The sequence below is a fragment of the Paraburkholderia ultramafica genome (assembly GCF_902859915.1).
GTDB lineage: Bacteria > Pseudomonadota > Gammaproteobacteria > Burkholderiales > Burkholderiaceae > Paraburkholderia > Paraburkholderia ultramafica.
This window is the reverse complement of sequence record NZ_CADIKK010000008.1, coordinates 57,672-115,342: the sequence shown is the minus strand read 5'-3', so window position 1 is coordinate 115,342 and position 57,671 is coordinate 57,672. Positions and strand designations below refer to the sequence as shown.

Below are 57,671 nucleotides of genomic sequence, written 5' to 3'. Positions count from 1 at the left end.
TCAGAAGCACCGCATCTGTACGCTGCTCGATCCGACTTCCGATCCGCTCGGCAAGGGCTTCCACACCATTCAGGCGGTGATTGCGATCGGCTCCGGCGGGCCGCTTGGCAAGGGCTGGTTGAAGGGCACGCAGGCGCATCTGGAGTTCATCCCCGAGAAGCACACCGACTTCATCTTCGCGGTGTTCTCCGAGGAGTTCGGTCTCGCCGGCGGGGTTGTGCTGCTCACGCTCTATATGCTGCTGATTGCGCGCGGGCTATATATCGCGGCCAACGGCGCGACGCTGTTCGGGCGGCTGCTGGCCGGATCGCTGACGATGGCGTTCTTCACCTACGCGTTCGTCAATATCGGCATGGTGAGCGGGATCTTGCCGGTGGTCGGCGTGCCGTTGCCGTTCATGAGCTACGGCGGCACCGCGCTGACCACGCTCGGGGTTGCGATCGGCCTCATCATGAGCGTCGCGCGGCAGAAGCGGCTGATGCAGAGTTAGCGCGGCGAAGGGTCAACGCGGCGGTTGTCGAAGATCGAAAGTCGAAGCCGGTTTGAGCAGGCCCAAACGAACAATCAGAATGCAGAAGGGGCGCACCGTCGTCGGGAGCGCCCCTGTTTCATTTACTGCGGTTTCACTTCCTTCTGATCCCGCAGTTGCGCGCTGAGTTGCTGATACTTCAGACGCGCCGCCGGATCGCCCTGCGCCGCCGCCGCCGCGTAATAGGCGCGCGCCACGTTCAGATTCTTGTCCACGCCGTCGCCGCCCCGCTCGTAGAAAGAGCCGGTCACGTATTGCGCGGTCATGTCGCCGCCCTGTGCTGCCTTCTTGTACCAGACGAAAGCCTGCTTGTTGTCGCGCTCGGTGCCGCGCCCGTCGAGGAACTGGTTGGCCAGCGCCAGCTGCGCCTGCACATGGCCCTGTTGCGCGGCCTTCAGGAACCAGCGGTGCGCCTCGACCGGATCGCGCCCGACGAACTCGCCATCGTCGTACATCTTGCCGTACACGTATTGAGCGTGCGACATGTTGGCATCGGCGGCCTTGCGCAGCCACTTCTTGCCTTCGTCGACATTGACCGGGGTGCCTTCACCGTTGAGCAGCATCATCGCGTAATTGAACTCGGCGAGCCGGTTGCCGCGCTCGGCGGCCGTGCGGAATTCGGCCAGCGCCGCGCCCAGGTTGCCGGCGTTGTAGTCGGCGACCGCGGTTTGCGTCTCCGGATCGGTCGACTTCGCCGGCCGGTCCTGCGCATACGCCGCCCCACTCATCGCGCCGCTCGCCAGCAACGCCGCCGTGACCACCACCCGCACGACGACACCCTGCACCTTCCCCTTCATGACCTGACCTCCTGCAACGCCTGGCGGGTCGCGCGCAACATCCATATGACGTCGGCGGCCAGAGCGATAAAACGAAAACCGGCATCGCGATGCTGCTTCGCACTCGCGACGTCCATGGCGAAAATGCCGGCCGCGATGCCGGCCTTGTCGGCGGCGCTGACAATCCGCGCCATCGCCGCCTGCACGTCGGCGTGCTTCGAATCGCCAAGATGACCGAGGCTCGCGGCCAGATCGGCCGGTCCGACAAACAGGCAAGCGACACCCGGCGTCGCCGCGATCTTCTCGACCTCCTGCAAGCCGCGCGCCGATTCGATCTGCACGATGGTCGCGATCTGCGCATTGGCCGTCTGCACGTAGTCGCGCCGCATGCCGTAGGCCGCCGCGCGCACCACGCCGGCAACGCCGCGCTGACCGTCAAGCGCATCGGCGGTTGGATATTGCGTGAGACGCACGGCGTGGGCCGCGTCGTCGGCGGATTCGATATTCGGGAACATCAGCGTGCGCGCGCCGGCGTCCAGCACTCGCTTGACGAGCCAGGCCTCGCTGGCGGGCACACGCACCACCGGCTCGCTCGGCAGATGCGCGGCGGCGATTGCGCGCAATTGCGACGCGACGTCGCCGCTATCGTTCGGCGCGTGCTCCATGTCGATCAGCAGCCAGTCGAAACCGGCATGCGCGAGCGCTTCGGCCGCGACATCGCTGCCGAGCGACAGCCATAGGCCGAACAGCGGATCGGCTTCCGTCAGACGTTGCTTGAGGGGATTGGTGAAGGTGCTCATCGGCGCGCTCCGTGGCGGTGCGCGAACGCATCACCTGAAGCGCGGGAAAGCGGGCCGGCCTCGTGGGCCAGGCAAAGACAACGGCGCAGGCCGTGTCGGCCTGGATGCCTGCTGCGACGCAATGCGGTGACCGGCATGTCTCGCTCCGTGTGGTTATCGGAGCGATCATACCGTGCCAAAAACGCCAAGGTTGGGCCGTCCCCAAGGGGATTTCCTACTGGGCGCGCAGCCTGCCCTGTGAGTTTTAATCGCGGACCACGTCGGCCCAGCAATTCGGCGTCTCATACAGACGCACCTTGTGCAGACGCAGATTCACGCCGTAGTGCGCGTCGTACACGTTCGCGAGAATATCGAACGCGACGGCCGCGAGATTTTCGACAGTCGGGATGCGGTCGAGCACGACCGTCTTGTGGCCCGCCATGGTCTCCAGAAAGCCGCGCACTTGCGTGTCGCCTTCGTAGACGAGGAACGCGTGATCCCACTTGTCGACCAGATGCTCGACGGCAAGCGACTTCACGTCGGCGAAGTCCATCACCATGCCGCGATCGGGCGCGCCTTCGGTGTCGACCAGATCGCCTTGCAGCGTGATTTCGAGCACATAGCGATGGCCATGCAGATTACGGCACTGGCTGCGGTGATCGGGGATGCGGTGACCCGCGTCGAATTCGAGTTTTCGTGTAATCGTCAGCACGGCAAATCAGGGAATGTTCAGATACTTGTGGGTCTGCATCGACAGGCGCCATTGCGGATGGCGTTTGCACCATTCGATCGCAAGCTTGGTGTTAATGTCGCGCGACGGGCCGTCCATCGGCTGGACGAGGAAATACTCGAAGTCGAGCTTCGCATACTCGGACAGGCGCTGGTTGTCCTGCGGAATCACGACCTTCAGTTCGTTGCCCTTGGTCACGACGAGCGGCGCGTCGGCCTTCGGGCTCACGCAAATCCAGTCGATCGTTTCGAGCACCGGCAACGAGCCGTTGGTTTCGATCGCGATTTCGAAGCCCGCGGCATGCAGCGCGTCGACCAGCTGCTGATCGATCTGCAGCATCGGCTCGCCGCCCGTGCAGACCACGAAGCGCTCGCCCTCGCCTTGCGGCCATTGCGACGCGATCATCTGCACCAGCTCTTCAGCGCTGCGGTACTTGCCGCCGTTCTCGCCATCGGTGCCGACGAAATCGGTATCGCAGAAGCGGCACACGGCCTCGGCACGATCTTCTTCGCGGCCCGACCACAGATTGCAGCCGGCGAACCGGCAGAACACGGCCGGGCGCCCGGCATTCGCGCCCTCGCCCTGCAACGTGTAGAAGATTTCCTTGACCGCGTAAGTCATGCTGCTTTCTGCCTTCTGTTCCTGAAAATGATTGCCTGATTTGCGCCGGTGCGCCGACCGTCAGAGCGGCGGTTCGGTGACCTTTTCGCCGCTCAGGTACGCTTCGTAACCGCGTTTGCGCAAGCGGCACGCCGGGCATTCGCCACAGCCGAAGCCCCACGCATGCAGTTCGGCGCGTTCGCCGACGTAGCAGGTATGCGTCTCGACGCGCACCAGCTCGACCAGTTCATCGCCACCCAGCTCGTGCGCGAGACGCCATGTGTCGGCCTTGTCGAGCCACATCAGCGGCGTTTCGAGCAGGATGCGCGTGTCCATGCCCAGGTTCAGCGTGACCTGCAACGCCTTCATCGTGTCGTCGCGGCAATCGGGGTAGCCCGAAAAATCTGTCTCGCACATTCCGCCGACCAGCACCTGCAAACCGCGCCGATACGCAATCGCTGCCGCAATGGTCATGAACATCAGATTGCGGCCCGGCACGAACGTGTTCGGCAAACCGTTGGCCGTGGCTTCGATCTCGATCTCGCGCGTCATCGCGGTATCGCTGATCGCGCCGAGTATCGACAGATCGATCATATGGTCGTCGCCGAGACGATCGGCCCACGCCGGAAATGCGCGCGTGACAGCCTGACGAAACCCTTCGCGGCATTCGAGTTCGACACGGTGCCGCTGACCGTAATCGAAACCGAGCGTTTCGACCGTTTCATAACGATCGAGCGCCCAGGCGAGGCACGTGGCGGAATCCTGGCCGCCGGAAAACAGCACGAGAGCGCTACGCTTAGCGTCTTTGCGGATCACCGTGATACTCCGTGAATGATGAGTGCCACGTCGCGCTGCGCGAGGTGCGCCATGCGGACAACGCGGCGCGACGCGTGCCGGCATTGCTGCCGGCCAAAGCAGTATAGGCCGCGCCTTCCGCATGCAGAGTCGCTGGGCTCTTATACCGTTAATGGTCGGGCGAAGGGTTCGGTGCGAATGGCGGCCTGGGCCGCGCAGCACCCGGACGCGAATCAGGTGACACGCTCGCGCGCAAGTCCTTGAACTGGCGCAATTTTATCACGCGACGCCGAACGCCGCCGAGCGCGCCCTCACGCATCGCGCGCGCAAGCCGAAGCAACGAATGCCCGTCGGAAAATGAAAAGCCCCAGGAATCTTGCGATTTCCTGGGGCTGAATCCTGGTGGCCTGGGACGGAATCGAACCATCGACACGCGGATTTTCAATCCGCTGCTCTACCAACTGAGCTACCGGGCCAACGAAGAACGAAATCATATCAAAGGGTCAGCAGTGTCGCAAGTCCCCTCTCGAAAAAAGTTATCGAGGCGGGAGCTGCGCGTGAAGCATTGCTGCTCCGCGCGCGCCTTCACTGTTTCACTCCCCTTTGTTCTTGCCGAGATCGACGCCGAGCTGCTTGAGCTTGCGGTACAGGTGCGTGCGCTCCAGCCCGGTCTTCTCCGCCACGCGCGTCATGCTGCCGTTCTCACGCGCAAGGTGATACTCAAAGTAAGCACGCTCGAACGCATCGCGCGCATCACGCAGCGGGATGTCGAACGAGATCGATGCCGTTTGCGCAGCCAGCGCGCCGCTGCCCATGCCATCGGTCGACAGCATCGGCAACGCGGCCGCCGAAGCCACCGCCGACGCGCTCACCGGCAACACCGGCTTGGCCGCCGCGCCGCCGGGCGCACCCGCCGAATTGCCGCGCGCCAGACCCTGCTCGACGGCCTTCAGCAGCTTCTGCAACGCAATCGGCTTCTCGAGGAAATTGAGCGCGCCGATCTTGGTCGCTTCAACCGCGGTATCGATGGTCGCATGGCCGGACATCATGATCACCGGCATGGTCAATTGCCCTTGCGCAGCCCATTCCTTGAGCAACGTCACGCCGTCGGTGTCGGGCATCCAGATGTCGAGCAGCACGAGGTCCGGTGCCTGACGCAAACGGAACTCGCGCGCTTCCTGCGCATTTTCAGCGGCCTCCACGACATGCCCCTCGTCGCTCAGGATCTCCGAGAGCAATTCCCGGATGCCCATTTCATCATCTACCACCAGGATGGTTGCCATTTACGCTGCCCTTGTCTGCACTGTTGCTTTTGTCTTTCCCTGCGACGCACCGCCGCCGTGCGCCGGTCGCGGCCCTGTACCAGGTGCCGCGGCATCGTCTGCCAGTTGAAGGAAGAGGATCGAAATCTGCGCGCCCTCGATCACGTCGCCCGCTTTCATGCGATTGCGAATGTCGATGCGCGCGCCATGTTCATCGACGATCTTCTTGACCATTGCAAGACCCAGGCCCGTACCTTTGGCCTTGGTCGTCACGTAAGGTTCGAATGCGCGTGTGAGGATGCGCGCAGGGAACCCCGGTCCGTTATCCGACACTGTCAGACGCACCGCGACGTGTACTTTGCCTTCCGCGTCGGGGTCTCCGTATTCTACTGTCCTCGTCTCGAGCAACACACGCGGATGCTCGACCTCGGCTACCGCATCCTGCGCGTTCTGCAGCAGGTTGTGAATCACCTGGCGCAATTGCGTCGCGTCGCCGCGAATCGCCGGCAACGCGGAAAGCTCCACCTGGATCGCGCCTTTACCTTCTTCGATACCGTACAGCGTGAGCACTTCGCTGACCAGATCGTTCAGTTGCAGATGCGCGAGCACGGCCGGGGGCGTGCGCGCGTAGTCGCGGAAATTGTCGACCATCTGCTTCATCGCGGCGACCTGGTTCACGATCGTGGTCGCGCCGCGCTTCAACACGTCGGCATCGGATGGCGACAGCTTGTCGGCGAGCTTCATCTGCAGACGCTCTGCGGAGAGCTGGATCGGCGTGAGCGGATTCTTGATCTCGTGCGCGAGCCGCCGCGCGACTTCGCCCCATGCAATCGAACGCTGCGCGGAGATCACGTCGGAGATGTCGTCGAACACCACGACGTAGCCGGAGGTCTGCATGTCTTCCGCATCGCGGTCCGTCGCCGAGACGAGACGCGCGCCGCGCACGAGCAACGTGAGCGGTTCGGTTTCGCCCGGCACCTGAATCGACAACTGCTGCTGCCAGTGGCCGCGATCGTCGTGACCGTCGCCGCTCGCCGCTTCGCGATCGGCAAACGCCTTGCGGACCATGCCGCCGAATTCGCTCAACGCGCTGATCTGATCGAGCGCCGAACCGAGCACGGTCTGGAACGGCTGCCGGAAAATCCGCTCGGCGCCGCGATTCGCGGTGGTGAGCCTGAACTGCCGGTCGAACACGAACACGCCCGCGGTCAGATTCGCGAGAATACTTTCCAGATACGACTTCGAATGTTCGAGCGCGATGCGGTTGTTCTCGACCGCGGCGCGCGCTTCGGACAACTGCCGCGTCATCGCGTTGAACGACTGCGTGAGGAAGCCCAGTTCGTCGCGCGACTTGATTTCGCGCTTCGGCGTGTAGTCGCCTTCGGTAATTTCCTTGGTGCCCTGCGCGAGCAGGAACAACGGCCGCGCGAGCTGATTGCCGAGCGCGAGCGCCAGCATCATCGCGATGAAGGTGGCGAGGAACAGCGCGAGCGTCAGCGTGCCGATATACATCTTGCGCAGACCGGTGCGGCCGAGCGCCTTCTCCTGGTACTCGCGATAGGCGCGCTGCACCGCATCGGCATTGCGCGCGAGCGACGGCGACACCGGCTGCGTGAGTTGCAGGAAGCGTTCGGCGGGCTGCAACAGCGAAGCGTTCGAGTCCGGAATGCGCTGCACGACGCGCAAGCGCAGCGCGCCCTTGCCGCCATGCGCGTGCGGATCGCCGTCCACTTCGCCTTCGATCGCCGCATAGCCGCGGCCACGCGCCTGATCGATCATCAACGGCGTGGGCAAGTCGTTCGGCAAGAGCATCGCGTAATTGCCGGATGCCTGTGCGACCACATGCATATCAGGTGTCGCGCCCGACATGCTGCGCGTGGGCTCGACGATGAGCGCGTCCTGCACGCCGAACTGATCGCGCAGACGCAACAGCGTGAGCGTGGTGCCGGCGGCATCCGCGCTGGCGAGCTGCTCGGACATCAGGCGCCCCTTGGTCTGCAGATCGGACAGCGACGCGTCGAGCATGCCGCGCCCGAGATTCAGGCCGGACGTGAGCGCGGTTTCGACATTCACGTCGAACCACGATTCGATACTGCGCGAGACGAACTGATACGAGACCACGTAAATGATCCCGCCCGGCACCACGCCGACCAGCGCCATGAAGAACGCGAGTTTCGCCAGCAACCGCGTGCCGAACTTACCCGTGCGCAGCCGCGCGATGATGATGATGACGAGCGTCGTCACCACCAGCAGAAAGATCATCGCGACCGCGACATTGGACGCGTACAGCCACTGGTAATAGCGGTCGAAGAATTCGGTGTTGGCGCTGGCGGCGGCCAGCAGCACGAGCAGCAACACGGCCGTCACCGCGACCGTCGACACCAGCACGCGCACGACGATGCTGCTGACACTGGTGGTTGAGCGCACTTTATTTAGCACGTTCGGTCACCGTGAAGGTAAAGCGCTTCCATTCGGAGGCGAGGTTCCAGTCGCGGTTGTTCACCGCGTCGATCTGGAACGGCTTGGGCATCAGCGCGATGTCGAGCTGCATGCGCACCGACGCGGTGTAGGTCTCGCCGGCACGCACCTGGTTGCGGTCGATCACATGCCATGACGTCACGTGCTTGATCACCGCGAGCGCATCTTTGAGCGTGCTGAAGCCGAGTTGCAAACCACCCGACGACACGCTCGACACGCGGTATTCGCGCGTCAGCGGCTGAAACGACAGGCGCAGGCTCTGCGACACGCTCACCGGCTGCTCGTCGAACCAGTACCAGCGCGGCCGGCTCAGTTCGAAGTCGGTCGTGAAATATAGCGGAATGCCTTTGTTGACTGCGTCTTCGAGATTGCTGTTGAGGTCGAAGTCGAAACGCGCGTCGAGACTCCAGCCGGTGTTGTCGGCTTGCAGCGACGCCCGCTGCACCGCGATCGAGTCAGCGTGCGCCGCGCCCGGCACCGCTAGCCATACGGCCAGCGCAATCCAGAGTACGGCGGCGAGCCGAAGCGGGAAAAAGCGTTTGATGGTCACCGTTTCTGAAAGCGCGCGTAGAAAAATCCGTCGTGGTCTGTGTTCGCGCCGGCGCTGTCTTCAGCGGGTTGTCCGGCATCGGAACCGGCCGATGTGTCGGCGGGCGCGCGAGCGACTGAGGGTAAAAGTTGCCCCGGCGCGTCCAATCGTACCGCATCCGGATACTTGTTTCCAAACCACTGCGCCTGCAACTCGCCTTCCTCGGGAAAGATCGAACACGTAACGTAGAGCAGCTCGCCGCCCGGTTTTACGAGCGGCCAAAGCGCGTCGAGGATGCGGCGCTGTTCGGCGACCAGCGCGGCAATGTCGGACGCGCGACGCAGCCAGCGAATGTCCGGATGACGACGCACGATGCCCGACGCCGAGCACGGCACGTCGGCGAGGATGCGGTCGAACGGCTGGTCGATGTCGTCGTGCCATTTCGCCGGCGCGCCCGCATCGCCGATGCGCACTTCCGCTTCGAGCTTGAGCCGCTGCAAGTTTTCGCCGATGCGGCGCGCGCGCGACGCATCGCTTTCGAGGGCCACAAGTTGCAGATTGGCGAGTTCGAGTAGATGGCCGGTCTTGCCGCCGGGCGCCGCGCACGCGTCGAGCACGCGCATGCCGTCACGCACGCCGAGCAGTTGCGCGGCGAGTTGCGCGCCGGCGTCCTGCACCGAGACGACGCCGTCGTTGAAACCGGGAATGCGGTCCACCGGCATCGGCGTGTCGAGCCTGACGGCGTAGATGCCGGCCTTGCTCGCGGGAATGTGATGGTTTTGCAGCACTTGCAGGTAGGCGTCGACCGTCGAGCGACGGGCGTTCACGCGCAACGTGAGCGGACCTTGCGTGTTGCCGGACCCGAGCACCGCTTGCCACGCGTCAGGCCACGCGCGTTTGACCGCATCGATCCACCATGCCGGGTAGTTCCAGCGCGCGACTTCGTCGGCTTGCGCGACGCTCAGGAGCGTCTCGCGCTCGCGCAGGAAATTGCGTAGCACCGCGTTCACGAGCCCCTTGGCGAACGCGAATTCGCGACGCGCACCGATTGCGCTCACCGCCTGATCGACCACCGTGAACGGCGCGTAGGCGGCGCTCGCTTCGTCATCGATCAGCAGCGCGAGCGCGCAGGCAAGCACATGACCGACGTGCGGCGGCGGCGCTTTCTTCACCAGCTTCGCAATCAGCCACTCGGCGGTCGCGAGACGCCGCATCGTGCGGTACGCGATGTCCTGCACCGCGCCGCGCGCGGCGGCGGCGCTGCCCTCGGGCGCGGACACGAAAACAGATTGCAGCGCGGCCGGCAGGGCCGCGCCGAGACGCACGGCGCCGACGGCCTGGCCAGCACAGTCAAGCGCAAAACCCAGCGATTCGGGCGCGAGATGCAGTATCGACAAACGGGATTCGCGCGGACGTGCCGACGAGGAAGCAGAACGCGAAGAAGGCTTTGATGTCATGAAAAAGGCAAAGGCGGGCCGCGCGGTGCGCGCGACGCAATCGGCACATTGTAGCGTGGCGCCGGGCCGGAGCCGCCGCGGCTGGATGACAGGCGGTGGCGCAGTCGCGGCAAATCAGGAGCGAGTAAGCGGCCGAGGCCAACAACGGGGACGACAGCGATGCGGCGCAGGTCTGCGGCGACAGGCGCTAAGAGGTGGCGCGGCCTGGCCAGTCGACGCGCCAGAGCGTCTTGGCGAAATCGTCCCGGCGGCACTGCGGCTCGTATGCAGTTCTCGGCGCGCCTGAAATTAAAAAGGCGGGTCCGCAGACCCGCCTTGCATCACTTCACCCAGGGTTATTCGAAGCGCCCCGTGCGCGCCATTTCCATCAACCGCGCGATACGTTCTTCAGTCGCCGGGTGTGTCGAGAACAGATTCGCCATGCCGCCACCCGACAACGGATTCATGATCATCATTTGCGCCGTAGCCGGATGCTGCTCAGCCACAGGAAACGGAATACCGCTAGCGTAACGATGGATCTTGTCGAGCGCCGACGCGAGCGCTTGCGGGTCGCCGGAAATCTGCGCACCGCCACGATCGGCTTCGAATTCACGTGCGCGCGAAATCGCCATCTGAATCAGCGCACCCGCGATCGGCGCCAGCAGCGCGACTGCAATGCTGGCGATCGGGTTCGCGCGACGACCGCTTTCGTCGCGGCCGCCAAAGAACATCGCGAAGTTCGCCAGCGCGGAAATGGCGCCGGCCATGGTTGCCGAAATGGTCGAGATCAGAATGTCGCGGTGCTTCACGTGCGCGAGTTCGTGCGCCATCACCCCGCGCATTTCGCGCTCGGACAGCACGCGCAGGATGCCGGTGGTCGCGGCCACCGCCGCATGCTCCGGATTGCGGCCGGTGGCGAACGCGTTCGGCGCATCTTCGTTGATCAGGTAGACGCGCGGCATCGGCAGGTTCGCGCGCGTGGCGAGCTCACGCACCATGCGGTAAAACTGCGGTGCGCTGTTTTCGTCGACTTCCTGCGCGTTGTACATGCGCAGAACCATCTTGTCCGAAAACCAGTACGAGAAGAAATTCATCCCGAGGGCGATCACGAGCGCGATCATCATGCCTCGCTGCCCGCCGACCATCCCGCCGATCACGATGAAAAGGGCCGTGAACGCGGCCATCAACATCGCGGTTTTGACCCAATTGAACATATCTGCAACTCCTTGCCCTAAGCGCGGGCTTCATATCTGCGCCGCGTGATCGCGGCGCCTGATTGTAAGTGAAATGTTAGATATGGGCAGGTGAGGAAAATTCAATCAGCGCGACGCGGTGGCGAGCTTGATACCCAGGCCGACAAACGCGCTGCCGACGCCGCGATCCAGCCATTTCTTCACCGATGGCTTGCCCGAAAAACGCTGCGTCACGCTGCCCGCGATCCACGCGACAAAACTGTTCCAGACCATGCTCATCAGCACGAACACCGCGCCGAGCGTGAGGAACGCGAACGTTTTGTGATTGCTGCCGGTCGTCACGAACTGCGGGAAAAACGACACGAAAAAGAGCACCACCTTGGGGTTCAGCACATTGGTCCAGAAGCCTTGCAGGAAAAGCTGCTTCAGCGACTTGGGCGCGCCGGCCGCGCGCGCTTCGCCCACCGCCGCGTCAGCTGAGGGTTTGGCGAAAATCAGGCGCACGCCAAGATAGATCAGATAAATAGCGCCGGCGAATTTGATGACGGTGAACGCCGTGGCCGACGCGGCGAGCAGCGCGGTCAAACCAAACGCGCAGGCAAGCGAATGGACGCAGCAACCCGCGGAGATACCGAGAGCGGACATCAGACCCGCGCCACGGCCCTGAGCGACGCTGCGCCCGACGATATAAGCCGTATCCGGGCCGGGCGTCACGTTCAGAAGAAAGACCGCGACGACGAAAAACTCGAAATGGGTAATGCCGAACATTGAAATCCTCGAAACTTGGGCGGTTGCATGGAGGATTCTAACGCGCGGCAGGGTCGCGGCGGGGGTCTTGAACATCGGCCGAACGGCCGATGTTCAAGACATGCGCAGGCTGTTACTTTGCTTCGGGAAGTTGAAAACGCTGTCCCGCAGCCAGCGCCGAGCCGGCCAGGAATTCGCGCACCGGCAGGCGCTTGCCACCGGGTTTCTGCAATTGCGTCAGACGCAACGCGGCTTCGCCACAAGCCACGATCACGCCGTCGGCAGAGACTTCGGTAATCGTGCCGGGCGCGCTGTTGCTTCGAGCCTCGGCAGGAGCCGCGGCCCAGATCTTGACCGAGCTGCCGTCTTCCAGAGTGCCCACGCCGCCGGGGAACGGGTCGAACGCGCGCACCTGGCGCGCGAGGACCGCGGCCGGACGGCGCCAGTCGAGCGCGGCTTCATGCTTGCCGATCTTTTCCGCGTAAGTCACGCCGTCCGCCGGTTGCGGGGTCGATGCCAGCTTGCCGCTGCGCTCGAGTTCGAGCAGCGCATCGACAATCAGCTGCGCGCCGTCTTGCGCGAGACGGTCGTGCAACGTGGCCGTGGTGTCGTCGGCGGAAATCGGCGTGCGCACTTCGGAGATCATGGCGCCGGTGTCGAGGCCGACGTCCATTTGCATCAGCGTGATGCCGGTTTGCGCGTCACCCGCTTCGATCGCGCGATGGATCGGCGCCGCGCCGCGCCAGCGCGGCAACAACGACGCATGGATGTTGATGCAGCCGAGCGGCGGAATGTCGAGCACTTCCTGCGGCAGGATCAGGCCGTAGGCGGCGACCACCATGACGTCGTGCGGCGTGGCGCGCAGTTGATCGATCGCGGCTGCGGCTTCCGCCGGATATTTGCCGGCGCGGCGCAGCGAAGGCGGCTGCGCGACCGCCAGCCCATGCTCTTGCGCGTAGCGCTTGACCGGGCTCGCCTGCAATTTCATACCGCGCCCGGCGGGCCGGTCCGGCTGAGTCAGCACGAGCGGCACCGGAAAGCCGGCACTGTGAATCGCAGCCAGCGCGGCCGCGGCGAACTCCGGCGTACCGGCAAAGATGACGCGCAACGAATGACTCATGAACGGGGGCAGTAGGCGAGGTGGACGCGCATTACATCGCGTGGGCGAGCTTCTTCATCTTGCTCTTGATACGCGTCTGCTTCAGCGACGACAGGTACTCGACAAACACACGGCCCATCAGGTGATCCATTTCGTGCTGGATGCACACCGCGAGGAGCCCTTCACAGTCCATCTCGAAGGTCTCGCCCTTCTCGTTCAACGCCCGCACGCGCACTTTCTCGGCGCGCTCGACGTTGTCGTAAATGCCCGGCACCGAGAGGCAGCCCTCTTCCGACAGCTTGCGCTCGTCGCTCGACCAGATGATTTCCGGATTGATGAACGCGAGCAACTGGTCGTGCGTGTCCGACACGTCGATCACGACCACGCGCTCGTGCACGTCCACCTGGGTTGCGGCGAGGCCCACGCCGGGCGCCGCGTACATGGTCTCGGCCATGTCCGCGACGAGACGGCGGATACGGTCGTTGACCGTTTCGACCGGCTTCGCAATCTTGTGCAGACGCTTGTCCGGGTAATTGAGGATGTTCAGTAAAGCCATGATCTTGAGTGTGATTTTAGGCGCCGCTGACCGTTGGAAGGTTCGCGTTGGCCGTTCGGCCAGGTTGTGAGCAAGTCGCATTGCGCCGAGGATTGATGGTGTCGAACCGGTTCGATTCAACGCGCCATATGCGCTAAACGACGAGCCCGCGCGGGTGGGCGCGGCGCTGTGGTTATTTCGGATGATGAAAATTTTAGCATGGCGCCCGCCTGCCCGCTGGCCCTGCAAGAGGAGCGACTCGCAATGCACACCTTGCCCGCAACCGATATTGAACTCGCCGCGTGGCTGCGGCTGTCGCTCGCACCGGGGCTGAAACCCGCGGCGCTGCGCTTGATGCTGAGCGCTTTTGGACTGCCGGAAGCGATTTTCAGTCAAGCGCCAGAAGTGCTTGCCGGAGTCGCCGGTGAAGCCGCGGCGCGCGCCGCGCTGGCGCCGACAGGTCCCGACTTCGACGCCCAACTGGACGCGGTGATCGCGTGGCGCGAACTGCCCGGCAATCAGGTGGTGACGCTCGACGACCCCGCGTACCCGCCGGCGCTGCTGACCATGCCCGATCCGCCGCCGCTGCTATATATAAAGGGTCGACTCGATCTGCTGCATACGCGAGCGGTCGCGCTGGTCGGTAGCCGCAGCGCGACGCCGCAAGGCGTCGAGGACGCTGAGCGTTTCGCGCGCGAACTGTCGGCGGCGGGTGTCACCATCGTGTCGGGGCTGGCGCACGGCATCGACGGTGCCGCGCATCGGGGTGGCCTGGAAGGCATCGGCGGCACGGTTGCCGTGATCGGCACCGGCGCGGATCTCGTGTACCCGGCCGCGCATCACGCTTTGGCGCGGCAGATTGCCGTGCAGGGCGCCATTCTCTCGGAATGGCCGCTCGGCACGCCCGCGCGCGCCGCCAATTTTCCGCAGCGTAATCGTTTGATCGCAGGGCTGGTCAGCGGCGTGCTGATCGTCGAAGCGGCGATGCGCTCCGGCTCGCTGATCACGGCGCGGCTCGCCAATGAGATGGGACGTGATATTTTCGCGTTGCCTGGTTCGATTCACGCGCCGTTGTCGCGCGGGTGTCATCGGATCATCAAGCAAGGCGCAAAGCTGGTGGAGACGCCCGATGAAGTGCTGGAGGAGCTGGGCTTTGCAAGGCGGCCGGCAGTCCGTGCTGCCCTGGCCTCAAAGCAGACAGTTCCATGGGAGGGCGCCGATTCGGGGAATGCGCCGGGGGTCGGAACTTCGGCAACGGTTCGGTCAGAATTGGCAGCGGCCCGATCCACCGGTGCGGATCCGTCAGAGGTGGTAACTGCGTACTCGTTTGGAGCGGTTTCAGCGGACTCGGCAGCAGCGCAGACATGCTCAGCGGCTTCCCCTGACTCAGTCGCGGTGCAAATAGCAGCAGCCGGGACTTCATTGGTATCGCCCGTGGCAACGACGCAGGCAACAGCAACGGCCACAGCCGGCTTTGCAGCAACAAAACCATCCGCGCCGCCCTCCAATCCTGTCAATTCCGAAGCGCGGCGACTCCTCGCAGCCCTCGGCCACTCGCCCACCACGCTTGAAATCCTGGCCACCCGCACCGAGATGGAGGACGCAGCCTTGCAAACCACCCTGCTGCAGCTGGAACTCGCCGGCCAGGTAACGGTGCTGCCCGGCGGCCGCTTCATGCGGGCCAACCACAGCCGACCCCGCGTTGATCGAGGTTGACCACCCTTCAGGATCGGCCATGCTACATTCGCGCCAAAGCCCCTGACAAAGTACGCAAGGAAACCACCACATGCCCGCGCTGAATCTCGACACCGACCAAGACCGGATCGCCGAGCGCGTCAACGAACCCGACACGCTGTTCGTTGCCTGCCTGTGCGCCGAGTGGTGCGGCACCTGTCGTGACTATCGGGACGCTTTCGACAAGCTGGCCGACCGGCACCCGGAAATCTGTTTCGCATGGATCGACATCGAAACCCATGCGGACCGCTTCGATGATCTGGATGTCGAGAATTTCCCGACCATCCTGATCGAAGACTCGGTCACGACACGCTTTTTCGGTACCGTTTTGCCACAGGCGTCGATTGTGGAGCGGATGTTGTCGGACCTGACTGCCGTGCCCGGCATCACCGGCGCGCCCAAGCTGCGGCCCGCGCTGACGGTCGCCTGAACGCGGCCCCGCCAGCGCTCGAGCCTTGCCGCAAGGGTGTGTTGGAAGCGGTACACAGCGTGTTTGCCGCAGCTTGCCCAATGGCTGAGCGCGCAATTATGATGGCGCGCTTTTATGGCACTTGACACGCCGCTTTCGCGCCGTGTGCTATAAAGCGGTCGTTAATGGGTCGCAAAGGTCGCAAACGAGGGTCGCGCGCTAATTTGGCGCACTCAAGGCCATCAACCCGGATCTACCAACCTCACATCGAGTCATGTCCAAAGCACTGATCATCGCCGAAAAGCCTTCCGTCGCGAACGATATCGCGCGCGCTTTGGGCGGCTTTACCAAGCATGACGAATACTACGAAAGCGACGACTACGTCCTTTCCTCGGCAGTCGGCCATCTGCTGGAAATTGCCGCGCCCGAAGACTATGAAGTCAAACGCGGCAAGTGGAGCTTCGCCAATCTGCCCGTCATTCCACCGCATTTCGATCTGAACCCGATCGCCAAGAGCGAGTCGCGCCTGAAGGTGCTGACCAAGCTGCTCAAGCGTAAGGATGTCGACCGTCTGATCAACGCATGCGACGCGGGGCGCGAGGGCGAGCTGATCTTCCGCCTGATCGCGCAGCACGCAAAGGCCAGGCAGCCGGTGCAGCGCCTGTGGCTGCAATCGATGACGGCCGGCGCGATCCGCGACGGCTTCGCCCGTCTGCGCAGCGACGAAGAGATGCAGCCGCTCGCCGATGCGGCGCGCTGCCGCTCGGAGGCGGACTGGCTGGTCGGCATCAACGGCACGCGGGCGATGACCGCGTTCAACAGCAAAGGCGGCGGCTTCTTCCTGACCACGGTCGGGCGGGTACAGACGCCGACGCTGTCGATCGTCGTCGAGCGTGAAGAGAAAATTCGCCGCTTCGTGCCGCGCGACTACTGGGAAGTGAAAGCGGAGTTCGTCTGCGCGGGCGGTTTCTACGAAGGCCGCTGGTTCGATCCGAAATTCAAGCGCGACGAGTTCGACCCGGAAAAGCGCGATTCGCGTCTGTGGGCGCTGCCCGCGGCCGAAACGATCGTCGCCGCCTGCCGCGGCCAGATCGGCACGGTGAGCGAAGAATCTAAGCCGTCCACGCAACTGTCGCCGGCACTGTTCGACCTGACCAGCTTGCAGCGCGAGGCCAACGGCCGCTTCGGGTTCTCGGCGAAGAACACCTTGGGCCTCGCCCAGGCGCTGTATGAAAAGCACAAGGTGCTGACCTATCCCCGGACCGACGCTCGCGCGCTGCCGGAAGACTATATGGAGACGGTCAAGCAGACGCTCGGCATGCTCAAGGAGAGCAACAACTATCTGCCGTTCGCCAAGCAGGTGCTCGACAAGGGCTGGGTGAAGCCGAACAGGCGCATCTTCGACAACTCGAAGATCAGCGACCACTTTGCAATCATCCCGACACTGCAAGCGCCGAAGAATCTGTCCGAGCCGGAGCAGAAGCTCTACGACCTCGTCGTGAAGCGCTTCTTGTCGGTGTTCTTCCCGGCCGCCGAATACCGGGTGACGACGCGCATCACGGAAGTGGTCGGCCATCACTTCAAGACCGAAGGCAAAGTGCTGGTCGAACCGGGCTGGCTGCAGGTCTACGGCCGCGAAATCAGCGGCGAAGACGCGAACCTCGTGCCGGTACAGAAGGACGAGAAGGTCAAGACCGACAAGATCGCCGCCCAGCAGCTGGTGACGAAGCCGCCCGCCCGCTACAACGAAGCGACCTTGCTGTCGGCAATGGAAGGCGCAGGCAAGCTCGTCGAAGACGACGAGTTGCGCGAAGCGATGGCGGCCAAGGGGCTGGGCACGCCGGCCACGCGCGCCGCCATCATCGAGGGTCTGCTTGGCGAAAAGTATCTGATCCGCGAAGGCCGCGATCTGATTCCGACCGCCAAGGCTTTCCAGCTGATGACGCTGCTACGCGGCCTCGGCGTGAAGGAACTGACCGCACCGGAATTGACCGGCGAGTGGGAATACAAGCTCTCGCAGATGGAACGCGGCAACCTGCCGCGCGACGCGTTCATGCAGGAAATTGCCCGCATGACGCAGACCATCGTCAAGCGCGCGAAGGAATACGATTCCGACACGATCCCCGGCGATTACGCGACGTTGCAGACGTCGTGTCCGAACTGCGGCGGTCAGGTGAAGGAAAACTATCGGCGCTTCGCCTGCTCGAAATGCGAGTTCTCGATTTCGAAGATTCCAGGCGGACGCCAGTTTGAAATTCCAGAAGTCGAAGAGCTGTTGCTGAACAAGACGATCGGACCGCTGTCGGGTTTCCGCAGCAAGATGGGCCGACCGTTCTCGGCAATCCTGAAGCTCTCGTTGGACGACGAGATCAAGAACTACAAGCTCGAATTCGACTTCGGCCAGGATGCGGGCGGTGAGGACGGCGAACCGCCTGACTTCTCCGATCAGCAACCGGTGGGCGCGTGTCCGAAGTGCAAGGCTCGCGTGTTCGAACACGGCATGAGCTACGTCTGCGAGAACTCGGTCGCCAACCCGAAGACTTGCGACTTCCGCTCGGGCAAGGTGATCCTGCAGCAGGAAATTGCCCGCGAACAGATGGCAAAGCTGCTCGAAGAAGGCCGCACGGACCTGCTGACGAACTTCAAGTCGTCGCGCACGGGCCGTAACTTCAAGGCTTTCCTCGTCAAGCAGAACGACGGCAAGATCGGCTTCGAATTCGAAAAGAAGGAGCCGTCGGCGAAGACCGCGGCCGCTAAATCGGCCGCCAAGGCAGCGCCGGAGTCGGAGTCGGATGACGGAGAAACGGCGGTGGCGGTGAAGGCCGCGCCGGCGGCCAAGAAGGCAGCGGCGAAGAAGGCACCCGCGACCAAGACCGTAGCGGCCAAGAAAGCGCCCGCCAAGAAAACGGTGGCGCGTAAAACCGGCTCTTAATTTGGGCTGACGGCAGGCCGGAGGGCTATTCGCTTCCGGCCACAACGCCATTCGCACTTGCCATGAAAAAAGGCACAGTCACTTCAAGTGACTGTGCCTTTTTTGCTTTCAGGCCATACGCCTGCATTGCTGGCTTTATCGCTCCAACACTTACAGCGGCGACAAAGCCGTCGGCCGGGCGCGACTCGTCGTCTTTGCCAGAGTCTTCGGCACCGGCGACAGCTCGCTATCCAGCAGCCGCGACAGCGGCTCAGCCCCGTCGAACGCCTCCGGCGGCATGGAGTCAGCAGAATCGAACGCCGCCGACGTGGCGGGCCGCTCGAGGCCGTCCTTGATCCACTGTTCACCGAGCAGGCTGTTCGGCGTCTGGTTGAAGTGCTCGACCAGATGATCGATGAACGTGCGCACCTTCGCCGGCAAGTGACGGCGGCTCGGATACGCGATGTTGATCTCGACCTGCGGCAAGCGGTAATCGCCGAGCAGACGCACGAGCCTGCCGCGCGTCATGTCGCGGCCAATCAGGTAGCTCGGCAGGATCGCGATACCCATGCCGAGCAACGCAAACTGCCGCAGCATTTCCGTGTTGTTCGCCACGATCACGTTCGACGGACGCACGCGCACTTCGCCTTCCGGCCCCGTGAACACACGCTCGTCGCCCCAGTACTCGGACGGCAGGCTCAGGCACGGATGCTCCAGCAAGTGCTCGGGACGCGTGGGCGTGCCGTGCTTCTCCAGATAGGCCGGCGTCGTGCAGACGGTCATGCAACCGGTTGTCAGACGTCGCGTGACGATGCTTGCGCTGCGCATTTGCCGCGCGATCACCACGCCGACATCGAAACCTTCTTCGACCAGATCGACCTGGCGGTCGACCAGCGTGACATCGGGGATAACTTTCGGATAGCGCTCCGCGTACGTTTGAAGCACGGGGGCGAGGTTATGCAGGCCGAACACGACCGGTGCGACTATCCGCAACGTGCCGACGGGTTCGTGATTGCGCGCGACCACCATCTGTTCGACGTCTTCCAGTTCGTCCAGAATCTGGCGCGCGCGCTCGAGATACACCTGGCCGGATTCGGTCAGAGACAAGCTGCGGGTCGTGCGATTGAGCAGCCGCGTACCAAGACGGCCTTCGAGGTCGGCAACGTGACGGGTGGCAACTGCGTTGGAAATATCCATCGCGCTTGCAGCGCGGGCAAAACTGCCGAGATCCGCCACTCTGACGAAAACTCGCATCGACTGCAAATGATCCATAGGACAACTCCTGCCTTGTTACTGCTTCCTGACAATTAGTGAAAACCAGTGAAGCGAACTTGGAATTCTCCTACGACTCGCGAAATTGTGCAGAAGTTGCCCGCGAAACCCGAAATATTGCCAATTTTCATGCGACTGTATTCCCCAATGTAGGGCATGACCGTCGATTGTTCCTCGAAACGAAACAATATGCGGCGGCGCAGCTTGCACTGTGTTTTTTGTTCGAACAGATGTAAAGGTCACCCCGGCATTGCGGAATTAGAAAAAATCTCTATCGGGGGACTGACCACAAAAGAAAAGCCGCCCGAAGGCGGCCTTCCATTCGAAGTGAACACTCACATGGCTAAACAGCGAGTTTTCCTTCGAGCGTGCGTTTGGCCTGCGACAAAGCGGGCGGCAAACCTTGTTGCAATGTGTCAAACAGCTCGGCATGCAGTGCGAGTTCGTCGCGCCACGCAGCGGCGTCGACGGAAATCACCTGCTCGAACTGCTCGCGACTGAAGTTCAGGCCGCTCCAGTCGATGTCCTCGTAGTGCGGTGACACGCCGAACGCATGCTCCTCGCCTTGCGCCGTGCCTTCAATCCGGCCGACCATCCAGCTCAATACGCGCATGTTCTCGCCGAAACCCGGCCAGACGAATTTGCCGTCCGCACCCTTGCGGAACCAGTTGACGCAGAAGATTTTCGGCAGCTTCGCGTTCAGTTTTTGCAGACGCTCCCCCGTTTTCAGCCAGTGACCGAAGTAGTCGCTCATGTTGTAGCCGCAGAACGGCAGCATCGCGAACGGGTCGCGGCGCACCACGCCCTGCTGGCCGGCTGCGGCGGCGGTGGTTTCGGAGCCCATGGTCGCCGCCATGTAGACGCCCTCGACCCAGTTACGCGCTTCGGTGACGAGCGGCACGGTGGTGGAACGGCGGCCGCCGAAGATGAACGCGTCGATCGCGACGCCCGCCGGGTTTTCCCAGTCAGCGTCGATCGACGGACATTGCGAGGCCGGCGCCGTGAAGCGCGCGTTCGGGTGCGCCGCCTTGCGTCCGCTCTCCTTCGCGCTGGCCGGCGTCCAGTCCTTGCCCTGCCAGTCGATCAGGTGCGCGGGCGGTTCGTCGGTCATGCCTTCCCACCAGACGTCGCCGTCGTCGGTCAGCGCGACGTTCGTGAAGATCACGTTTTCTTTCAGCGTGGCCATCGCGTTGAAATTGGTCTTCTCGCTCGTGCCTGGCGCGACGCCGAAATAGCCGGCTTCGGGATTGATCGCGTACAGGCGGCCGTCCTTGCCCGGTTTGATCCAGGCGATATCGTCGCCGATCGTGGAGATTTTCCAGCCGTTCAGGCCTTCCGGCGGGATCAGCATCGCGAAGTTGGTCTTGCCGCATGCCGACGGGAACGCCGCTGCGACGTGAAGCTTGCGGCCTTCCGGCGAGGTCACGCCGAGAATCAGCATGTGCTCGGCGAGCCAGCCTTCGGCGCGGCCCATGGTCGACGCGATACGCAGCGCGAAGCACTTTTTGCCGAGCAGCGCATTGCCGCCATAGCCCGAGCCGTAGCTCCAGATTTCGCGCGATTCGGGAAAATGGACGATGTACTTGGTTTTGTTGCAAGGCCACGGCACATCTTTCTCACCCGCGACGAGCGGCGCGCCGACCGAATGGACGCACGGGACGAACTCGCCGTCTTCGCCCAGCACGTCGTACACCTGGCGGCCCATGCGCGTCATGATGCGCATGTTGGTCACCACGTAAGGGCTGTCGCTCAACTCGACGCCAATGTGCGCGATCGGCGAACCGAGCGGGCCCATCGAAAACGGCACCACGTACATCGTGCGGCCGCGCATCGCGCCTTCGAACAGGCCGTCGAGCGTGGTGCGCATTTCAGCCGGGGCGATCCAGTTGTTGGTGGGACCGGCATCTTCCGCGCGCTGCGAGCAGATGAAGGTACGATCCTCGACGCGCGCCACATCGGAAGGATCGGACCATGCCAGGTAAGAATTGGGACGTTTCGCCGGATTGAGTTTCTTGAGGGTGCCCGCTTCGACCATCTGCGTGCAAAGGCGGTCGTACTCGTCTTTTGAGCCGTCGCACCAGACGATCCTGTCCGGCTTGGTCATCGCGGCAACCCGCTGGACCCAGGCGATCAGTTTTCGGTGCTTGACCCACACGGGCGCCTCAATGGTGGGCTGTCCTTCGAATGAGGGAAGATTCATCGACCTGTCTCCGTTTTGATAGCAATAGAAAAACGGTACAAGCCCGGCGACGCTGCATGCGAGAGGCATTCAATTCATCACGCCGAGGTTTCGACCACCCCGACGCGCACTTGCGCAGGTCATCCTGGGCCATCCAGCCTGCCGAGCGGAGGCGCCCTGCTGACGGGGCTTCTGCAACCGTCTGTAAAGCGGCTTGCCTCAACACGCAACAAACTGCTAAAAACGATCTCAATTTGCCTCACCGTGGCGCTGCCGTACTTTGCAGCAGTTTCTACGGTAAGACATCCAGCCAGACCGGCATGTGACCTAAGTCACATGGTGGGACAGTCAGCATAACACTCCGTTCCGCACCGCCATGGTGCGCCGCAAGACACATACCATGAAGATTGCCATCCTCGACGATTACCAGGACGCCGTTCGTAAGCTCGACTGCTTTCAATTGCTGGTCGACCACGAAGTCAAAGTTTTCAACAACACGGTCCGCGGTCTCGGCCAACTGGCAAGCCGTCTTTCCGAAGTCGACGCGCTCGTCCTGATTCGCGAACGTACCCGCATCAACTCGCAACTGCTCGACAAGTTGCCGCGTTTGCGCATGATCAGCCAGACCGGCAAAGTGTCGAGCCACATCGATCTCGCGGCGTGTACCGAACGCGGCGTCGCCGTGCTGGAAGGCACCGGCTCGCCGATCGCGCCGGCCGAGTTGACGTGGGCTCTCATCATGGCGGCGCAGCGCCGCATTCCGCAATACGTAGCTAACCTTAAGCAAGGAGCCTGGCAGCAGTCCGGTCTGAAGACGTCGGCGCTGCCGCCGAATTTCGGCTTGGGACAGGTGTTGCGCGGTCAGACGTTGGGGATTTGGGGTTATGGCAAGATCGGCCGCATCGTGGCCGGCTACGGCAAAGCGTTCGGGATGAACGTGCTGATCTGGGGCCGCGAGCATTCACGTGAAGCTGCTCGTGCCGACGGTTATGCCGTGGCCGAGAGCCGCGACGCGCTGTTCGAGCAGAGCGATGTGCTATCTCTGCATTTGCGTCTGCATGACGACACGCGCGGCATCGTCAAGCAGGAAGACTTGATGCGCATGAAGCCGACCGCGTTGCTCGTGAACACGAGCCGGGCCGAACTGCTCGACGAAAACGCGCTGGTGAATGCGCTGTCGCACAACCGTCCGGGGATGGTGGCGATCGACGTCTACGAAAGCGAGCCGATTCTGCAAGGCTACAGCCTGCTGCGGATGGAAAACGTGATCTGCACGCCGCACATCGGCTATGTGGAACGCGAGAGCTACGAGCAGTATTTCACCGCGGCGTTCAAGAACATTCTGGCTTTCGACGCCGGCGATACGGCCAGCGTGGCGAACCCGGAAGCGTTGCAGGGCGGGCGTCGGCGGTAAGTTCGGGCGCTGGGCTGGCTTGCGGCGACGCTTGCCGGCGGCCAGCCAGGGCGCTGTCTTCCGCGTGTTAATCCGCGCAACGAGTCTTGTTGGCGTGCGGCTCGCGGCGGGCCGCGCCCATTGCGGTGTCAGAAGTCCACGCCGCCCCTCACCTCAGCGCGCTTCGTGCGCGCCAGCCTCCAGCAGATCGGGCACGCGCTCGAGAAAGCTCTCGCCATCGGCACGGCCGAGGTTGTACGCGTGCACCATCTGCGAAGGACTCGTGTAATCCCAGCTCGAAATCGGCACCTTGCGCGACGGCTGCACATAGAGCCGTTGCTGCACCCCATGCGGCACGACGAACATCTGCGGCCGCGGATAAAGACGCGTGACCATCACCAGCACGTTGCCGGGCGCGTCGGCGTCGAGCGCGCCGACCGGCACGTTGTCGACCATCCCGCCGTCCAGCACCGGCCGGCCGTTGCGCCGCAGAACCGGTGTGAACGGCGGCGTACTCGATGATTGCAGGATCAGATCCGCAAGATCCTCGACGCTCGCGCAGTCCTGCGCGCGCACGAATTCCGGATGAAAGCCGAGCGTCTGACCCAGCGTCGGATGCAGCGTCTTGCGCACGTATTTTTCGATGTTGTACGCGATCAGACCCGCGGCGACTGCACTACGCGCACCGAGCCAGCGCGGCAGATGCGACACGCCGATGCGGATTTCCGGCGCATCGGCGAGCGTCGAAAACTTCTCGCCGTAGATGTCGAGCAGCGCCTGCCGGTAGATCCGGTAATGCGGAAACACCGACTCGCCGCGCAGCAGGTTGCCCCAGTAGGCGTTGCGGGTGTTGTGACGCAGCGCGTCCTGGTAATAGCGCATTACCCAGTCGGAATCGCGCGTGTAGAGCATGCAAGCGGTGGCGGCGCCGGCCGAAATGCCGGTGATGACGCGCGGCCGGACATGTAGCTCGGGCTGCACCACATCCCAAAACCCCGCCTGCCACCAGCAGCGATTGCCGCCGCCGGCGAATACGACCTGATCGAACATCCTGGCTTTTTCCTCAAATGCGGCTTGCCGCCCGTTCTAGTCGAGCAGCGCGTAGGTGGTGGTCGCGTGGACGGCCATGTTGCCGGTTTCATCGAACAGTTCGACTTCGCCGAACACCAGATTGCGGCCCATGCGCAGCACGCGCGCGGTGATCAGCACGTCGCCCTTGCGAACCGCGCGCATGAAGTTGATGTTCAGCGATACCGTGCTCATCGGCTTGAAGCCGCCGAGCGCCGCCGAAATGGCGACGATCATCGCCGTGTCGGCGGCTGCCATGAACACCTGCCCGCAGATTACGCCGCCGGAATGGCGCAGGCCGCCGGAAAACGGCAGGCGCAGCGTCGCGCTTTCTTCGTCGGCCTTGACCGGGGTCAGCGTGAGTGCACGGACCCAAGGCGCGAGGATGCGGTTGAGTAACTCGATAGTCTCTTTGTCATCCATGGCAGTTCCCGGTCGAAAGCCGCATGACGCTTCACGCGGCGAGGTGTCCGCGACATCATACCGGGACGATGAAGGCCGCGCCTTTTTCACGATCGCGGCGCTATCGAGAGATGGCTCGAACTGGCCGACGTAAATGTTTTTAAGAAATCTGCTAAAGGGGCTTGGCAAGCTCAAAAAGTTACTGCATAATTTCCCTTCTGTTGGGGGCGTTAGCTCAGTTGGTAGAGCAGCGGACTCTTAATCCGTAGGTCGAGTGTTCGAGTCACTCACGCCCCACCACCGAATTTTGCAGTTGAAAATCAAGCACTTGCGAGCGATCGCAGTGCTTTTTTTTCGTCTATAGCCAACGCGTGGCGGCGTCAAAAACTGGCCTTTGCCGGAAATCTGCCGGAATTCGAGAATCCAGACCAAGCATTCAAAAAAAATCTCTGGAGCTTGAAATGGCATACATCAGTCAGCGGGGCATCTATTGGCGCGCCGAAATCCGCCGCCGGGGCTACAAGCCTGTCTACCGTACGTTCGATACAAAACATCAAGCGCAGCAATGGGCTCGTCGATTAGAAGGAGAGATGGACTCTGGTCTGTACTTCGATCGGTCGGAGTCCGAGCGCACCACCTTGCGCGAAGCACTTGGGCGTTACCAACGCGAAATCGTCCCAGAGAAGCGCCATCCATACCAAGAGAACCGTCGCATTCAACGGTGGCTTGATCAGGACTTATCCCATCGCACTCTCGCCGGCTTGCGCGGCGCCGACTTTGCGAAGTATCGCGACCAGCGCCGTGCCGCCGGCAGAGCAGAAAACACTATCCGGCTCGAACTGCAGATCATCAGCCATCTTTTTGAGGTTGCGCGGAAGGAATGGGGAATGGAGGGTTTGATGAATCCGTTAAACAACATTCGCAAGCCCTCCGGTAGCCTGGCGCGCGACCGACGCCTACGCCTCGGCGAGTTCGAAAAACTACACGGGCTATTGTCGGCCAGCGGAAACCCGTGGGCCGCCCCGGCGTTCGAACTCGTCATCGAGACGAGCTTGCGTCAAAGCGCGCTGTTCAGCGTGCGATGGGAGTGGCTCGATCTGGATAGTCGCATGCTCAGGTTTCCACCTGACGCACGTGGTGCTGACAACAAAGGCATACCAGCCGCGCTACCGCTTTCCCGCCGCGCGATCAACATATTTCGTCACCTGGCAGCAATCGCCGAGGGCGCCGACGTAAGAATCATTCGCTCGCAACACGGCCCAGGAAACATCGCCCCCGCGAAACTCCGTGGACGGATATTCGGTACAACCTCGAACGCAGTAATTTGTGTCTGGAAAAGAGTCATTCAAACTGCCAGCATCGAGGATCCCGAGCTAAAAACGCTGCGCTGGCATGACTTGCGGCATGAAGCAGCCTCACGGTTGTTTGAAAAGGGTTTGCACCCGATGGAGGTCGCCTCGATAACAGGCCACCGCAGCATGCAGATGTTAAAACGATATACGCACCTCAACCCCGAAAGCCTGCTTGCTCGTCTAGGCTAAGAAAATCCACACGAAAAAAGCTGCGGCGATGCTGAGCCGCCGCTATACCTGTTTGAGGTTGCAATTTAGTTTCCTTGTTCCGCGCGCCGCAAGCGTCGTCAATGACGTCGTTGGGTGGCATCCTTCTGATTGCATTCAGGCACCCGTGGCATCGTCACCGGAAACAATAAGTACTTCACGCTCTCACCTCAGCGTGTGAAGGAACTCGGCCTGCGCCGCAATGAGCTGCTGCGCCTCTCACCGCCGGGAAGCTCCCATCTGCGTGGTCTCTCGCTCACCAGCGCCATGCTTACCAAGCTGGGCCGAGAAGGTAACGCTATCCAGGGATAATGACCTGCGACCGCGCACGAGGTACGGTCAGAACAGATTTACGAAACGGCGGACATCATGGACCCGGCAGCAAACCATCAGCCCGTCCATCACTATGTGACGATTGCGCAGTTCTGCGAGCGCTTCGGCATCAGCCGCGCGTTCTACTACAAGTTGCGCGACGCAGGCGATGGTCCCGATGAACTACGCATGGGCTCGCGCAAGGTCATCATCGCGAGTGACGATCTTGCAACGTGGGAAAAGAAACGGACGAAACTCAGCACGTCATAGCGCTAGCTGGTCGATTGGCGTCGGCTGGCTTTCCGCGAACTGCTAAACTCACGGACGCGTGAGACTGTCCGGCGAGTGACGCTCTCTGCGGACCTGCTCAATAACCGTTTTTATAAATCAGCAATCGCATGCGACGCGCCCCAATTCCTGTCGAGGACATAACAATATCAAATCCGAAACTCTATAAGGATTTGCGCACAAAACAAGAAGCCCGGATCTTTCCATATTATGCGGGATTCTCGAATTCCTTTGTTCACGATTTGTTAACGTCGTTGGAGCTTCGACCGGAATCGATCATTTTTGATCCGTGGAACGGAAGTGGCACAACAACGCAGTCTGCGCTGGACTTGGGCCATCGTGCGATTGGATTCGATTTGAATCCTGCAATGGTTGTGGTCGCGAAAGCACGCATGCTTTCGCCGCTCGATCATCCGAGCTTACCTTGGCATCGAGGTCGACGATGCGCTTGAGATGGCGGAACAGACGGAAGTTTAAATGGAGCCGCCGGACGGCGATCGGCCATTGGTCGCTGTCCGGCCAGTTACGGTCGCCCGGTCCAGCGCTCAGACGGACATTCAAGTGTCTGTTCCACCCAGACGTCGGCCCCTCGCCCATCGGCCCTGCCGGTCCAAGTGATCTTGAGGATTGTTCGGCGGTTCAACCCTTTCCGCAAACGTGGAAGCGGCCCGCACCGCTAATCCGGATGCTATGCGACGGCATGCAACTCCGTCAGCCCAAGCTCGGGAGGAATGTCGGCCGGGCGTTGCAGTTCCGCTGCTCGGACGGCACCCCGTCCGCCATATTGCAGCAGAACCCCAAGTACGTTCTCACGGACAAGCCGCGCATTCCGCGTAGTACCGATTCGGTGCCGGAAAGACTCCGGTCAACACTTCGATCAGGAATGGACCGTCAAATCGCGACGCCTCGTTCAGCGCATCTCCCAGGTCATCGAGGCGGTCGACCATGCGCGCCGCGACGCCGATCGAAGCGGCAAAAGCTCTCCAGTCATGACACGGGAGCTTGCTGAACTGCTCCGGAATGGAGCCGTTTCTGATCGCATCAATATGGACCGCGCCGTGCGCAGAATTGTTCAGCACGACGTAAAGTATCTTCACCCTGTATCGGGCCGCGGTCTGAATCTCCGTTCCGTGCATCAGCATGCATCCGTCTCCGGTCACCACTACACACGGGCGCTCCGGCGCGGCAAGCTTGATACCGATCCCGGCGGCGATTGCCCAACCCATCGGCGCGAGGGAGCTGGATGAAAAATAGTTGCCAATGCCCGACGAGAGCCAGTAGTGGGCCATGAATATCCGGTGAGCGCCGGAATCCACGACAACGTTGGTGTCCTGCGGCAGGAGTTCGCACAAGCGCTTGACGATGTCTCCTGGATAAAGCGATATATCGCCGCCTGCCCCCCGAACACCGGTTTGCTCGAACTGATGGTCGTACAAAGGGGTCTGGTGAACCTCGGCGATCCATGCATTTCTTCTTGCCAACACCGTGTGAAAGTCGGCGCTGTGGTCCGTGTCCATCTGGGACAGCAGGCGGAATGTGGCACCAATTCCGGAGAAAATTCTGCCGCATGCGACATGCCCCATCGCGGGCGCGTCGAAGCTGTCGTCGAAGATGATCAAGTCCTTCCGGGCAGTCAGCTTCTCGGTCCAATTCATGCTATCGCGCTGATTCAAATCGCTGCCAAACACAACGAGGGCGTCGAGCTCGTCCGAGTTGATCACGCGGACGGCCCGCGAGTGGCCCGAGAATCCGTACACGCCGAGCGAAAGGATATGATCCTCAGGAAACGCGCCCTTTCCAGACAGGGTGGTCGCAACGGGTATGCGAAATTTTTCGGCCACGTCGAGCAGGACCTTTGCAGTTTCCGCGTCATTGCCGCGGCTGCCGATCAGAAAAGCGACTCTCTTCGATTTAAGCAAATACTGGTGGCACAAGGTATCCAACGCCGCGCGATCCGCTGGAACCTCGCATGCATTGAACACATCATGATCGTATGATTTCCGTGATATGTCCTGACCGGACAGAACTTCCTGCTGTTGAACATCAACAGGAATGCTGATGAAAGATTGCGCCCGACGCATCCAGTTCAGACCGTCTGTCGCACGGCGCATTTCGGCTTGAAGATTGTCCTTGTTCTTAAGTTCGATAACATTTACCACTAGGCTTCTAACTACGCCACTTTCGAAAATGCCACTCAGAGTAGCATCCTGGAACGCGCCTTTGCCCTCCACGCGCGACGAGACACCGCCGGCAATATAGAGCATGGGAATCCGGTCTGCGCGAGCGGCTGCCATACCCGGTACGAAATTCATGGTACCTGGTCCGGAAATCCCCACGCATACGCCAAATTTCCGGCTGGCCCGCGCATATCCGTCGGCCATAAAAGCACTGCTGGTCTCATGAGCGCAGACGATTCCGCGAATCGACGGCGATTTGTCGATCGCATCCAGCAGCGGATAGATCATCTTTCCCGGGACCAAAAAAACGTGGTCGATTTTTGCAACTTCCAACGACTTCACGACCGTTTTCGATACGTTCAATGGAGCGTGTGATTCCATATTTTTGAGTGCGATCCGAGCAGAAACCGTTAATCGGATCTCACTATCTCTCATCCGCTCGTCGCGTGTGGCCCTGGAAAGGGCGAAGTGACGAGGCCGGCGACAACCAGCATGTGGAGACAGCGAGAGGCCTTGAACGCGCTGCACGCCAGTTGCAGTCGCGTCTCGTGCTGCTTCATCGAGCCCGCGTGGAACGGGCCCGTGTCTCCATCCGTGAGTAGTCGCGTCCCCGGCTACAACGTCGCTCGCATGCACTGCCCCAATGGCTGAGGCGGGACCTGCGAGGTGTTATCGATCATGCGGCGCGCGTGGATCGCGAACCTCGCTCCGTTCGACTACAGTTTGTCGGTCGGGCTTGAATAATGCTCGGATCCGTTCAGAATGTCTGCCAGTCGAGACTCTCACTGGCGCTGGTCGTAACCGAGGTACTCCCACTAGCTGTATGGACTGGCGTCGTGATGGGCTTTGTCAACGTGGCGGGAGAGGACGCCTCAATTTTCGGAGTCGCCCGACGTGGATCGTTCCGGCGTGTATTCGGTCCTGGCGCAAGTACTCGCCTGTCGTCGACCTTGAAGAAGGCCACCGCTTCACGCAGGCTCTGGGCCTGCTGCGCCATCGACTGGGCCGCTGCCGAGGCTTCTTCCACCAGCGCGGCATTCTGCTGGGTTACCTGATCCATCTGGTTGACCGCCTGATTGACCTGCTCGATGCCGGTGCTCTGTTCCTGCGACGCCGACGAGATTTCGCCCACGATGTCGGTTACGCGCTTCACCGATACGACGATCTCATTGATCGTACCGCCCGCGCGCTCGACAAGGGTCGAACCTGCCTCCACCCGGCCGACCGAGTCCGCGATCAGATCCTTGATTTCTTTTGCGGCGCTGGCGCTGCGCTGGGCGAGCGCGCGGACTTCACCGGCGACGACAGCAAAGCCCCGTCCCTGTTCGCCGGCGCGCGCCGCCTCGACTGCGGCGTTGAGCGCGAGGATGTTGGTCTGGAAGGCAATTCCCTCGATCACACTGATGATCTCGGACATTTTGGTTGAACTTGCGGAGATCTCGCGCATCGTCTCCACCACCTGCCCGACGACTTCGCCGCCTTGCTGCGCGATGCTGGAGGCCGTGCCGGCGAGGGTTGCTGCCTGCTTCGCGTTGTCCGTGTTGTGACGGACTGCGGCGGTCAGTTCTTCTATGCTGGAGGCGGTTTCTTCGAGCGAAGCTGCCTGCTCCTCCGTACGGCTCGATAGATCCAGATTCCCTTGCGCGATCTGCGCACTCGCGGTCGCCACCCCTTCGGCGTTCTCGCGGACTTCCGTCACGACCTGCAACAGGGCATCGCGCATCGCCTTCAGCGATGCCATGAGGCTGTTCGTGTCGCCGGGCCGGAGATCGATGTTTATGCTGAGATCGCCCGCTGCCACGCTTCTGGCCAGGTTGGCGGCTGTCGCCGGCTCGGTCCCCAACTGGCGTGTCAGACTGCGCGCCATCCACATGCCGATTCCCACACTGATCAATACAGACAAGGCCACCAGAACAAGCATCAGATTGCGGCCGTCGTCGTACACCTTGTCGTTAGATCCGGCCGTTCTTTGTGCGTCGCCCTGTTTCACATCAACCAGAGTGCCCATTAGAACCAGGGTCTTGAAACCCTTCTTATGGTATTCGCCCAACAGATAATCTGTCAGGCCACCTTGATCCTGTAGCCCGGCGGCGCTAATCCTGCCTTTCATTTCATCGAAGGCCTGAATGTAGTCGTGCCAACTCTGATCGAGATCGGCAAAGGTAGCCTTCCCTTTCTCGGTATAGACGAGGGGCTCAGCCTGGTTGAGGTGCTCACGCGCCGAGGCCAGGGCTTTTTCAGCCTGGGCCAGAGAGCCGGCCCGCTTCTCGGCAGTGGACGCCAGAATGGCATTGCGTAGATATGTACCGACTCTCAGCACATCGGCGTTCGCCTGCTGGATGAGGTTAAGCCCCACGAGATCCAATCGATAGGTCGTGTCTGCGTTTGCGCTGATTTGTGCCATGTTGCGGACACCGATCACGCTGACGATGGCACTGATGGCCGATACCAGGATAAAGGCGCTGATTAGTTTGGCGCCGAGTTTCATATTGCCGATATTCATAGCTCGCTTCGTCGATGTGAAAAAAACGGAACAGAGAAATAGATCGAGCAACGCCCGCGCGTCGCCAGATAGTCGGCAATGCCGGTCGCGATGTACTTTTGCGCATGTGTCTCGGCTAAGGTGGCCGAGACACATGCGCGGAGGTTTACCCCCATCTGCAGGCTTCTGCACACGCTAGTCAACCCGTAGCCGCGGAACCGGGCGAGCGGGCGTTTTCACCGCGTATCTCGAGGAGTCGGCAGACACCCGCTCCGACGGGAATAACCATGGCTGCTGGAAGGCACGGGACGAGCCGGGTAGCCCCTAGCCCTTCAGACATTGCATGGCTAATCTTCCCTTTGCGTTTGACGTCCGGCCGCACATCCAGACGGCCGGCCCGGGATGCGACAGGTGCTTCATGTATAGGGTTAACGGCAGCAAGAACACTTTCTTCATACTAAATATCGTTACAGGCAGATTCCCTTCATCCTTATGCTTTCATGTTGTTTCTTCGTAAGGTAAAGGGTGGCGGCGAATGCCGCAGGTCAAGCGACTGCAAACGGCCATTGACTTGGCGCCGGACGCAACGGCTCGAGTGGATTGGCTACGGAAATCGACGGTGCGTTCTGACTGGCAATCGCCCTCGGCGACCGGACTTCCGTGTGCGGCCAATAGTTGCTCTTCGCGTAATGCGAAAACCCGTCATTCCAATGACTGCTTCACATCGGTTACGGAAGCTCGAGGCTGATTCGCTTGCGATTGCTGGTCCATCGAGCTCCAGATCGGAATCAGCTCCTTGATTTGCCGCGCTGGCCAGCAACGCTTTTGGAGGATTTCAGTGTCGAAATATGGAATATTGGAAACGGGCGGCCCAACGCGCGACAAGGCATCGATCGTTTTGCGTCATCTCGCGAATAGCTTCGCTTTGCGCCAAGTTGCAAATGCGCCTTTGACGAAAGCATTACCAGCCTTGTCGGCGAGCGCGTATGCCTGCTGTTCGGTCATCCAGTACCGCTGGCTAGCTGCATCGTACTGGAGACAGCCAGAAGCGGCGAGATCGTCCAGCCACTCGCGCACGCAGCACAATTCTGTTTTGGTTGTGTTTGCAAGCTCGTTTGCTGACGACGGATTGTCAGCAAGCGCTGCATAGAGTGCCAGTCTGTTGCTGGCATCTATCGTGGACGCGTATATGACCGGTTCACGACGATGATGAATTGCGCTGTAGAACTTGGCAAGCATCCCGATATAAATAGCCATGGTGCCTCCTGACCTTGCGTAGTTGCAAAGACGGGGTCGACGGAACGGTCCACTGGATCAGTCGAATCGCGGCGGTCGGATCGGGGACATGAAGAGTCGGATGGCGCCAGTGTGCCGCCCCGACTGAAACGAGAAAAGCTAACTTTTCTAATTTCAATTAAGGAACGCTAATGGGTTGCCGCGTGTCGCAGTGTGACCCGACGCGCTTTGCCTAGTGCCGAACAGAAGGGAACAATTGCAGGCAGTGTCCATGTCCGAGTTGCACTGACGGCAAAGACCGACGAGACTCGCCGGACGAGGCCGCGCGGCTCAAATGGCCGTTTCTGTTTGTAGGATAGGGGTAGGAAACGGCGATCGCCGTCCCCTCCCTCCGAACCCGGTGTGCAGTTTTCCCGCGACGGGCTCTCCAGTCAGTTGTTTCCACATCGGGATTGGCGCGCCAATCGAAAGGCCTCGGACATCGTGAACAGCCCAAGATTAGCGAAGAAGCCCGTAGAGCACCGCCTTGTTGTACCAGGCGATCGCACTGATCGCAGCGGGCAGCGTGAAGACGACGTGGTAATACTCCACGGGCAGCAGGTCGGCCTGACGTGCCTCGAGCCACCGGTGTGCGGCGCTCGCCTGGCACCTTGGACAATGTCTATTACGACACGAGTTATAGGCGATCTCCACCTTTGCGCAGCCGGAACAGCGCAACACATGTCCACCCAGCGCCGCGCTGCGGCACTGTTCGATGGCCGACATGACCTTCAGCTGGGCGTAAGGCCGACACCGCGACACATCAGTGCATCATCGCGCGCCGGAGCGGCGGCCGCAGCACAGCGGATACTGCAAAACTTGTCCGATGCTGTCAAAGCCAGGTCACGTGCGTCTGGACGGTGGCTCAACAGACAACACTGCGTAGCGCATTGCCCCGCTATTGCGACACAACATTGGTTGAAATCGCACACCAAGTTACAGCTTTCCTTGAAATTTCCGACGCAGTAGACACAACTTTAGTTTTGTTCATTGGCTTGGGCCCCCAGGTCGTCTTCGTTAGTGCGGATCCTGGCGTGCGTCCACGCTGCCTTCGCCAGCATTCCGGCCCCCTTCCAGAATCCCATCTCACAAGATCCTGACCGAGCGCACCGGCGTGCAAATCTATTTCGCCGATCCGCACAGTCCATGGCGGCGCGGCTCGAACGAGAACACCAACGGCTTGCTGCGCCAATACATGCCCAAGGGTTCGGACCTGTCGATCTACTCGCAGGAAGAGCTCGACGCCATCGTGCTGTCGCTCAATACGCGGCCCCGGCAAACCCTCGGTTGGAAAACGCCGCTTGCCGTTTATACCGAGCACATGGCCCGGTTACAATTGCAGGCCGATTCAACTCATTAAGTCCGTGTTGTAGTTGGTCCTTCAGACCGCCTTCCCATTTTTCCATTTCCAAGCCACTTCTGTCGTCAATATTGGCGACTGCTGATTAACACGGCCGCGCGTCTGGACGGGCCGCCGCCTTTCATGGATCACCCAACACCATGCCAAAAACGCTCGGACTTGCCATTGCCACCCTGCTCGCCGTGGCCGCTATTGCGCTGTGGACCCTGCTCGCCCGGTTCGAACCATCCATCAAATCCGCCATCGAGACGGAAGGCGCCCTTGCGACCCAGACGCAGGTGCTCGTGGGTAGCGTCCAATTCTCGCCCTTCACCGGCGTGGGCGCGCTTGATGGACTTACCGTGGGCAACCCCACTGGTTTCTCTTCGCCGTACGCCGTAGTGGTGGACCGTATCGCCTTGCAGGTGGAAAGCGGCTCACTTCTCGGCGGCGGCCCTGTCATTGTTGATTCCGCCACAGTCATCGCGCCGCAGATTACTTACAACGCGCAAAGTCCCACCGCCACCAGCAACCTGGAGACCATCAAGAACACAGCCCAAGCCTATTCCGCCACCCCGGCCGCCATCCGGGCCGGCAGCAACGCGCGCAAGGTCATCATCCGCAACCTCACCGTCATGGGCGGCGCGCTCTCACTTGACATTCACCTGCCCGGAGGCGCGCTTACGGTACCGCTGCCTCCGCTGCATCTCGCCAATATCGGCGCGACCACAAACGGCGCCACGCCGCCCGAGATCATCCGTGCCGTGTGCGAGGCGCTCGCGGACGAAGCGAAAAAGGCGGTCACCGAGGCCATCGCCCAGAAGCTCAAATCCGTTATCAATATGCTTAAGCCGCCCGTAGGTGGGTTGCCAAAGCTGCCTTCCCCTCCGTCCCCTCCGTCCCCTCCGTCCCCTCCGTCCCTGCCGCCCCTGTCGTCCCTGTCGTCCCCGCCATCCCTGCCATCGCTGCCACCCCCCCCACCCGGCCTACCCTTGCCGCCCCCTCCCGGCTTTTAGGGCCTGACGGGCCACTGCAATCCAGTCCCGATCAGAACCGCAGAGCGCAATAAATCTGTCACCACCCGCAGCATGGCGCGATGCGGGAAAGCGGCGTTACTGTGACAGTTTTGCTTCCACTCCGAACGAAATGAAAGTGTCAATTCGCCTCAATCAGAATTAGATTCGTCACTTCGCATCGCAAATGCCGGGAAATCTTCTGTACTGCATTGACTTATCGAGTAATTCTCATTGCAACCGATGTGTTTTTCGTGACTCGACGTTGGCCGAGCGACGGACCGGCTCGATTGGCGTGAGGCCAGTTACCTCCCGAAATGCAGTTGTTGAGATAAGAAAAGTTATCGCCAACGTTGCGCTTTGGGGCAGGACGCGGGTGCTTCGACTTCGCGCACCCGGCGCGAACAGAGATACCGGGACGCCCGCGACCGGCGCTTGGCGACCCATAGGCGTCCTTCGATCCGGGGCAGCACTATGTCGGCTTCTGTTTAGGTTTGTAGGATGCCTGCCCTTGACCGTGCACATGGGCGCGCGCCACAGGCGCATGCGGGCAGGCGTCGTACAAACCCCGATGGAGGAAACCGCGGAGTGTCCCGGTGCGGCCGGAACCTGTATCGCTATGGGGATTGGAGCGGTCGCACGCGACGTCGGGATGACGGTGAGGTCAGCCGTAGAACGCATTAAAGATGTCAACGTTGCGACTATAAATTCGTCAATTCGCGCTCCGGAGCGTCCCGGTAGCGTGGCGAGCCATACTCAGTATGGGTTTGCCGGCCGCGAAATAAAGTCGGCACTTCACGCTTGAGGTGCGGCCTTTGACGCGCGGCCGCCGACCATGACCCACAACCGCGGCCAACGTATGCCAACCGCATCGGGCAGCACCCGGCCAGCTACGGAGTTTGGTCGGCGCCTAAGCTCGGACGTTCCGAGGTCTGCTCAGCCCCAGTACCTGCCGCTCAGGCAGCGGGCCCCTGTCTTGTTGTCTTGCGATTAGTTTCGCTTCATCCCGTCGATGATATACACGGGCATAAGAGCCCTATTCTCATGGAGGAGTCCGGCAACCGTTCGTAGAATGGTCTTCTCTGGACCATCCGCCTACCATGGCTCCATGGGCGGTACGGTTTTTTTAGAGATGGCCATGTCAAACGTTCTTTATCACTGGATTTTTATCGGTAGCAACGCGTATGACGAGTACACATTTGTCCCCTGGCTGAATAAGACCGTGTATCGCCGGACTGTTGACCTTAACCGCATCTGTATCCAGTGAGGCCACAATGAGCACATGCCCGCGGCCAATTGTGACAAGGATGTGTAGTGTCTGTTGTTTAGGCTTGTAAGACATCAGAAATTTGTCGTTGACAGCGCCATGCTGCAGCCGCTGTGCGGGAAGCGCCGCTGGTCGGCCAATTCGTCTCGCAAGGCGCGTGATTCGCAAGAGTCGCCTGACCGTCGGCCTTTTCCCCAAGAGGACTTCCCCGCGTATCCGAACCCGGCACCCGGTTTCGCGGGCAAGACCCTTTCGAAGCAACTGTGGGTGACTTTCGACTTGAATGCGGCACGATGAAACCGATTCTTTTGAACGGGGGCAAGGTCAACGTGCCAGGAGCGTCGGGCTAAAGTCCGGTTCGCGGATGACGATAAACCGTCCAGTTGCGACCGCAACTCGGGCATGAAGCGTTGCCCCCTGAACGGTCGTAATCGTGCTCCGCTTGTGGCTACTTGAGCCGCCGCCTGGCGGAGCTTCTCTTTCAGTGCGTTAGATTTTTTTCAGGGCAACCCGATGAAAAGCAAACGATGGTCAAATGGTTTAGTGGTGTGTTTGGGTCTCTCCACTTCGTTGCTGATGCAGGGCGCGCACGCTGTGAACGTCACGGTTCAGCCTGGGCAGAGCATTCAGAGCGCACTCCAATCGGTAGCAGCAGCGGGCGGCGGCACCGTTACGCTTGGCGCTGGTGTCTGGACCTTGACCAGTTCGATTCAAATCCCGGGCAGCAACATCACGCTGACGGGCCAAGGTGCAGCGACCGTGATTCGGGGACCATCGACGCCCTATGTGTGGAATCTGATTCTCGTGAATGGCCAGAAGACTCTGCACGACATCACCATCTCGAACCTTGTGCTTGACGGTCAGGTCCCGAAGTCGGCGGCATTTGATCCTAACAACGCTTACTCCGTAGCGGGCGGCGGCCTGAACGAAGCCGCGAAGGGTTTTGAGCTTGTCGACGCCAGCAACCTGAAGATTTCGAATGTCGAGGTGAAGAACACGGCGGAAGGATTGGCAACCGGGTCCATCAATGGACTGACCATCGACCGCTCATACTTCCACGATAACGGCATCATGGTGCACGGCAACGATGGCCTTGCTTGGCACAATGCTTATCTGTGGGGTTCGACGAACGTGACAATCACCAACTCGCGGTTCTTGAACTCGTGGGCGGGTGATGGCTTGCATATCAATGGACCAGGGAGCAACACCATCACTGTCGATAGCTCGACATTCGTCGGTAATTATCGCCTTGGCATCCATGCGCAGCAAACTCCGACCAATCTCACCGTCTCGAACAACGATCTGAGCTTTAACGGCTCGACGGCGCCCGGCACTGCGCACTATAACGGCCTGTCGATGAACGGTCTCGACATGGAGTCCACGACTGGATCGATCGTCGGCAATACCGCCATCGGCAACACGAATGAAGGCATCGTCACCCGAAGCGGAACCGGCACGCTTTCCGGCAATACCGCACTCGCCAATAGTTGGTGGCAGATCGACAACTTCGGCTCCTATACGGTCGGCGCGAATTATTCAGTCCAGGGTCATGGTGATGCACGCGGCGTCGGGCCGATTCCGGACGGGACATATCAAATCGTATCTCGATCGAGCGGATTGGCGCTCGCACCGTCCGGTACGCAAGCAGATGGCACTTTGCTGATACAGACGACTTATACGAGGTCGACAAGCCAACTGTGGAGCTTCGTCAATTTGGGCAATGGACAGTATGAGGTCACCTCCGCGAGCAGTGGCCTTGCGATGGATGTGAGCGGGGCGGGCACGGGGGATGGGACAAACGTTCTGCTGTGGGATTACCACGGCAGTGTCAATCAGACCTGGCGTGTCATCTCGGCCGGCGGACAGTACTACCGACTGTGCCCCGCCCACGCGCCGGGTTCGTGCCTCGACGTTGAGGGTGGCTCGACGGCCTCCGGTACAAAGGTAGAACTTTGGCAATACCAGGGTTTGCCACACGAACAGTGGCAGATTCTCGCCCCATGATCGTAAGCTGCTAGGCAAATCCAAATACGGGCGTCCCACGCGGGGCTTTATGACTCCGCGTTTCAAGCCGAGTGCGTCGAGTGCCTTCATTGCTTCCTCCAAGCGTCAAAACTGGGTAGATTTTCTTCGAGCTAGTCGCTGTCGTGACGGTAAAGCGACATGTATCCGCTACCCTTTATTCGGCGCAGTTCAGATCGAGTGGCATGAGGGTGGTCCACGAGTAGCCGTCGCATGCGAGCCCTATAATCTTCGCGCTGACACAGGGCAAACATTGCCCTCCATGCTGAGGCGATGTCGGCGAGTCCTGATGAAGTGGGCGACACTTTTTGGGGCACGCCAATAGCTTGCGCGAACTCATCTGGACTGCCGCACGCGAGCAGACCGGCGATCAGACGCCATGTGCTGTTGCCCAGCGTGGACCTACGTCGGCGCTCCTAAGTCATTGACGGTAAAGGGTCCGTTTGTCAATCGGTGGATTTGGAGTGCGTGTTGAAATTTCGAGAATGAGAGTTGCGATCGAAGAGCCCCCAGCGTATGAAACGTCTTTCACTGATTCCGTTTAGCTTGCCTTTTCTGCTCTTCGTTTATACGACTCCGAGCTGGGCTGGCAGCGTCGACAAGGACACCCAGGTTGAGATCGTCGTAAGCGCGAATTTCTCCGCACGTAGCGCGACGGATTGAAAGACGTCACGCTTGCGTCCGCAACCACAACTTGCGGACGCAACCATGACTGAAGATGACTTGGCTTTTTTGCCGCTGAAGGTAGCGCATATAGATCGGGGCGGCAGGCGGGTGTTTGACCCTCAGGATAAGCGGCGACTGATCGAGGCGTGCCGGCGGCCTGGAGTATCGGTATCGGGCATGGCGCTCAAGGCCGGCGTAAACGCGAACCAGTTGCGCAAATGGATTTGCGCACGCACACCGGCGAACGAAGCTGCGCTCGCCGGGCCTGACAGTGCGGAAACGTCACCGTCAACGTTCGTGCCGGTCGTTGCGGTTGGCGACACGGCGTCAGTGTTGTCCCGTGCGCCTGCTGCGTCGTTAGCCCCGGATCGTCGCGAGGCATCTCGTGCGTCACTGTGCTCGGCGCCGTCGGCGCGTTTGTCGGCGACACTGCCCAACGGCGTCATGGTTGAACTCGAATGCTCGGGGCAAGACGGTTCGCTCGTGACGGCGATGATTGCTGCGCGGGGGGCGCACTGATGTTCCGCTTCGACGCCGATCTTCGGATCTACCTGCATCGTGAGCCGATCGACTTCCGCGCCGGACTGAACACGCTGGTGACGATGGTCGAGCAGTCGATACAGCTTGACCCGCTCGCGCGATCCGTCTTCGCGTTCCACAACCGGAAACGCGATCGCGTAAAGCTTCTGCTTTATGACCGGGCCGGATTCTGGCTCATGTTGAAACGCCTCGAGGCGGACCGCTTCATCTGGCCGCGCCGCCAACAGGCCGTGATCGAGCTCGCGACCGAACAGCTTCACTTGCTGCTCGACGGTGTCGACGTTGATGCGGTGCGCCGTCATCCTGCGCGGCAGTACTGCCACGCGAGCTGAATTGCGGTATCACGGCCCGGCGAGGTTGTTCATGGTGTCGATCGCGTCCCACGCCGCCTTGTAGCTCATGCCGACCGCCTTCGCAGCGCCCGTGATCGAGCCGGTTTCGCGGATCGCCGCAAGCAGCGCGATGCGCGCGGCGCCGCCCAGCGTTTCACGGCCGGCACGCAGCCAGACTGAACCGCGGAGCTCGAGCGGCTCGCCGCTTGCATCGGACCTGGATGGGAAAGACGGTGTGCCGTTCATCGGTCGCGGGATCGTCGGGTCGATGCGGCCATTATAGGAACGCCGCACCCCTCGTGAAACGCCACGCGCCGGCTGCCGGACGTGGCCGCGCCGGCAGTCATATGACGAGCGTCATGCCTCGCGCTTGATCTTCGGCGTGCCGAGCGTGCGCAGCAGCCGCTCGCCTTCTTGCGCCGTGCAGCGATTGACCGCCTCGCACCAGCCGCGCGCGAACCCTTGCTGATAGGGCGTCAGGTCGAGCCGCTCGAAGAAGCGCAATGCGGTAGCCGCATCGCTGCCGTCGCCCAGCGCGCCCTGGATGCGCACGAGCGTCTTCGCGACCGTACGCCGCGTCTTCTCCGAGGTGATCGGCTCGAAGAATTCGAGCGCGTAGCGCAGGCGCTTCACCTCGATGCGCTGGCGATGACGCGCCGCCGCATCGAGCGACGTCAGCGCGGGCGCGCCGATCAGGCGCTTGAAGTGCTTGCGCACGCGCGTCTCCGCGAAATCGTGCAGCAGCGCTGCGCACTGCGCGAGTTCCGAGCCGGCTGCGAGCGGCGCGTTGCACACGGCGTCGCGGATCGCGACGCCCAGCACATGATCCGTGCGGCGCGATGCGACGATCCGCCGAATCCCCGGCACGACTTCGATGGTCACACGCCAGCCATGCGCGGCGAGCGCGCCGTCGCGGTCGAATATGTGCTGAGTCACCGGCACGCGGCTCGACAGCGCCGTGATCCGCTCTGCGCGGTTCAGCGCATCGGCGAGCGCGCCGCCGATGCCGTCCCGGTGCGCGTCGCCCTGCACTCGCTTGGCCCCTTCGCGCCGTGCGAGCCGGTACGCTGCTCGCGCGTCCATTCGTCGGCGGATTTCGCTTCGACTGCCAGCACGATTTCGACGACACGAGGCATGGACGCTCCACGAGCGGGGACGTGTGTCCGTCGATGTTATACACGGCGCCCCGCGCTCGGCAAACGGTGCGCGGCACGGTACTTGCCGCCGGTGCCGCGCGGCCTGCTACACGTACTGCGCAATGCCGTTGCCGAACGACCCGTTCTCCTTCAGCACCTCGACCAGATTGACGAAGACGTCCTCGGGACGCACGCCCGGATGCTCGGCATCGTCTCCAGAGTAGGCGCCTCCACCAAACCCGGGGCGGTTCAGTACAGCGGCGTGCCCGCGTTGTAAGTGCTGACGAAGGACTGCCAGTCCAGATTGACCTGAGCCGCATAGTTGAAGGCGAAGGTCGAGATTTCCGACTCCAGTCCGTTCTTGCTCGTGACAGCATCGCTGACCTGCTTGTCGATACTGTACGAAACGATGGCGCTGTTGTAGTCCTGGTCGGAAATGGCGTGAGCCGATGCCAGCGCCTGGCCCAGGTAGGTCGCAGCCGTATTGAGTTTGCCGGCGCTGGTCAACTGCGTATAGTCGAAACCTTCCGCATACGGCGACTTCTCGTGGAAGTAGTAGTTCACGCCGTTGATCGTGGCGTATCCCACCAGCACGTCGGCGTTCAGCGTCTGGGCCTTGCTGGTCTTGGCGACGCGGTTCGCGTCGTTGCCGTTGTCGGCGGACGACAAGGTCTGCCCGTTGCTGCTCGCTTCGGCTACGGCGCTGCTGGTTTCCTGCTTCAGTTCGAGGATGACATCGTCCGAGGTCGAAGCGGATGGGCCTTCGATCAGGATGTAATAGCGCAGTTTGCCAAGACTGCCCACGCCGGAGCCCAGCTTCTGGTGGATATCCTTGACCTGGTAGTAACTTGCAGCGTACTGCTTCGATGACGAGATGGAACTGATATAGCTGCTCATCGCTGCGGCGATGTTGCTGTAGGTCGTGCTGTTTACCGGCACCAACGTGTTCGCGATGTTCTGGAAAGTACGCACACCGTTTGTCACCTGCGTGTACTTGGTCAGCAGATCCGAGCGGGTATCGTTGCTGGAGTTGCTGATCGTCGTCTGCACGGCGCCGGACGTGTTGCCATTCTTGAGCTGAAAGCTGAGCTCCGCGCTGGTTCCCTTGAAAGAGTCCATTTCACTGACATAGGCTCCCACCATGGTCTTGATGGCGGTCGTGATGTCGCTGTCGGCGATGCCGTTGGCGCGCCCCGCGAGGACCATGCTGGTGGCCAGCCGGCGCAGATCCCACACATACTGGCCGAGATAGCCCTCGTCAAAATCATTGACGGTGAACACGTTGTCGCCAGCGCTGTCCTTCCATGCGCCGAAGTTGCCGATGTGGGCGTCACCGCCAAGCCACGTGTAGCCGGTTTGCGTGGTCGTGTAGCTCGACGGCGGAAGCGTCAACATGTCCTGGTAAAAAATATGGTCGGTGCCACGGAAGAAAGAGAAAGCGTCGCCCGCCATGGTCGCCATCTTGGTTGCCAGGTCGGTACTGTCCGTGGCTGCAAAGGGATGGTTGTAGTCGTAGATCTGCGTCGCTACCCAGCTGGTGCGCGAAGTCTGTGCCTCGGCGGCAGGCGCGCACAGCAGGCAGGCTGCGGACAATGCTATCAACGCTTTCTTCATTGCTTTCCCCTGAGATAAATAAAAAGGAGCAGGATTGCTCCCCTTTATTGGCGACGGGCATTCAAGCAATATCGGATGACAATGGCGTGAATTGACCCACTTTAGAACGGCCGCTTCGGAGAATGTCTGATGACCGTTTGGGGTCGGCTGCGGAAGTTTGCCGATCAGGGCGATGCGTTGCGCATCCCCTCCTCGATGAATTTCCGCGTTCGGCCATCGAACTATGTGAGCCGATTCTGGGAGCGTCGTCTTCTCAAACACCAGTGCTTACCAAAGGCATTTCTATATTCGCGAAATGGTTGGCATCGCAGTTACGCTCCATGCAAATGTGCGATCCCATACACAATGCCGAGTTTGAGTTCGAAATTATTCGGTAAGTCACCTATTCTGTTGATCGTCAAATCAACTGCCATGTCGCTCCCTGAATACCCTGGCGCAGCCTCAGACGTACGATCGAATACCGCCGGGCGTTAAGGCCGAAATTAGGGCAGCGCATTTTAACGACAGAGTCGAATTGGCAAGCAGCGGAAGTGTAATTGACCAAGTGCTCAAAGCCCGCCCGACAATGAACTGATCGAATATATCTATGGGTTCACATCCGAAGTCCTGATTAAAAAGTTTAGCCAACAAGGAGCGGGCTACTTCCTGGCGCGGATGGATGCAAGTATTGTCGGGTGTGCCGGCCACGCGAAATCAGATGACGGTATTGCGGAACTACAGAAAATGTATGCCCGCCGCTGAGGCGCGGAGCAGAGGCGTTGCGCGGGGCCTGATGACTGCTTGCTTGGACGCCATACGAAATGGCGGGTACGCAACGCGCGTTTGGAGACGGTGACGTTCATGAAGGAGGCCATCGCCCTTTACGATGCCTCAGGCTTTAAGAGAGGCAACACCTTCCGTTCGGCGATGCCGATCTTGCGCCCGATCACCATCTTCATGGAACGAGAAATTTAAAGGAGCTTTCGACGCCATGCATGAAAGGTTGCTCAGTAACCTCGTTTCGTCTGGATGTCGAGGACCGGTGATCGGTCGGGACCATCCAGACTACGACGATGCGCGGCGAGTGTGGAATGGGCTTGCCGACCGCAGGCCCGCCGCCATATTGCAGGCGGAGAGCGTCGATGATGTTCGAAGGGGCATCGAGTCGGCAGCCCAGAGCAATGCCCTCCTGGCAGTGCGAGGAGGCGGGCATAGCATACCGGGCCTATCCACCTGTGACGATGGTCTCGTGCTTGATCTATCACGGCTCAATTCGGTCGTTATGGATGAAAAGGCCGGGACGGTAGACGTTGGCGGCGGAGCCCTGTTGGGCGATCTCGATCAGGCGGTCGTTCCCAGAGGCAATGTGGTGCCGGCGGGCGTAATCTCCCACACCGGTGTTGCCGGGCTGACCCTGGGTGGCGGCATGGGCCGGCTCAGCCGCGCATATGGGCTGACGATTGATTACCTCGCGGGAGTTGAAATCGTAACCGCGGACGGAGCAGTGAACTGGATCGATATCCATTCAGACCCAGAGTTATTTTGGGGGTTACGCGGGGGTGGTGGAAATTTCGGCATCGTCACCCGCTTCCGTTTCAAGCTTTGCCCATTGGGGCCGGTCATGGTCGGCCAATGGAACTATCCGGTCAGACACGCTAAGGAGGCGATCGGCACCCTCGACGAGTTGGCTCGATCTCGGCCGCGCGAATTCTCCGTCGCATTCACCCTGACGTCATCGGGTTTGAGCGTGACGGCGGTCTGGGTGGGCGATATCGCTCACACGGAGCAAATGCTCGGGCCGTTTGGCCGGCTCGCGCAGGCAGGACAGGGAAACATCGCGCACCTGCCGTTCGTCCAGCTACAAAGCTGCAACGATGACCACTTCGCCTGGTCCCGGCGGTACTACGCCAAAGGCGGTTTCTGGCGGAGTATCACGAACAATGCGATCGATACGATGCTCCGGGAGGTTGATGCGGCTCCCACGCCAGATTCGGAGATTTACGTGTTGCAACTCGGAGGCGCGGTCGCAGACGTGCCAGAGGATGCGACCGCCTATTCCGGGAGACAAGCGGCATATTATTGGATTGTCGAGCCAGTGTGGGACGATCCGGCGGACGACGAACGGTGCATAGCATGGGGGCGGGCTGCCGCCACAAGGATATCGGACCAGTCCATACAGGCCAATTACGTCAACGAACAGGGAGATACGGCCATCGCTCCAAGTGCATATGGCGCTCTCAAATATGAAAGGCTTGCGCGTCTGAAAGCACGTTGCGATCCGGCCAACCTCTTCCGCCTCAATCAGAATATCGTGCCCTTCCCGCGACCTACCTCTGCGTGATTTTTGGTGCAGCGAATATCCCCATCTTAAGACTGTTGCTGCCCAACGACCGTGAGCAGCCAGAAAGACAGAAAGAGCGTCCGTCGGTCTATTTGCGAGGCGGCGATAAGTAAAGTAAAAGAAATCGAGTGGCGGTACGGGATGACCGTTCCACACAGATACCTGCCCTTGCAACTCCGACTGATCGACCGGCAGCAACGGGTCGACTTCTGCCCGATGCAGCCGATCGAGGCCGGGCCCCATCGTCGGTTCAGCATCGGACTGGACCCGGCCACTTTCAGCCGCTCGACATCGGCGGGTAGATCGCTGACAACCGGGAGCAGTGGCTAAGTGCTAACGCCCCAGCACTGCGGGAGATGTTTCTTACTGATACCCGTCAGCGCGGGCTTTCGCCACACAGTCATCAAATCTAGACTTCCCGAGCGAAGAGGAAAACACACCCGTAGCAGCGTGTGGGTACCATCCGCCGCCTCACTCCAGACGTTGGTGTACTTCGTGCCATTGCTGAAATACGTTTCGACGTGCAGCGGCAGGGCATTCCGGCCCTCCTGCCCTGGCTCAAATTCAACTCCGTGCAGCTTGTTGTCGTTACCGGTTGCCGGCGGCAGTTGGTGAAAATCGCAGGCTGCCGGAATGGTGAAACAGGCGTGTCCCCACCACTCCGGCCCGTCGGGAGTTGCGGGCGCGGTGTTGCCAAGCTGCGTATGCCCGAACCAGGCATTGAAGTCCCCCTGCGTCATGAAGATTTCAAAGTGCAGGTGCGGTCGGTCCTCATAGCGTCCGAGAAAGCCGAGGATGCTCTTGCGCCTCACCCTCAGATTTTTGCCCCCCGAAACCGCAGGCGTTACCGCACCTTTGGGAGCGTCCCCGGAAGGCATGCGCAGGAAGTCGGCCAACTGCGTCCCGTCGTAACCAAACGTGTGGTACTCCGCCAGCGGCAGCAGATGCATGTAGAGCGAGTAAAACGTCAGCGTCCGCCCCTCGCCGGTCTCGGCTGTGTGCCTGAGCGGCACAAAACCCGCATTGCCGCGACCAGAATCCATGGCATGCTGGCAAACCCGGTACGCCACCACCTCACCGTCCGCAATCGCATAGACCGGACCATGAAAATCAGGCGACAGGTGCAGCCCGCAATGCCAGCGCCGGTCGAAGGCAACCGGATACATACCGTGTGTGAGTTCGAACTGGTCAACGGCATCCATCATCGGATCGGGGCGTGCGGGATCGAGCTTTGCCGGGTCCAATTGTGGGAGAAGCGGAGGGCTGATAATCACGCGGTGACAACTCCTTGCATGATCTCCGCGCCAGGCACGGCTTCATGCGGACTGTGTTGAGGGGCGCGGCCCGGTGCATCAGGACCGCAAAGTTGGAGAAGGCCGCGATGCGGGGCTAATTTAGCCCTTCAAGGCTTTTACTCCGCAGGCTGTCTCGATTCAAACCAGAAAGGTCTGAAAATCCGTCAATTGTTGTCAAGGCGCAATGCCGGGCGCTGGCGGTCCGATTCGTTGAAGGGATGCGCCAGCATCGGCAACAGGTCCGGGCGCACCGTCGCGGTATTGAGTCCGTCCTGAACAATTCGCTTTGCCGACCACCGGCGTTACGGCGATGGGACCGCGGCAACGCTGCGGTTGAACAAGGCAGCGAGAACGAAGACGCAAAGAAGCCGCAGCTTCCGGACCTCTCGCTCCACATCGCGCATCACCCGTCCAACGCGCGAACGCAGTGTACGCAATGCCTTCTTCATGCGCCTGTACTGCTTCGCGTGAGCGTAGCGGCCAATCTGCAGCGCGAGACGCGGCGCCTCGCGGTTGTAGTTCTGCCGCAGCTTCAGGCCGTTGCGGGCCGCAGCCTTCAAGCGAAAGCTGAAGGTGCTGGCTGACCGCGGCTACTTCAGTGGTCTGGACATCCGTGCCTGTGAACTGGCCGGGATCACCACGTATGTCCCGAAACCACTCACCTCGGCGTCAAGGAAGAAAGGGCTCTTTACCAAACGCGACTTCATCTACGTTGCCAGGAACGATGAGTATCGATGCCCCACCGGCGAGCGCGCAATTCTTCGATTCAAGACCGTCGAGAATGGCATGAATCTGAACCTGTAAGCATCCTTTTCGATGTAACGATGGCGCCGGTTCGGTTAGGGCATCTTCAGGCGTCAGTGCCGTTCAGGTTCTAAAGCTGGACACAGAATCGACCGCGATCGCCCCGCCGACATGGAGGTCAAGGGCAGCGCATCGACGATACCGATCGCCGCTACCCGCAGCCGCCTTCACGGTAAAATCGCCAGCAAGTCAGGCTGTCCCTGCGCGAGCACGACCGTTCAACTCCTGAAGTTCACTATGACCGGCGACATCTTCTACGACGCACAGAGCCTCGAATCCGCGAAGAAGCTTTTCCGTGCCGATGTCCATTCCTTGATTCACGCCGACGTTCTCGACGGGCTGGCGCAGATTAAAACAGCGACCGTGGACCTGATTTTCGCCGATCCGCCTTACAACATCGGCAAAGACTTCGACGGCGTGAGCGACCTGCGCGAAGAAGAGGAGTATTTCGAATGGTGCTGGAAATGGCTGGTTGAATGTAAGCGCGTTCTGAAACCAACTGGCTCGTTTTACGTCATGAACTCGACGCAGAACATGCCTCGCTTCGATCTATTTTGCCGCCAGCACTTTTCGATTCTGTCGCGCATCGTTTGGGGGTACGACAGCTCGGGCGTGCAGGCCAAGCGGTTCTTCGGATCACTGTACGAGCCGATCTTGCACATGGTGCTCGACAAGAAGTGTTATACCTTCAACGCAGACGACGTCCTGGTGGAAGCAAAAACGGGAGCGAAGCGCGGGCTCATCGACTACCGCAAAAATCCTCCCCAGCCGTACAACACGAAGAAGGTGCCAGGCAACGTATGGGACTTTGCACGGGTGCGGTTCAAAATGGATGAATACGAGAATCATCCGTCACAAAAGCCGGAGGCGTTGCTAGATCGAGTGATTAGAGCATCTTCCAACGCAGGCGACGTCGTTCTCGACCCGTTCTCAGGTTCGTTTTCTACCTGTGCAGTCGCTAAAAAGCTTGGAAGACAGGCGATCGGCATCGACATTAACGAGACGTACGTAAAGATCGGCTTGCGTCGCCTTGGCATTGATAGCCATTTCGAAGAAGCCGACCTCAAGAAAGAAAAGGTACGCAAAACCAAGAATCGCTCAAAGCGCGATCGCAGAGCTGAATCAGTCGAGCAATCCGCACTCCAGCTTGAATTGCAGAATTAGTTCGCTTTTGACACGGGAAGGGATTCTTCAGAAGCAACGCTTGCCGCGTCTCGAAGATCACGCAAACACCCGCAGCAATTTCCTTCAATACATCCCACCCCATCGCGGCGGCGCTGCTCGCGGCCAGCGCGCTGTATCTGCTGATGGAGTGACGAGTGACTTGATGCGGCACGCGGACGGCTCTGATCAGCGCAGCCGCCAGGTCAACTGCGATACTGCCCCGGCGTCGCCGCGACCAGCCGCTTGAAGGTCCGCTGCAAATGCGCCTGGTCGGCGAAACCGGCGTCGAGCGCGACGTCCGCGATCAGACGGCCGCGTCTGAGTTGCGCGCGACTGTACTGAATGCGTCGGTTGATCAGGTAAGCGTGCGGGGTCATCCCGTAGCGCTGCTTGAAAGCGCGGATCAGATACGACGCCGACAGCTCCGCCGCCTTGCAAACGTCTTCGAGTTTCAGCGAACGCGTGCAGTTTTCAGCGATGAACTCCGCCGCCCGCGTCAGTTGACGGCTCGCGCCGTGATCCGGCAAGGACGCCGGATTCAGCTTCCGTTGTACTTCGGAGAAGAACGTGATCGCCGCGCTTTCCTTGCGCAGCGTTTCTGTGTGGTCGTCGACCAGAATCGCGCACAGCCGGTTCAATCCGTCGAACAACGCCGGGTCCAGCGTCATGGTCTGCGCGAACGCGCGAAACGCGTGGTTCTCGCCGAAGCCCAGTTCGTGTTGCAGCCCCGTGAGCCAGGCAACGTCGACATGCAGCATGCGATACGACCAGCGTTCATCGGCGATCGGATTGCACGCATGCACATCGTCTGGATTCGTCATCACGACCGCGCCTGCGCCGATCCACTCACTCGCGCGGCGATTCACATACACGCTGCGACCACCGGTAACGGCGCCGATCGAGAACGTTTCGTGCGAGTGTTTGGCGTAGCAGACCTCACGGCCGTCGTCGATCGAGCGCGCCTCGATGAACGGCAACGCGTCGCTGCGCCAGAACTTCGGCGCAGAAGCGCACTTCGCATGTATTGCCGCGTCGGTCATCTCGCTCATCTGCGCGCTCTCCGGTTCTTGCGTCGACCTCGCCCGCCACAGCGAAGCCTACGTATCGTAGCCGCCAAACGCACCGTCAACAAGCCGACTTGCGGAGGACTTCAGCAGCGCGGCGCACCCGGATGTGCAACGGGATGACTTACTTCGCAGTCGCATCGATATTGCCGAGATACTTCGCGGCCAGCGTCTTCACCGTCCCGTCGGCCTTCACCTTCGCGATCGCCGCATTCAACTGATCGCGCAGCGCCGTATCGCCCTTGCGAATCCCGTACGCGATGCCGCTGCCGAGAATCTTGTCGTCACGCACCGGCTGGCCGACGAACGCGTAGTCCTTGCCGTTGGGCTTCGACAGAAAGCCCGTTTGTCCCGCGGGCGCCAGCACGAGCGTCGCGTCGAGACGCCCCGCCACCAGATCCGTATAAACCTGGTTCTGATCCTGATACGGCACGACGGTCACACCTGCCGGTTCCCAATGCGTCTTCGCGAAGGTTTCCTGAATCGACGCCTGCAACACGCCCACACGCTTGCCCTTCAACGAAGCGGGCGTCGGCAGCAGACCGCTGTCCCGCCGCGCGATTAATTGCGTCGGCACCCGATACACGACCGTGGTGAAATCGATCGCCTGACGACGTTGTTCGGTCGCGTTCATCGCCGAATTGATCGCATCGAACTTGCGGCCCTGCAGCGCGGGAATCAGTCCGTCAAACGAGGTCTCGACCCATTTGCACGTCATGTGCGCGGCAACGCAAACGGCATTGCCGACGTCGATGTCGAGACCTTGCAGCTCACCATTCGGGCCTTTCGATTCGAACGGCGGATACTGCGCTTCGACGCCGAAACGCAGCGTCGCGGTATCGGCGGCATTCGCCGCAGACGCAGCCGCGAGCGACGCGAATGCACAGGCCAACGCCAATAGAGGCTTGAGCAACTTCATAACAGATCCCTTCCCTTCGATTTTGTCGTAACGCCCGCGCTGCAACACGCTGATGCGAGACCGCGCGACGATCATACTGCGTTCAAAACATAGCCATGGTGGGCCGCGTGCGCATGCCCGATCAGATCTCGCACAAACGCCGCGCGCCTTCGAGCAGCGTCGCGTCGTCCTTCGAGAAGCTCAGGCGGATCAAGCCGGAATCCGTGCCGTCGGTATAAAACGCCGACAACGGAATCGTCGCGACGCGCGCATCGCGAATCAGGCGCAGCACGAAATCGCTGTCGCTTTCGTCGGAGAAGCCGCGAAAACGCGCGAGCATAAAGAAGCTGCCTTCGCTCGGCAACAAGTCGAAGCGCGATTCACGCAGTGCACGGGCGAGCAGATCGCGCTTCTTCTGATAGAAAGCGGACAGGCCGAGATAGCTTTCGCGATTGGCCAATGCGTCGGCGAACGCGTACTGCATCGGGGTATCGGCGGAAAACACCATGAACTGATGGACCTTGCGAACCTCGTCCATCAGCGCAGCAGGCGCGAGGCAATAGCCGACGCGCCAGCCGGTCACGTGATACGACTTGCCGAACGACGACACGATCACGCTGCGCTCCGCGAGTTCAGAGTGGCACGCCATGCTCTGATGTTTCGCGCCGTCGAACACCACATGTTCGTAGACCTCGTCGGAGAGAATCACGATGTCGGTGTTGCGCGTGATGGCCTTTAACCGCGCGATGTCAGCCTCGCTGAACACGGTCGCGGTCGGGTTGTGCGGGGTATTGATGATGATCATGCGGGTCTTCGGCGTGATCGCGGCGGCGACCTCGTCCCAGTCCACGCGGAAATCGCTCAACGACAATTTGATCGCCACCGGCGTTGCGCCTTGCAGCCGGACGATCGGACCGTAGCTGTCGAACGAAGGCTCGAAGTAGATCACTTCATCGCCGGGGTGCACCAAAGCGCTGATCGTCGAATACAGCCCTTCGCTCGCGCTGGCGATCACGGTCACTTCGCTGGCCGGGTCATAGCGCACGCCATACAGCGTTTCGACCTTGTCGGCGAGCGCTTCGCGCAACGCGGCGATGCCGGCCATCGGCGCGTACTGGTTGTGGCCGGCGCGCATCGCTTGAGCGACACCGTCGACCAGTTTCGCGTCCGGCGCGAAATTCGGCGCGCCTTGCGACAGGTTCAGCGCATCGTGTTGCGCAGCCAGTTGACCGATCACGGTAAAAATCGTCGTGCCTACGTCAGGCAGTTTCGAGCGGGCTTGCATGGCGCTCTGCATAAGGCTTTCTCCCTTTCTCCATCCGGCAGCGGATTCACGAACGGCCGACGGCGCGGCGGTCCTTCCGGTCTGGTGATTAGGCATCAGCCAAAGAACCGTCACAATCGAAACTTTGTCATGCGCGGCATGCGTTTACGTCATGGCTCGCGCCAAGACGCGCCGCCGTGGGTGAGGCCAGTCGGAACAGGGCTTTCAGGGAAGAAACCGGGCCGCACGAAGAACCAGGAAAACAGCAGAGGTATGTCGTAATGTGATGCGCGGAAGGACGGCCGCGAGCGCAGCCGTCCTTCTCCAACTATCAGGCTTCGTCCATCAAACGGACTTTGACCTTCTTGCCCTTCACCTTGCCGGCGCTGAGCTTGCGCAGCGCGTCACGCGCGACGCTGCGCTCCACCGCCACATAGGTCGACATTTCGGTCACGTTGATCTTGCCGATCTGCGAGCCGGCGAAACCCGCCTCGCCGGTCAGCGCGCCGACCACGTCGCCGGGACGGATCTTTTCCTTGCGGCCGCCGAGAATCTGCAGCGTCTCCATCGGCGGCAACAGTCGTTCATTGCTCGCCGCCGTGAGTTCGGACAGCTTGTGCCATTCGACTTCGCGCTTCTGCGCCTGTTCGAGACTGCCGACGCGGCCCATCTCGTTCATGCTCGCGAGACTCAGCGCCCAGCCTTCCTGATCGGCGCGGCCCGTGCGGCCGATACGGTGCACGTGTACTTCCGGGTCCGGCGTCACGTCGACGTTGATCACCGCCTCGAGTTGCGCGATGTCGAGGCCGCGCGCGGCGACATCTGTGGCGACCAGCACCGAGCAACTGCGGTTGGCGAACTGGATCAGCACCTGATCGCGCTCACGCTGATCGAGTTCGCCATGCAGCGCGAGCGCATGAAAACCTTGCGCGCGCAGCACGTCGAGCAGATCGCGGCATTGCTGCCTGGTGTTGCAGAACGCCAGCGTGCTGACCGGACGATAGTGGTTCAGCAGCAGACCCACGGCATGCAGCCGGCCATCTTCGGTCACTTCATAGAAACGCTGACGAATCTTGGTGTTGTCGTGCCGCTCGGCGAGTTTCACTTCCTTCGGATTGCGCAGGAACTGCTGGCTCAGCTTGACGATGCCCTCGGGGTACGTCGCCGAGAACAGCAGCGTTTGCCGTTCTTTCGGGCATTGCTGCACGACGGTCGCGATGTCGTCGAAGAAACCCATGTCGAGCATGCGGTCGGCTTCGTCGAGCACCAGCGTGTTGAGCGACTGCAATGGCAAGCTGCCGCGCTCGAGGTGATCCATGATGCGGCCCGGCGTGCCGACCACGATGTGCGCACCGTGTTCGAGGCTCGCCGTTTGCGGACGCATCGGCGTGCCGCCGCACAGCGTCAGCACCTTGATGTTTTCTTCCGCGCGCGCGAGGCGGCGGATTTCCTGCGTGACCTGGTCGGCGAGTTCGCGCGTCGGGCACAGCACCATCGCCTGCACGGCGAAGTTGCGCGCGTCGAGACGCGCCAGCAGCGCCAGCGAAAACGCCGCGGTCTTGCCGCTGCCGGTTTTCGCCTGGGCGATCAGGTCGTGGCCGGCGAGTGCGATCGGCAGGCTCGCGGCCTGAATCGGCGTCATCTCGGCGTAGCCGAGCTGCGTCAGGTTCGCGAGGGTCGCGGGCGCTAGCGGCAACTCGCTAAACGGCGCGCCGGCGGTGGTGGGACTGTTCATGGGGTGATGGCTCGCTGTTGGCTGAAGTCAGGCTGAAGGCTGGGGACTAATCGGCCATGGGGCCAGGGGCGGGGCGGCCTTCGATCTGCTCGTAGAGCACCGAGCCATCGTCCGCGTCGAAACGCTCGACGTAATTGCGCGCGCCGCACATCGGGCAACGGAACAGGAGTCCCTGTCCTTCGTTCTTGATGACGACGTCCGATTGCTCCCACTGCGCTTCGCAGGACTGATTTCTACAGGTAAACACGTTGATTCTCCAACTGGATTCGATGGTTTATTGGCCGGGCTGTACGAATGCCCCGGCCATGAATGGGTCACTGCTGCCGTTCTACGGACGGCGCGCGTCAACCCAGATGCGTATGCCGCGCACGCGGCGCGCTCACATCCATTTCGGTCAGACCGTGCACGATGCCGCAGTCTTCGACGACATGGTCGCCGTGGCATTGCTCGCGCAACGTGGTCAATTGCACTTTCAGTTGCTTCAGTTCGTCGATGCGCGTGTCGACGTGCGCGATGTGCTCGTCGATCAGCGTATTGATACCGCCGCAGTCGTTCGCCGGCGCGTCCGTCAGACGCAGCAATGCGCGGATTTCGTCGTGGGTCATGTCGAGCGCGCGGCAATTACGGATGAAGCGCAGACGTTCAACATGCTTCGCCGTGTAACTGCGGTAATTGGCCTCGGTGCGCTCCGCTTCGGGCAACAGGCCCTCTTTTTCGTAGAAACGGATGGTTTCGGTCGTGCAATGGGCGATTTTCGCCAATTCGCCGATTTTCATGGACCCTCCGGATAGCGGTCTTGACCTTGTAGTCGCTTCAAGGTGTTTACTAGACCACAAATCGAACCAGGAAGCCACCAATGCGTCACGCCAGCGAACTCGAAGCAGACCGCCACGGACCGGGCGAAGCCTGTGTGCATGGGCATGAGGGGCATGCTCAGGGGCATGAGTGCGCGCATAGCCACACAACCGCGAGCTGTTGCGCAGCCACGGCCACCCTCTCCGTGCCGATCCCCCTGCCGCCATCCGAAGCCATCGGCAACGGCATGCGCACCGTCATCCGCATCATGCAGATGGACTGCCCGACCGAAGAAGCGCTGATCCGCAAGAAACTCAGCCGCATGCCGGACGTGCGCAGCATGGACTTCAACCTGATGCAGCGCGTGCTGACCGTCGTACACGCGCCGGACGCCCTCGACTCGATCCTCGCCGCGCTCCGTTCGCTCGACTTCACGCCCGAACTGGCGGACGCCAACGCCGGCTCGGACGCCGCGCCCACGGCCATCCCTCACGCGCCGCCCAAGCCGTGGTGGCCGCTCGCGCTCGCCGGCGTCGCCGCGGCGGGCTCAGAGGCCGCTGGCTGGTTCGGCGCACCGTTCTGGCTGGCTGCAGGTCTGGCGATCCTCGCGATCGCCTCCTGCGGCCTCACAACGTACAGGAAGGGCTGGCTCGCGATCCGCAACGGCAATCTGAACATCAACGCACTGATGAGCATTGCCGTGACTGGCGCGCTGATCCTGCGCCAGTGGCCGGAAGCCGCGATGGTGATGGTGCTCTTCACGATCGCCGAATTGATCGAAGCGAAGTCGCTCGACCGTGCCCGCAATGCGATTCAGGGCTTGATGCAGCTCACGCCGGAACAGGCGAGCGTGCAGCAGCCCGACGGCGGCTGGCGCCTGACCGACCTCAAAGCGATCCCGCTCGGCGCGGTGGTGCGCGTGAAGCCGGGCGAACGGATCGCGCTCGACGGCGTGATCGTCGCCGGTCGCTCGAGCGTGGATCAGGCGCCGATCACCGGCGAGAGCCTGCCAACCGACAAGGCCATGGGTGACGCCGTATTCGCCGGCACGATCAACCAGGCGGGCTCGTTCGACTATCGCGTCACGGCCGCGGCCAGCAACACGACACTCGCGCGGATCATCCACGCTGTCGAAGAAGCGCAAGGCACCAAGGCGCCGACGCAACGCTTCGTCGACCAGTTCGCGCGGGTGTACACGCCGATCGTGTTCGCGATAGCGCTCGCCGTCGCGGTCGTGCCGCCGTTGCTGTTCGGCGGGCCGTGGCACGAGTGGGTCTACAAGGCGCTGGTGATGCTGGTGATCGCGTGTCCCTGCGCGCTCGTGATCTCGACGCCGGTGACGATCGTCAGTGGGCTCGCGGCCGCTGCGCGCAAGGGCATTCTGATCAAAGGCGGCACCTACCTCGAGCAGGGCCGCAAGCTGCGCCGGCTCGCGCTCGACAAGACCGGCACGATCACTCACGGCAAACCGGTGCAGACAGAGTTCGAGATGCTGACCTCCTCCGCTGACGCCGACGCTCACGCCGATGCCATCCGTTGCCGGATACTCGCGGCGAGTCTCGCGGGACGCTCCGATCATCCGGTGTCGATGGCCATTGCGGCGGCGGCGAAAAACGACGGCATCGCGCACGTCACGGTCGATGCGTTCGAGGCGCTCGGCGGACGCGGCGTACGTGGCGATATCGACGGCTGGCCGTTTTGGCTCGGCAATCATCGGCTGGTCGAAGAGCTTGGCCGCTGTTCGGCGTCGCTCGAAGCGCGCCTCGACACGCTCGAAGGGCAAGGCAAAACCGTCGTGATGCTACTGGACGCCGAACGCGTGCTGGCGCTATTCGCCATCGCCGATACGGTGAAGGAAACGAGCCGCGCCGCCATCGCCGAACTGCGCCACCTCGGCGTCGCCACTGCGATGCTCACTGGCGACAACCGGCACACCGCGTCGGCGATCGCGCAGCAGGTCGGTATCGACGAAGCGCGCGGCGACCTGCTGCCGGAAGACAAGCTGAGCGCGGTCGCGCAATGGTCGACGGACGGCGCGACCGTCGGCATGGTCGGCGACGGCATCAACGACGCGCCCGCGTTGGCGCGCGCCGACATCGGCTTCGCGATGGGTGCGATGGGCACCGACACCGCAATCGAAACCGCCGACGTCGCGCTGATGGACGATGACCTGCGCAAGATCCCGTTGTTTATCCGCTTGTCGAAGGCGACGCATGCGGTGCTGGTGCAGAACATCGCGTTGGCGCTTGGCATCAAGAGCGTGTTTCTCGTGCTGACCTTGATGAGCCTCGGCACAATGTGGATGGCGGTATTCGCCGATGTCGGTGCGAGCCTGCTGGTGGTGGGCAATGGCTTGCGCCTGTTGCGCAAGTGAGTCGGCGCGGATGGTCGGTGTGCGTTTTCCGCGCGGACGGAGCGTAGCAACTGCGTGCAGCGGGATGGCTACCGGGTTGCTGCTCGCATGCCGCTTGCCTGCCTAGTGTGAAAGCGAGCGCACACCCCCACCCACCGCCGCCTTCAACGTCTCCGAAGGCCGCATGCCGAACAGCTTCCGGTAATCGGTCGCGAACTGGCTCAAATGCCAGAAGCCCCACGCCGCCGCGACATCCTGCACCGAGCGTGATTCGCGCGACGCATTCGAAAGATCGCGCCGTGCGCCATTCAGGCGAATCGCGCGCAGATACATAGCGGGCGCCATGCCGAGCACATCCTGAAAGCAGTATTGCAGCGTGCGCCGGCTCACATGGAGGCGCTCGCACAACTCCGGCACGCTCACCGCGCGCTCACGGTTGGCCAGCACGTACTCGCGCGCTTCCGCCACGATCGACTGACGACGCGGCCGCGCCGGCATCGCAACCGGCTCCGAAGCTGGCAACGCGCCGACGTCGAACAGCGACGCCAGCACCGACGCCTGCAGATTGCTGCGCGCGAACGAAGACAACGGCGCGCCGCTTGCCGCACCGTCGTCGAGCAACTGACGCAGCGACGCGCACAGGCGCTCCTTGCGCGCCATGCCGACCGGCACGACCTCCGTGTTCGGCACATGATCGGCCAGATCGATGCGCTCCACTTCCGCTGCGTACCGGCGCAGCACGTCGCCCTTCACCACCACGCCGAAAATCTCATAACCCGCCGAGGTCAGCAATTCGAATTCGACGCCGCCCGGACGGAACGCAAGCGCATCGCCCGCAATCACCTGCGTGTCGATGCGTCCCGAGCCGGCGGGGCAAGTCGGAATGCCGAACCAGTACGCGTCCTCTCGCACTTCGCAGGTTTGCCGCAGCGTGTGGCTGGTCGTCTCGACAAACACCTGCATATGATCGACGCACAACTCCGTCAGTCCGCCGACAAAGCAGCCGGCGGTCAACTGGTCGTAGGTCTGGTTCCAGCCATGGAGATTGCGCGCCTGTTCGTCGGCGTCATGAGCGACGTGGGTCTGCACGCAGAAGTTCGG

General features: G+C 61.4%; 46 protein-coding genes, 2 tRNA genes and 6 pseudogenes (2 of these 54 cut by a window edge). 19 read left to right on the top strand and 35 right to left on the bottom strand.

Annotated elements, in window-relative coordinates:
• Nucleotides 1-490: the final stretch of a rod shape-determining protein RodA gene (gene rodA / locus HV744_RS10780; protein ID WP_175149485.1), read on the top strand. 659 nt of this gene lie to the left of the window's left edge; only the last 490 of its 1,149 coding nucleotides appear in the window; its start codon lies beyond the left edge, outside the window; the stop codon is at nucleotides 488-490.
• A 122-nt stretch (nucleotides 491-612) separates the two neighbouring features.
• Here rodA and HV744_RS10775 read toward each other — a convergent pair whose 3' ends face one another.
• The 14 genes from HV744_RS10775 to def form a co-directional block, all read right to left on the bottom strand.
• The gene (locus HV744_RS10775; RefSeq protein ID WP_175149484.1) at nucleotides 613-1,326 is read right to left on the bottom strand and encodes a tetratricopeptide repeat protein; all 714 of its coding nucleotides are present in this window, start codon (nucleotides 1,324-1,326) and stop codon (nucleotides 613-615) included.
• Nucleotides 1,323-2,105: an HpcH/HpaI aldolase family protein gene (locus HV744_RS10770; RefSeq protein ID WP_175149483.1), complete on the bottom strand. Its 783-nt coding sequence runs from the start codon at nucleotides 2,103-2,105 to the stop codon at nucleotides 1,323-1,325. Before HV744_RS10770 ends, HV744_RS10775 begins: the two co-directional genes overlap by 4 nt.
• A gap of 244 nt (nucleotides 2,106-2,349) precedes the next feature.
• The gene (queD, locus tag HV744_RS10765; protein WP_175149576.1) at nucleotides 2,350-2,793 is read right to left on the bottom strand and encodes a 6-carboxytetrahydropterin synthase QueD; all 444 of its coding nucleotides are present in this window, start codon (nucleotides 2,791-2,793) and stop codon (nucleotides 2,350-2,352) included.
• 9 nt (nucleotides 2,794-2,802) lie between these two features.
• Complete coding sequence (gene queE, locus HV744_RS10760; protein ID WP_175149482.1) at nucleotides 2,803-3,435, bottom strand: 7-carboxy-7-deazaguanine synthase; 633 nt, start codon at nucleotides 3,433-3,435, stop codon at nucleotides 2,803-2,805.
• A 60-nt stretch (nucleotides 3,436-3,495) separates the two neighbouring features.
• A complete protein-coding gene (queC, locus tag HV744_RS10755) occupies nucleotides 3,496-4,230 on the bottom strand; it encodes a 7-cyano-7-deazaguanine synthase QueC (protein WP_175149481.1) in 735 nt (244 codons plus the stop codon).
• 379 nt (nucleotides 4,231-4,609) lie between these two features.
• A tRNA-Phe gene (locus HV744_RS10750) sits at nucleotides 4,610-4,685 on the bottom strand.
• 117 nt (nucleotides 4,686-4,802) lie between these two features.
• The gene (gene esaR / locus HV744_RS10745; protein ID WP_175149480.1) at nucleotides 4,803-5,492 is read right to left on the bottom strand and encodes a response regulator transcription factor EsaR; all 690 of its coding nucleotides are present in this window, start codon (nucleotides 5,490-5,492) and stop codon (nucleotides 4,803-4,805) included.
• On the bottom strand, nucleotides 5,493-7,910 hold the full coding sequence (locus HV744_RS10740; protein ID WP_175149479.1) for a sensor histidine kinase: 2,418 nt from the start codon (nucleotides 7,908-7,910) through the stop codon (nucleotides 5,493-5,495). It abuts the gene before it with no gap.
• Entirely contained in the window at nucleotides 7,900-8,499 is a 600-nt protein-coding gene (locus HV744_RS10735) for a DUF4390 domain-containing protein (protein ID WP_175149478.1), read from the bottom strand. The genes HV744_RS10740 and HV744_RS10735 overlap by 11 nt, the downstream gene beginning before the upstream one ends.
• Nucleotides 8,496-9,935 carry a 16S rRNA (cytosine(967)-C(5))-methyltransferase RsmB gene (gene rsmB, locus HV744_RS10730; protein ID WP_175149477.1) on the bottom strand — a complete coding sequence of 480 codons (1,440 nt, stop codon included), beginning with the start codon at nucleotides 9,933-9,935 and terminating at the stop codon, nucleotides 8,496-8,498. Before rsmB ends, HV744_RS10735 begins: the two co-directional genes overlap by 4 nt.
• A gap of 335 nt (nucleotides 9,936-10,270) precedes the next feature.
• The gene (htpX, locus tag HV744_RS10725) at nucleotides 10,271-11,128 is read right to left on the bottom strand and encodes a zinc metalloprotease HtpX (protein WP_175149476.1); all 858 of its coding nucleotides are present in this window, start codon (nucleotides 11,126-11,128) and stop codon (nucleotides 10,271-10,273) included.
• A 105-nt stretch (nucleotides 11,129-11,233) separates the two neighbouring features.
• Nucleotides 11,234-11,875 (bottom strand): LysE family translocator, encoded by a 642-nt coding sequence (locus tag HV744_RS10720; protein ID WP_175149475.1) that lies wholly within the window; start codon nucleotides 11,873-11,875, stop codon nucleotides 11,234-11,236.
• A 112-nt stretch (nucleotides 11,876-11,987) separates the two neighbouring features.
• Complete coding sequence (fmt, locus tag HV744_RS10715; RefSeq protein WP_175149474.1) at nucleotides 11,988-12,974, bottom strand: methionyl-tRNA formyltransferase; 987 nt, start codon at nucleotides 12,972-12,974, stop codon at nucleotides 11,988-11,990.
• 31 nt (nucleotides 12,975-13,005) lie between these two features.
• Nucleotides 13,006-13,509, bottom strand: a complete 504-nt coding sequence (gene def / locus HV744_RS10710; protein WP_175149473.1) for a peptide deformylase — start codon at nucleotides 13,507-13,509, stop codon at nucleotides 13,006-13,008.
• 243 nt (nucleotides 13,510-13,752) lie between these two features.
• Between def and dprA the strand changes: the two genes are divergently transcribed.
• From dprA to HV744_RS10695, 3 genes are all read left to right on the top strand, one after another.
• A complete protein-coding gene (gene dprA, locus HV744_RS10705; RefSeq protein WP_175149472.1) occupies nucleotides 13,753-15,204 on the top strand; it encodes a DNA-processing protein DprA in 1,452 nt (483 codons plus the stop codon).
• A gap of 70 nt (nucleotides 15,205-15,274) precedes the next feature.
• Nucleotides 15,275-15,652, top strand: a complete 378-nt coding sequence (locus HV744_RS10700) for a thioredoxin family protein (RefSeq protein WP_175149471.1) — start codon at nucleotides 15,275-15,277, stop codon at nucleotides 15,650-15,652.
• Between the two features lie 253 nt (nucleotides 15,653-15,905).
• Complete coding sequence (locus HV744_RS10695; RefSeq protein WP_175149470.1) at nucleotides 15,906-18,563, top strand: DNA topoisomerase III; 2,658 nt, start codon at nucleotides 15,906-15,908, stop codon at nucleotides 18,561-18,563.
• 150 nt (nucleotides 18,564-18,713) lie between these two features.
• On the opposite strand, the gene HV744_RS10690 is transcribed toward HV744_RS10695, so the two are convergent.
• A complete protein-coding gene (locus HV744_RS10690) occupies nucleotides 18,714-19,814 on the bottom strand; it encodes a LysR family transcriptional regulator (RefSeq protein ID WP_175149469.1) in 1,101 nt (366 codons plus the stop codon).
• 343 nt (nucleotides 19,815-20,157) lie between these two features.
• Complete coding sequence (locus HV744_RS10685; protein WP_175149468.1) at nucleotides 20,158-22,014, bottom strand: phosphoenolpyruvate carboxykinase (GTP); 1,857 nt, start codon at nucleotides 22,012-22,014, stop codon at nucleotides 20,158-20,160.
• 379 nt (nucleotides 22,015-22,393) lie between these two features.
• Between HV744_RS10685 and HV744_RS10680 the strand changes: the two genes are divergently transcribed.
• Nucleotides 22,394-23,407: a D-2-hydroxyacid dehydrogenase family protein gene (locus HV744_RS10680; protein WP_175149467.1), complete on the top strand. Its 1,014-nt coding sequence runs from the start codon at nucleotides 22,394-22,396 to the stop codon at nucleotides 23,405-23,407.
• Between the two features lie 153 nt (nucleotides 23,408-23,560).
• On the opposite strand, the gene HV744_RS10675 is transcribed toward HV744_RS10680, so the two are convergent.
• Nucleotides 23,561-24,436: a patatin-like phospholipase family protein gene (locus HV744_RS10675; protein WP_175149466.1), complete on the bottom strand. Its 876-nt coding sequence runs from the start codon at nucleotides 24,434-24,436 to the stop codon at nucleotides 23,561-23,563.
• A gap of 36 nt (nucleotides 24,437-24,472) precedes the next feature.
• Nucleotides 24,473-24,877 carry a PaaI family thioesterase gene (locus HV744_RS10670; RefSeq protein WP_175149465.1) on the bottom strand — a complete coding sequence of 135 codons (405 nt, stop codon included), beginning with the start codon at nucleotides 24,875-24,877 and terminating at the stop codon, nucleotides 24,473-24,475.
• A gap of 203 nt (nucleotides 24,878-25,080) precedes the next feature.
• Here HV744_RS10670 and HV744_RS10665 point away from each other — a divergent pair.
• The 5 genes from HV744_RS10665 to HV744_RS10650 all read left to right on the top strand — a co-directional run bounded on the left by HV744_RS10665 (nucleotide 25,081) and on the right by HV744_RS10650 (nucleotide 27,467).
• A tRNA-Lys gene (locus HV744_RS10665) sits at nucleotides 25,081-25,156 on the top strand.
• 161 nt (nucleotides 25,157-25,317) lie between these two features.
• Nucleotides 25,318-26,397: a tyrosine-type recombinase/integrase gene (locus tag HV744_RS10660; protein WP_175149464.1), complete on the top strand. Its 1,080-nt coding sequence runs from the start codon at nucleotides 25,318-25,320 to the stop codon at nucleotides 26,395-26,397.
• Between the two features lie 129 nt (nucleotides 26,398-26,526).
• Nucleotides 26,527-26,727, top strand: coding sequence for a hypothetical protein (locus tag HV744_RS38675; RefSeq protein ID WP_484555891.1), 201 nt, complete (start codon nucleotides 26,527-26,529; stop codon nucleotides 26,725-26,727).
• 57 nt (nucleotides 26,728-26,784) lie between these two features.
• Nucleotides 26,785-26,997 carry a helix-turn-helix transcriptional regulator gene (locus tag HV744_RS10655; RefSeq protein ID WP_175149463.1) on the top strand — a complete coding sequence of 71 codons (213 nt, stop codon included), beginning with the start codon at nucleotides 26,785-26,787 and terminating at the stop codon, nucleotides 26,995-26,997.
• 128 nt (nucleotides 26,998-27,125) lie between these two features.
• Nucleotides 27,126-27,467: a DNA methyltransferase gene (locus HV744_RS10650; protein WP_175149462.1), complete on the top strand. Its 342-nt coding sequence runs from the start codon at nucleotides 27,126-27,128 to the stop codon at nucleotides 27,465-27,467.
• 357 nt (nucleotides 27,468-27,824) lie between these two features.
• Here the strand turns inward: HV744_RS10650 and HV744_RS10645 are convergent, their stop codons facing one another.
• The 4 genes and pseudogenes from HV744_RS10645 to HV744_RS10630 form a co-directional block, all read right to left on the bottom strand.
• On the bottom strand, nucleotides 27,825-29,573 hold the full coding sequence (locus tag HV744_RS10645) for a thiamine pyrophosphate-binding protein (RefSeq protein WP_175149575.1): 1,749 nt from the start codon (nucleotides 29,571-29,573) through the stop codon (nucleotides 27,825-27,827).
• A gap of 376 nt (nucleotides 29,574-29,949) precedes the next feature.
• The gene (locus HV744_RS10640; RefSeq protein WP_175149461.1) at nucleotides 29,950-31,695 is read right to left on the bottom strand and encodes a methyl-accepting chemotaxis protein; all 1,746 of its coding nucleotides are present in this window, start codon (nucleotides 31,693-31,695) and stop codon (nucleotides 29,950-29,952) included.
• Between the two features lie 882 nt (nucleotides 31,696-32,577).
• Nucleotides 32,578-32,931, bottom strand: a complete 354-nt coding sequence (locus tag HV744_RS10635) for a hypothetical protein (RefSeq protein ID WP_175149460.1) — start codon at nucleotides 32,929-32,931, stop codon at nucleotides 32,578-32,580.
• A 483-nt stretch (nucleotides 32,932-33,414) separates the two neighbouring features.
• Nucleotides 33,415-33,711: pseudogene (locus HV744_RS10630) on the bottom strand (IS91 family transposase); the annotation flags it as partial.
• A gap of 325 nt (nucleotides 33,712-34,036) precedes the next feature.
• Here HV744_RS10630 and HV744_RS10625 point away from each other — a divergent pair.
• The 5 genes and pseudogenes from HV744_RS10625 to tnpB form a co-directional block, all read left to right on the top strand.
• Nucleotides 34,037-34,309: pseudogene (locus HV744_RS10625) on the top strand (IS30 family transposase); the annotation flags it as partial.
• Between the two features lie 140 nt (nucleotides 34,310-34,449).
• A complete protein-coding gene (locus tag HV744_RS10620) occupies nucleotides 34,450-35,304 on the top strand; it encodes an AsmA family protein (RefSeq protein ID WP_175149459.1) in 855 nt (284 codons plus the stop codon).
• A gap of 1,777 nt (nucleotides 35,305-37,081) precedes the next feature.
• Nucleotides 37,082-38,572 carry an RICIN domain-containing protein gene (locus HV744_RS10615; protein ID WP_175149458.1) on the top strand — a complete coding sequence of 497 codons (1,491 nt, stop codon included), beginning with the start codon at nucleotides 37,082-37,084 and terminating at the stop codon, nucleotides 38,570-38,572.
• Nucleotides 38,573-39,298: 726 nt separating this feature from the next.
• A complete protein-coding gene (gene tnpA, locus HV744_RS10610; protein ID WP_175149574.1) occupies nucleotides 39,299-39,775 on the top strand; it encodes an IS66-like element accessory protein TnpA in 477 nt (158 codons plus the stop codon).
• Nucleotides 39,715-40,128 (top strand): IS66 family insertion sequence element accessory protein TnpB, encoded by a 414-nt coding sequence (tnpB, locus tag HV744_RS10605; protein ID WP_425497683.1) that lies wholly within the window; start codon nucleotides 39,715-39,717, stop codon nucleotides 40,126-40,128. Before tnpA ends, tnpB begins: the two co-directional genes overlap by 61 nt.
• Nucleotides 40,129-40,143: 15 nt before the next feature.
• On the opposite strand, the pseudogene HV744_RS10600 reads toward tnpB, so the two are convergent.
• The 4 genes and pseudogenes from HV744_RS10600 to HV744_RS10585 form a co-directional block, all read right to left on the bottom strand.
• Nucleotides 40,144-40,374 (bottom strand): annotated as a pseudogene (locus HV744_RS10600) (winged helix-turn-helix domain-containing protein); the annotation flags it as partial.
• Nucleotides 40,375-40,485: 111 nt separating this feature from the next.
• Nucleotides 40,486-41,211 carry a CHAD domain-containing protein gene (locus HV744_RS10595; protein WP_175149456.1) on the bottom strand — a complete coding sequence of 242 codons (726 nt, stop codon included), beginning with the start codon at nucleotides 41,209-41,211 and terminating at the stop codon, nucleotides 40,486-40,488.
• Between the two features lie 159 nt (nucleotides 41,212-41,370).
• Nucleotides 41,371-41,472: pseudogene (locus HV744_RS10590) on the bottom strand (tautomerase family protein); the annotation flags it as partial.
• Nucleotides 41,473-41,513: 41 nt separating this feature from the next.
• The gene (locus HV744_RS10585; RefSeq protein ID WP_246279000.1) at nucleotides 41,514-43,139 is read right to left on the bottom strand and encodes a DUF2252 domain-containing protein; all 1,626 of its coding nucleotides are present in this window, start codon (nucleotides 43,137-43,139) and stop codon (nucleotides 41,514-41,516) included.
• Between the two features lie 709 nt (nucleotides 43,140-43,848).
• Between HV744_RS10585 and HV744_RS10580 the strand changes: the two genes are divergently transcribed.
• The gene (locus HV744_RS10580) at nucleotides 43,849-45,198 is read left to right on the top strand and encodes an FAD-binding oxidoreductase (protein ID WP_175149455.1); all 1,350 of its coding nucleotides are present in this window, start codon (nucleotides 43,849-43,851) and stop codon (nucleotides 45,196-45,198) included.
• A gap of 326 nt (nucleotides 45,199-45,524) precedes the next feature.
• Here the strand turns inward: HV744_RS10580 and HV744_RS10575 are convergent, their stop codons facing one another.
• Entirely contained in the window at nucleotides 45,525-46,472 is a 948-nt protein-coding gene (locus HV744_RS10575) for a M23 family metallopeptidase (RefSeq protein WP_175149454.1), read from the bottom strand.
• Nucleotides 46,473-46,873: 401 nt separating this feature from the next.
• Nucleotides 46,874-47,053: pseudogene (locus HV744_RS10570) on the bottom strand (IS5/IS1182 family transposase); the annotation flags it as partial.
• A 4-nt stretch (nucleotides 47,054-47,057) separates the two neighbouring features.
• On the opposite strand from HV744_RS10570, the pseudogene HV744_RS10565 reads away from it, so the two are divergent.
• Nucleotides 47,058-47,294, top strand: a pseudogene (locus HV744_RS10565) (IS5/IS1182 family transposase); the annotation flags it as partial.
• Between the two features lie 114 nt (nucleotides 47,295-47,408).
• On the top strand, nucleotides 47,409-48,461 hold the full coding sequence (yhdJ, locus tag HV744_RS10560; RefSeq protein ID WP_246278999.1) for an adenine-specific DNA-methyltransferase: 1,053 nt from the start codon (nucleotides 47,409-47,411) through the stop codon (nucleotides 48,459-48,461).
• Between the two features lie 203 nt (nucleotides 48,462-48,664).
• Here the strand turns inward: yhdJ and HV744_RS10555 are convergent, their stop codons facing one another.
• The 6 genes from HV744_RS10555 to cadR all read right to left on the bottom strand — a co-directional run bounded on the left by HV744_RS10555 (nucleotide 48,665) and on the right by cadR (nucleotide 54,198).
• Nucleotides 48,665-49,510, bottom strand: coding sequence for an AraC family transcriptional regulator (locus tag HV744_RS10555; RefSeq protein ID WP_175149453.1), 846 nt, complete (start codon nucleotides 49,508-49,510; stop codon nucleotides 48,665-48,667).
• Between the two features lie 139 nt (nucleotides 49,511-49,649).
• Nucleotides 49,650-50,444, bottom strand: coding sequence for an ABC transporter substrate-binding protein (locus HV744_RS10550; protein WP_175149452.1), 795 nt, complete (start codon nucleotides 50,442-50,444; stop codon nucleotides 49,650-49,652).
• 121 nt (nucleotides 50,445-50,565) lie between these two features.
• A complete protein-coding gene (locus tag HV744_RS10545; RefSeq protein WP_175149451.1) occupies nucleotides 50,566-51,720 on the bottom strand; it encodes a pyridoxal phosphate-dependent aminotransferase in 1,155 nt (384 codons plus the stop codon).
• A 298-nt stretch (nucleotides 51,721-52,018) separates the two neighbouring features.
• On the bottom strand, nucleotides 52,019-53,422 hold the full coding sequence (dbpA, locus tag HV744_RS10540; RefSeq protein WP_175149450.1) for an ATP-dependent RNA helicase DbpA: 1,404 nt from the start codon (nucleotides 53,420-53,422) through the stop codon (nucleotides 52,019-52,021).
• Between the two features lie 46 nt (nucleotides 53,423-53,468).
• Nucleotides 53,469-53,669: a hypothetical protein gene (locus HV744_RS10535; protein WP_175149449.1), complete on the bottom strand. Its 201-nt coding sequence runs from the start codon at nucleotides 53,667-53,669 to the stop codon at nucleotides 53,469-53,471.
• A 97-nt stretch (nucleotides 53,670-53,766) separates the two neighbouring features.
• Complete coding sequence (gene cadR, locus HV744_RS10530; RefSeq protein ID WP_175149448.1) at nucleotides 53,767-54,198, bottom strand: Cd(II)/Pb(II)-responsive transcriptional regulator; 432 nt, start codon at nucleotides 54,196-54,198, stop codon at nucleotides 53,767-53,769.
• 80 nt (nucleotides 54,199-54,278) lie between these two features.
• Between cadR and HV744_RS10525 the strand changes: the two genes are divergently transcribed.
• A complete protein-coding gene (locus tag HV744_RS10525; protein ID WP_175149447.1) occupies nucleotides 54,279-56,591 on the top strand; it encodes a heavy metal translocating P-type ATPase in 2,313 nt (770 codons plus the stop codon).
• A 102-nt stretch (nucleotides 56,592-56,693) separates the two neighbouring features.
• Here the strand turns inward: HV744_RS10525 and HV744_RS10520 are convergent, their stop codons facing one another.
• On the bottom strand, nucleotides 56,694-57,671 hold the 3' portion of the coding sequence (locus HV744_RS10520) for a helix-turn-helix domain-containing protein (protein WP_175149446.1). The gene runs 54 nt beyond the window's last position; only the last 978 of its 1,032 coding nucleotides appear in the window; its start codon lies off the right edge, out of view — the gene reads right to left on this strand; it ends in the stop codon at nucleotides 56,694-56,696.

What these genes read in the sequence shown, in the direction of transcription:
- HV744_RS10550 (WP_175149452.1), bottom strand. Translation starts at nt 50,444, where the DNA reads ATGAAGTTGCTCAAGCCTCTATTGGCGTTGGCCTGTGCATTCGCGTCG.
- HV744_RS10670 (WP_175149465.1), bottom strand. Translation starts at nt 24,877, where the DNA reads ATGGATGACAAAGAGACTATCGAGTTACTCAACCGCATCCTCGCGCCT.
- HV744_RS10655 (WP_175149463.1), top strand. Translation starts at nt 26,785, where the DNA reads ATGGACCCGGCAGCAAACCATCAGCCCGTCCATCACTATGTGACGATT.
- HV744_RS10700 (WP_175149471.1), top strand. Translation starts at nt 15,275, where the DNA reads ATGCCCGCGCTGAATCTCGACACCGACCAAGACCGGATCGCCGAGCGC.
- HV744_RS10595 (WP_175149456.1), bottom strand. Translation starts at nt 41,211, where the DNA reads ATGGACGCGCGAGCAGCGTACCGGCTCGCACGGCGCGAAGGGGCCAAG.
- htpX (WP_175149476.1), bottom strand. Translation starts at nt 11,128, where the DNA reads ATGTTCAATTGGGTCAAAACCGCGATGTTGATGGCCGCGTTCACGGCC.
- yhdJ (WP_246278999.1), top strand. Translation starts at nt 47,409, where the DNA reads ATGGAGGTCAAGGGCAGCGCATCGACGATACCGATCGCCGCTACCCGC.
- dbpA (WP_175149450.1), bottom strand. Translation starts at nt 53,422, where the DNA reads ATGAACAGTCCCACCACCGCCGGCGCGCCGTTTAGCGAGTTGCCGCTA.
- HV744_RS10690 (WP_175149469.1), bottom strand. Translation starts at nt 19,814, where the DNA reads ATGGATCATTTGCAGTCGATGCGAGTTTTCGTCAGAGTGGCGGATCTC.
- HV744_RS10675 (WP_175149466.1), bottom strand. Translation starts at nt 24,436, where the DNA reads ATGTTCGATCAGGTCGTATTCGCCGGCGGCGGCAATCGCTGCTGGTGG.
- HV744_RS10680 (WP_175149467.1), top strand. Translation starts at nt 22,394, where the DNA reads ATGAAGATTGCCATCCTCGACGATTACCAGGACGCCGTTCGTAAGCTC.
- HV744_RS10695 (WP_175149470.1), top strand. Translation starts at nt 15,906, where the DNA reads ATGTCCAAAGCACTGATCATCGCCGAAAAGCCTTCCGTCGCGAACGAT.
- dprA (WP_175149472.1), top strand. Translation starts at nt 13,753, where the DNA reads ATGCACACCTTGCCCGCAACCGATATTGAACTCGCCGCGTGGCTGCGG.
- HV744_RS10640 (WP_175149461.1), bottom strand. Translation starts at nt 31,695, where the DNA reads ATGAATATCGGCAATATGAAACTCGGCGCCAAACTAATCAGCGCCTTT.
- cadR (WP_175149448.1), bottom strand. Translation starts at nt 54,198, where the DNA reads ATGAAAATCGGCGAATTGGCGAAAATCGCCCATTGCACGACCGAAACC.
- HV744_RS10555 (WP_175149453.1), bottom strand. Translation starts at nt 49,510, where the DNA reads ATGAGCGAGATGACCGACGCGGCAATACATGCGAAGTGCGCTTCTGCG.
- HV744_RS10775 (WP_175149484.1), bottom strand. Translation starts at nt 1,326, where the DNA reads ATGAAGGGGAAGGTGCAGGGTGTCGTCGTGCGGGTGGTGGTCACGGCG.
- HV744_RS10545 (WP_175149451.1), bottom strand. Translation starts at nt 51,720, where the DNA reads ATGCAGAGCGCCATGCAAGCCCGCTCGAAACTGCCTGACGTAGGCACG.
- rsmB (WP_175149477.1), bottom strand. Translation starts at nt 9,935, where the DNA reads ATGACATCAAAGCCTTCTTCGCGTTCTGCTTCCTCGTCGGCACGTCCG.
- HV744_RS10645 (WP_175149575.1), bottom strand. Translation starts at nt 29,573, where the DNA reads ATGGAATCACACGCTCCATTGAACGTATCGAAAACGGTCGTGAAGTCG.
- def (WP_175149473.1), bottom strand. Translation starts at nt 13,509, where the DNA reads ATGGCTTTACTGAACATCCTCAATTACCCGGACAAGCGTCTGCACAAG.
- HV744_RS10620 (WP_175149459.1), top strand. Translation starts at nt 34,450, where the DNA reads ATGCCAAAAACGCTCGGACTTGCCATTGCCACCCTGCTCGCCGTGGCC.
- HV744_RS10720 (WP_175149475.1), bottom strand. Translation starts at nt 11,875, where the DNA reads ATGTTCGGCATTACCCATTTCGAGTTTTTCGTCGTCGCGGTCTTTCTT.
- tnpA (WP_175149574.1), top strand. Translation starts at nt 39,299, where the DNA reads ATGACTGAAGATGACTTGGCTTTTTTGCCGCTGAAGGTAGCGCATATA.
- HV744_RS10660 (WP_175149464.1), top strand. Translation starts at nt 25,318, where the DNA reads ATGGCATACATCAGTCAGCGGGGCATCTATTGGCGCGCCGAAATCCGC.
- HV744_RS10770 (WP_175149483.1), bottom strand. Translation starts at nt 2,105, where the DNA reads ATGAGCACCTTCACCAATCCCCTCAAGCAACGTCTGACGGAAGCCGAT.
- esaR (WP_175149480.1), bottom strand. Translation starts at nt 5,492, where the DNA reads ATGGCAACCATCCTGGTGGTAGATGATGAAATGGGCATCCGGGAATTG.
- HV744_RS10635 (WP_175149460.1), bottom strand. Translation starts at nt 32,931, where the DNA reads ATGGCTATTTATATCGGGATGCTTGCCAAGTTCTACAGCGCAATTCAT.
- queE (WP_175149482.1), bottom strand. Translation starts at nt 3,435, where the DNA reads ATGACTTACGCGGTCAAGGAAATCTTCTACACGTTGCAGGGCGAGGGC.
- HV744_RS10525 (WP_175149447.1), top strand. Translation starts at nt 54,279, where the DNA reads ATGCGTCACGCCAGCGAACTCGAAGCAGACCGCCACGGACCGGGCGAA.
- HV744_RS10650 (WP_175149462.1), top strand. Translation starts at nt 27,126, where the DNA reads ATGCGACGCGCCCCAATTCCTGTCGAGGACATAACAATATCAAATCCG.
- fmt (WP_175149474.1), bottom strand. Translation starts at nt 12,974, where the DNA reads ATGAGTCATTCGTTGCGCGTCATCTTTGCCGGTACGCCGGAGTTCGCC.
- tnpB (WP_425497683.1), top strand. Translation starts at nt 39,715, where the DNA reads ATGCTCGGGGCAAGACGGTTCGCTCGTGACGGCGATGATTGCTGCGCG.
- HV744_RS10685 (WP_175149468.1), bottom strand. Translation starts at nt 22,014, where the DNA reads ATGAATCTTCCCTCATTCGAAGGACAGCCCACCATTGAGGCGCCCGTG.
- HV744_RS10615 (WP_175149458.1), top strand. Translation starts at nt 37,082, where the DNA reads ATGAAAAGCAAACGATGGTCAAATGGTTTAGTGGTGTGTTTGGGTCTC.
- HV744_RS10580 (WP_175149455.1), top strand. Translation starts at nt 43,849, where the DNA reads ATGCATGAAAGGTTGCTCAGTAACCTCGTTTCGTCTGGATGTCGAGGA.